This is a genomic window from Pseudomonas sp. ICMP 10191 (genome assembly GCF_001467335.1).
In the GTDB taxonomy this organism is placed as follows: domain Bacteria; phylum Pseudomonadota; class Gammaproteobacteria; order Pseudomonadales; family Pseudomonadaceae; genus Aquipseudomonas; species Aquipseudomonas cerasi.
The window spans coordinates 1-57671 of sequence record NZ_LKGW01000105.1 but is presented as its reverse complement, the minus strand read 5'-3'; the positions used below and the strand labels follow the sequence as shown (position 1 = coordinate 57671).

General features: G+C 60.0%; 50 protein-coding genes and 2 pseudogenes (1 of these 52 running past the window's edge). 19 read left to right on the top strand and 33 right to left on the bottom strand.

Features of this window, described 5'->3' with window-relative positions; translation table 11 throughout:
- The 4 genes and pseudogenes from AO388_RS11830 to AO388_RS11815 all read left to right on the top strand — a co-directional run.
- Positions 1-328, top strand: the 3' portion of a protein-coding gene (locus tag AO388_RS11830; protein ID WP_003370913.1) for a sigma-70 family RNA polymerase sigma factor. It extends 212 nt beyond the left edge of the window; 328 of the gene's 540 nt are visible here — the last part of the coding sequence; its start codon lies beyond the left edge, outside the window; its stop codon occupies positions 326-328.
- A gap of 2 nt (positions 329-330) precedes the next feature.
- A complete protein-coding gene (locus AO388_RS11825) occupies positions 331-1311 on the top strand; it encodes a FecR domain-containing protein (protein WP_003370911.1) in 981 nt (326 codons plus the stop codon).
- A gap of 63 nt (positions 1312-1374) precedes the next feature.
- Positions 1375-3844 (top strand): annotated as a pseudogene (locus AO388_RS11820) (TonB-dependent siderophore receptor).
- Positions 3845-3848: 4 nt separating this feature from the next.
- A complete protein-coding gene (locus AO388_RS11815) occupies positions 3849-4928 on the top strand; it encodes a YncE family protein (protein WP_058416500.1) in 1080 nt (359 codons plus the stop codon).
- Between the two features lie 272 nt (positions 4929-5200).
- On the opposite strand, the gene AO388_RS11810 is transcribed toward AO388_RS11815, so the two are convergent.
- Positions 5201-6220: a hypothetical protein gene (locus tag AO388_RS11810; protein ID WP_054080941.1), complete on the bottom strand. Its 1020-nt coding sequence runs from the start codon at positions 6218-6220 to the stop codon at positions 5201-5203.
- A 431-nt stretch (positions 6221-6651) separates the two neighbouring features.
- Positions 6652-8256, bottom strand: a complete 1605-nt coding sequence (locus AO388_RS11805; protein ID WP_044308042.1) for a hybrid sensor histidine kinase/response regulator — start codon at positions 8254-8256, stop codon at positions 6652-6654.
- Between the two features lie 266 nt (positions 8257-8522).
- On the opposite strand from AO388_RS11805, the pseudogene AO388_RS11800 reads away from it, so the two are divergent.
- Positions 8523-10555 (top strand): annotated as a pseudogene (locus tag AO388_RS11800) (TonB-dependent receptor family protein).
- 27 nt (positions 10556-10582) lie between these two features.
- Here the strand turns inward: AO388_RS11800 and AO388_RS11795 are convergent.
- Positions 10583-11131, bottom strand: coding sequence for a cupin domain-containing protein (locus AO388_RS11795; RefSeq protein WP_003344936.1), 549 nt, complete (start codon positions 11129-11131; stop codon positions 10583-10585).
- Positions 11132-11258: 127 nt separating this feature from the next.
- Positions 11259-12008, bottom strand: a complete 750-nt coding sequence (locus AO388_RS11790; RefSeq protein WP_058416499.1) for a gamma-glutamyl-gamma-aminobutyrate hydrolase family protein — start codon at positions 12006-12008, stop codon at positions 11259-11261.
- Between the two features lie 130 nt (positions 12009-12138).
- Here AO388_RS11790 and AO388_RS11785 point away from each other — a divergent pair, with 130 nt between their 5' ends.
- The 3 genes from AO388_RS11785 to AO388_RS11775 all read left to right on the top strand — a co-directional run bounded on the left by AO388_RS11785 (position 12139) and on the right by AO388_RS11775 (position 15260).
- Positions 12139-13026, top strand: coding sequence for a LysR family transcriptional regulator (locus AO388_RS11785; protein WP_058416498.1), 888 nt, complete (start codon positions 12139-12141; stop codon positions 13024-13026).
- Between the two features lie 145 nt (positions 13027-13171).
- On the top strand, positions 13172-14236 hold the full coding sequence (locus tag AO388_RS11780; protein WP_003370890.1) for an aromatic ring-hydroxylating oxygenase subunit alpha: 1065 nt from the start codon (positions 13172-13174) through the stop codon (positions 14234-14236).
- Between the two features lie 73 nt (positions 14237-14309).
- Positions 14310-15260 (top strand): PDR/VanB family oxidoreductase, encoded by a 951-nt coding sequence (locus tag AO388_RS11775; protein ID WP_003370888.1) that lies wholly within the window; start codon positions 14310-14312, stop codon positions 15258-15260.
- Here AO388_RS11775 and AO388_RS11770 read toward each other — a convergent pair whose 3' ends face one another.
- Both AO388_RS11770 and AO388_RS11765 read right to left on the bottom strand, forming a co-directional pair.
- Entirely contained in the window at positions 15261-15971 is a 711-nt protein-coding gene (locus AO388_RS11770; protein ID WP_046719385.1) for a GntR family transcriptional regulator, read from the bottom strand.
- A gap of 75 nt (positions 15972-16046) precedes the next feature.
- Positions 16047-18017: a putative bifunctional diguanylate cyclase/phosphodiesterase gene (locus AO388_RS11765; protein ID WP_054080943.1), complete on the bottom strand. Its 1971-nt coding sequence runs from the start codon at positions 18015-18017 to the stop codon at positions 16047-16049.
- A 251-nt stretch (positions 18018-18268) separates the two neighbouring features.
- Between AO388_RS11765 and AO388_RS11760 the strand changes: the two genes are divergently transcribed.
- Entirely contained in the window at positions 18269-19261 is a 993-nt protein-coding gene (locus tag AO388_RS11760) for a nucleoside hydrolase (protein WP_058416497.1), read from the top strand.
- A 52-nt stretch (positions 19262-19313) separates the two neighbouring features.
- Here AO388_RS11760 and AO388_RS11755 read toward each other — a convergent pair whose 3' ends face one another.
- Together AO388_RS11755 and AO388_RS11750 are read right to left on the bottom strand one after the other, a co-directional pair.
- On the bottom strand, positions 19314-19997 hold the full coding sequence (locus AO388_RS11755) for a hypothetical protein (protein WP_046719382.1): 684 nt from the start codon (positions 19995-19997) through the stop codon (positions 19314-19316).
- Between the two features lie 138 nt (positions 19998-20135).
- Positions 20136-21035, bottom strand: a complete 900-nt coding sequence (locus tag AO388_RS11750; RefSeq protein WP_054080945.1) for a LysR substrate-binding domain-containing protein — start codon at positions 21033-21035, stop codon at positions 20136-20138.
- Between the two features lie 139 nt (positions 21036-21174).
- Between AO388_RS11750 and AO388_RS11745 the strand changes: the two genes are divergently transcribed.
- Together AO388_RS11745 and AO388_RS11740 are read left to right on the top strand one after the other, a co-directional pair.
- Positions 21175-22518 (top strand): MFS transporter, encoded by a 1344-nt coding sequence (locus AO388_RS11745; protein ID WP_054080946.1) that lies wholly within the window; start codon positions 21175-21177, stop codon positions 22516-22518.
- An 18-nt stretch (positions 22519-22536) separates the two neighbouring features.
- Positions 22537-23811, top strand: coding sequence for a glucarate dehydratase family protein (locus AO388_RS11740; protein WP_046719380.1), 1275 nt, complete (start codon positions 22537-22539; stop codon positions 23809-23811).
- A 16-nt stretch (positions 23812-23827) separates the two neighbouring features.
- Here the strand turns inward: AO388_RS11740 and AO388_RS11735 are convergent, their stop codons facing one another.
- From AO388_RS11735 to nac, 13 genes are all read right to left on the bottom strand, one after another.
- Entirely contained in the window at positions 23828-25492 is a 1665-nt protein-coding gene (locus AO388_RS11735) for a PqiB family protein (RefSeq protein WP_054080947.1), read from the bottom strand.
- 168 nt (positions 25493-25660) lie between these two features.
- Entirely contained in the window at positions 25661-26494 is an 834-nt protein-coding gene (locus AO388_RS11730; protein ID WP_003435362.1) for an ABC transporter substrate-binding protein, read from the bottom strand.
- 52 nt (positions 26495-26546) lie between these two features.
- Positions 26547-27275 carry an amino acid ABC transporter ATP-binding protein gene (locus tag AO388_RS11725; RefSeq protein ID WP_003435364.1) on the bottom strand — a complete coding sequence of 243 codons (729 nt, stop codon included), beginning with the start codon at positions 27273-27275 and terminating at the stop codon, positions 26547-26549.
- A 19-nt stretch (positions 27276-27294) separates the two neighbouring features.
- Positions 27295-28035, bottom strand: a complete 741-nt coding sequence (locus tag AO388_RS11720; RefSeq protein WP_003435366.1) for an amino acid ABC transporter permease — start codon at positions 28033-28035, stop codon at positions 27295-27297.
- Positions 28036-28041: 6 nt separating this feature from the next.
- Complete coding sequence (locus AO388_RS11715; protein WP_003370856.1) at positions 28042-28743, bottom strand: amino acid ABC transporter permease; 702 nt, start codon at positions 28741-28743, stop codon at positions 28042-28044.
- A gap of 124 nt (positions 28744-28867) precedes the next feature.
- Complete coding sequence (locus AO388_RS11710; protein WP_003370854.1) at positions 28868-29620, bottom strand: SDR family oxidoreductase; 753 nt, start codon at positions 29618-29620, stop codon at positions 28868-28870.
- Between the two features lie 127 nt (positions 29621-29747).
- Positions 29748-30518: a LamB/YcsF family protein gene (locus AO388_RS11705; protein ID WP_003435368.1), complete on the bottom strand. Its 771-nt coding sequence runs from the start codon at positions 30516-30518 to the stop codon at positions 29748-29750.
- Positions 30508-30930, bottom strand: a complete 423-nt coding sequence (locus AO388_RS11700; RefSeq protein WP_054080948.1) for a biotin/lipoyl-containing protein — start codon at positions 30928-30930, stop codon at positions 30508-30510. The genes AO388_RS11705 and AO388_RS11700 overlap by 11 nt, the downstream gene beginning before the upstream one ends.
- The gene (locus AO388_RS11695; protein WP_003435372.1) at positions 30930-31901 is read right to left on the bottom strand and encodes a biotin-dependent carboxyltransferase family protein; all 972 of its coding nucleotides are present in this window, start codon (positions 31899-31901) and stop codon (positions 30930-30932) included. Before AO388_RS11695 ends, AO388_RS11700 begins: the two co-directional genes overlap by 1 nt.
- On the bottom strand, positions 31898-32569 hold the full coding sequence (gene pxpB, locus AO388_RS11690; protein ID WP_003435374.1) for a 5-oxoprolinase subunit PxpB: 672 nt from the start codon (positions 32567-32569) through the stop codon (positions 31898-31900). Before pxpB ends, AO388_RS11695 begins: the two co-directional genes overlap by 4 nt.
- Positions 32566-33918 carry an acetyl-CoA carboxylase biotin carboxylase subunit gene (gene accC / locus AO388_RS11685; RefSeq protein ID WP_003370840.1) on the bottom strand — a complete coding sequence of 451 codons (1353 nt, stop codon included), beginning with the start codon at positions 33916-33918 and terminating at the stop codon, positions 32566-32568. The genes pxpB and accC overlap by 4 nt, the downstream gene beginning before the upstream one ends.
- A gap of 55 nt (positions 33919-33973) precedes the next feature.
- Positions 33974-34420 carry an acetyl-CoA carboxylase biotin carboxyl carrier protein gene (locus AO388_RS11680; protein ID WP_058416496.1) on the bottom strand — a complete coding sequence of 149 codons (447 nt, stop codon included), beginning with the start codon at positions 34418-34420 and terminating at the stop codon, positions 33974-33976.
- A 115-nt stretch (positions 34421-34535) separates the two neighbouring features.
- Complete coding sequence (gene nac / locus AO388_RS11675; RefSeq protein WP_058416495.1) at positions 34536-35447, bottom strand: nitrogen assimilation transcriptional regulator NAC; 912 nt, start codon at positions 35445-35447, stop codon at positions 34536-34538.
- A gap of 276 nt (positions 35448-35723) precedes the next feature.
- On the opposite strand from nac, the gene AO388_RS11670 reads away from it, so the two are divergent.
- The 3 genes from AO388_RS11670 to AO388_RS11660 all read left to right on the top strand — a co-directional run bounded on the left by AO388_RS11670 (position 35724) and on the right by AO388_RS11660 (position 39922).
- Positions 35724-36932: an aspartate transaminase gene (locus tag AO388_RS11670; protein ID WP_058416494.1), complete on the top strand. Its 1209-nt coding sequence runs from the start codon at positions 35724-35726 to the stop codon at positions 36930-36932.
- Complete coding sequence (locus AO388_RS11665; RefSeq protein WP_054081101.1) at positions 36904-38526, top strand: MFS transporter; 1623 nt, start codon at positions 36904-36906, stop codon at positions 38524-38526. The genes AO388_RS11670 and AO388_RS11665 overlap by 29 nt, the downstream gene beginning before the upstream one ends.
- Positions 38527-38590: 64 nt before the next feature.
- Complete coding sequence (locus AO388_RS11660) at positions 38591-39922, top strand: OprD family porin (RefSeq protein ID WP_058416493.1); 1332 nt, start codon at positions 38591-38593, stop codon at positions 39920-39922.
- A gap of 65 nt (positions 39923-39987) precedes the next feature.
- Here AO388_RS11660 and AO388_RS11655 read toward each other — a convergent pair whose 3' ends face one another.
- A complete protein-coding gene (locus tag AO388_RS11655) occupies positions 39988-40296 on the bottom strand; it encodes a putative quinol monooxygenase (protein ID WP_003370828.1) in 309 nt (102 codons plus the stop codon).
- Positions 40297-40322: 26 nt separating this feature from the next.
- Entirely contained in the window at positions 40323-41507 is a 1185-nt protein-coding gene (locus tag AO388_RS11650; protein WP_046719367.1) for an L-dopachrome tautomerase-related protein, read from the bottom strand.
- Positions 41508-41785: 278 nt separating this feature from the next.
- Between AO388_RS11650 and AO388_RS11645 the strand changes: the two genes are divergently transcribed.
- Complete coding sequence (locus AO388_RS11645; protein WP_003370823.1) at positions 41786-42367, top strand: TetR/AcrR family transcriptional regulator; 582 nt, start codon at positions 41786-41788, stop codon at positions 42365-42367.
- A gap of 5 nt (positions 42368-42372) precedes the next feature.
- Here AO388_RS11645 and AO388_RS11640 read toward each other — a convergent pair whose 3' ends face one another.
- The 3 genes from AO388_RS11640 to AO388_RS11630 form a co-directional block, all read right to left on the bottom strand.
- A complete protein-coding gene (locus tag AO388_RS11640; protein WP_003435392.1) occupies positions 42373-43347 on the bottom strand; it encodes a biotin-dependent carboxyltransferase family protein in 975 nt (324 codons plus the stop codon).
- Entirely contained in the window at positions 43344-44216 is an 873-nt protein-coding gene (locus AO388_RS11635; protein WP_003435393.1) for a 5-oxoprolinase subunit B family protein, read from the bottom strand. Before AO388_RS11635 ends, AO388_RS11640 begins: the two co-directional genes overlap by 4 nt.
- Before the next feature lie 86 nt (positions 44217-44302).
- A complete protein-coding gene (locus AO388_RS11630) occupies positions 44303-45058 on the bottom strand; it encodes a 5-oxoprolinase subunit PxpA (protein WP_003370817.1) in 756 nt (251 codons plus the stop codon).
- 156 nt (positions 45059-45214) lie between these two features.
- Between AO388_RS11630 and AO388_RS11625 the strand changes: the two genes are divergently transcribed.
- Positions 45215-46132 carry a LysR family transcriptional regulator gene (locus AO388_RS11625; RefSeq protein WP_003346362.1) on the top strand — a complete coding sequence of 306 codons (918 nt, stop codon included), beginning with the start codon at positions 45215-45217 and terminating at the stop codon, positions 46130-46132.
- 12 nt (positions 46133-46144) lie between these two features.
- Here AO388_RS11625 and AO388_RS11620 read toward each other — a convergent pair whose 3' ends face one another.
- Positions 46145-47080: a LysR family transcriptional regulator gene (locus AO388_RS11620; protein WP_058416492.1), complete on the bottom strand. Its 936-nt coding sequence runs from the start codon at positions 47078-47080 to the stop codon at positions 46145-46147.
- A gap of 156 nt (positions 47081-47236) precedes the next feature.
- Between AO388_RS11620 and AO388_RS11615 the strand changes: the two genes are divergently transcribed.
- Positions 47237-47641 carry a RidA family protein gene (locus AO388_RS11615; RefSeq protein WP_058416491.1) on the top strand — a complete coding sequence of 135 codons (405 nt, stop codon included), beginning with the start codon at positions 47237-47239 and terminating at the stop codon, positions 47639-47641.
- Positions 47642-47660: 19 nt separating this feature from the next.
- Here the strand turns inward: AO388_RS11615 and AO388_RS11610 are convergent, their stop codons facing one another.
- The 5 genes from AO388_RS11610 to AO388_RS11590 all read right to left on the bottom strand — a co-directional run bounded on the left by AO388_RS11610 (position 47661) and on the right by AO388_RS11590 (position 53782).
- Positions 47661-48002 (bottom strand): hypothetical protein, encoded by a 342-nt coding sequence (locus AO388_RS11610; protein ID WP_058416490.1) that lies wholly within the window; start codon positions 48000-48002, stop codon positions 47661-47663.
- Positions 48003-48134: 132 nt separating this feature from the next.
- Positions 48135-49385: a thiolase family protein gene (locus AO388_RS11605; RefSeq protein WP_054080953.1), complete on the bottom strand. Its 1251-nt coding sequence runs from the start codon at positions 49383-49385 to the stop codon at positions 48135-48137.
- Positions 49382-51268 (bottom strand): feruloyl-CoA synthase, encoded by a 1887-nt coding sequence (locus AO388_RS11600; RefSeq protein WP_058416489.1) that lies wholly within the window; start codon positions 51266-51268, stop codon positions 49382-49384. Before AO388_RS11600 ends, AO388_RS11605 begins: the two co-directional genes overlap by 4 nt.
- Positions 51269-51437: 169 nt before the next feature.
- A complete protein-coding gene (locus AO388_RS11595; RefSeq protein WP_058416488.1) occupies positions 51438-52886 on the bottom strand; it encodes an aldehyde dehydrogenase in 1449 nt (482 codons plus the stop codon).
- A gap of 65 nt (positions 52887-52951) precedes the next feature.
- Positions 52952-53782, bottom strand: a complete 831-nt coding sequence (locus AO388_RS11590) for a p-hydroxycinnamoyl CoA hydratase/lyase (protein ID WP_003401024.1) — start codon at positions 53780-53782, stop codon at positions 52952-52954.
- A gap of 211 nt (positions 53783-53993) precedes the next feature.
- Between AO388_RS11590 and AO388_RS11585 the strand changes: the two genes are divergently transcribed.
- A complete protein-coding gene (locus AO388_RS11585; RefSeq protein ID WP_003370802.1) occupies positions 53994-54482 on the top strand; it encodes a MarR family winged helix-turn-helix transcriptional regulator in 489 nt (162 codons plus the stop codon).
- Positions 54483-54523: 41 nt separating this feature from the next.
- Here AO388_RS11585 and AO388_RS11580 read toward each other — a convergent pair whose 3' ends face one another.
- A complete protein-coding gene (locus AO388_RS11580; protein WP_058416487.1) occupies positions 54524-55846 on the bottom strand; it encodes an OprD family porin in 1323 nt (440 codons plus the stop codon).
- A gap of 327 nt (positions 55847-56173) precedes the next feature.
- Here AO388_RS11580 and mhpT point away from each other — a divergent pair, with 327 nt between their 5' ends.
- The gene (gene mhpT / locus AO388_RS11575; protein WP_058416486.1) at positions 56174-57394 is read left to right on the top strand and encodes a 3-(3-hydroxy-phenyl)propionate transporter MhpT; all 1221 of its coding nucleotides are present in this window, start codon (positions 56174-56176) and stop codon (positions 57392-57394) included.
- Positions 57395-57671 lie beyond the last annotated feature (277 nt).

Genomic DNA, 57671 nt, shown 5'->3' with positions numbered 1-57671 from the left:
TGCACGTGGCCTGTGCATCGATCAATGGCGCCGGGGGCAGATCGAGCAGGCATGGCTGACAGAGCTGGCAAACAGGCCCGAGAACCTACACCCCTCCCCCGAGTACGTCACCATTCTTCTCGAGACACTGCATGAAATCGACGCCATGCTGCGTGACTTGCCGCACAAGGCGCGAACCGCCTTTTTGCTGGCGCAACTGTCAGGCAACACTTACCGCGAGATTGCCGAACAGATTGGCACCAGCGAGCGCATGGTGAAAAAGTACATGGCACAGGTCATGTATCAGTGCATGGTGCGTGAACTGTCCGCACGTGCCGATGGGTGTTGACCATGAACAGTCCTCGCAGTGATCATTATGATGTTCTCCAGCAAGCTGCGGCATGGTATGCGCGTCTGGGTGCAGAGGATGCTGGCGATTCCGAGCGACGCAAGTGGCAGAATTGGCTGAGCCAGAACGAGGAACACCGCAAGGCCTGGGCACTGGTGGAGAAGATAGGTGGACGCTTCGCCCAGTTTCAGGATCCGCTAGAAAGAAATGGCGCTTACAAGGTTCTACAGTCCACCAGCTCTTCATCGATGAGCCGCCGTCAGACCCTTCTTTCAATGGGCGTTCTCGCACTGGGCGGGGCATTGGGCTGGCACCTGCTGAACAACGGTGAGAACGGCTCGCTGTTTGCTTCGATTCGGGCCGATTTATCCACCTCAACGGGCGAAACACGAGAGTTCACGCTGGCTGACGGCATCCGAATCTGGCTCAACACCGCCAGCGCATTGAACGTTACGGCCTCCCCTGATGTTCAAGCGTTGCAACTGCTGAAAGGCGAAGTGTTGATCGACGCTATCCGCTCGCGGAATAAGCGGACGCAGGTAAAGACCCTTAATGGAAAAGCGCAGGCATACGGCGCAGAATTCAGTGCACGGCTGCTGAATGATGACGCCACCTGCATCACGGTCTATTCAGGCGAGGTGTCGGTCATGGCAGCCGATCAAAGCTGCGATGTACATGCCGGGCAGCAGATAACCCTTTATGGGGATCGACTCGACGGCCCACAACCCGCTCCTGCCTCTGGCCGCGCGTGGACCTCCGGCATTCTGGTCGCTGAAGGTATGCCGCTCCTGCAGTTCGTCAATGAACTGTCCCGCTACCGGCATGGCTACCTTGCTTGTGACGAGAAGATTGCAGGGCTGCGAGTGGTCGGCACCTTTTCCATCAAAGATACAGACAGGGCACTGGCTGCCCTCGCGTCGGTACTGCCCGTGGCGATCAAGCGCACGCTGCCCTGGTGGGTCACTGTCGAGGCGCGGGCATAATTGCGCGGTCCTGATTTTTTTTGCACGCGGTGGTTCCCCTTTTGCCCTGCTCGTCCGGTGTAGATGAAAGCCAATATTTTTTCCTTTCATCAGCGTGGACGCCAGCACTATGCATTTCCATAAACGACGCCCGTTTTATCTCAGCCTGACGCCGCTGGCCATGATCATTCCATTGACGGTGGGCGGTGTAAGTGCATCGTGGGTCTCAACCGCCTCTGCCACCGATGCAAGCGCATTGACTCACCGGTTCAGCATCGAGAAAGGCCCACTCACCGGGCAACTCGTCCGTTTTGCCCAGCAGGCAGGTATCGAGTTGGCCGGAAATGCGGCGTATACCGACGGCAAGGTCGGACCGGGCCTTGACGGCAACTACTCGGTCACTGAAGGACTGACCGCATTGCTCGCAGGCAGCGGCATCTTTGCCGCGCAGCAAAGCAACGGCAGCTACACGCTGGTTGCCTCAGAGTCGATGGAGTTGCGCGCGATACAGGTTGAAGCCAACTCCGATCGCAGTACCAGCTACCAGCCAACCGGTACGAGTTCGATCCTGCACAGCGACAGGTCGACGCTGGAAGTGCCCCAGGTCGTGAACGTAGTCTCTGCACAAGTTCTGCGCGATCAGAAGCCGCGCAATCTGGACGATGCGCTGGCCAATACCAGTGGCATCACTCAGGGCAACACCCTGGCGGCGACGCAAGACACCTTGATGAAGCGTGGCTTTGGCGGCAATCGCGACGGTTCGATCATGCACAACGGAATGCCCATCGTTCAGGGACGTGGTCTGAGCGCTACTGCTGACAGCGTGGAAGTGCTCAAAGGTCCGGCATCGCTGCTTTACGGCATCATGGACCCAGGTGGCGTAGTCAACGTCGTCAGTAAACGCCCGCAGCTGGAGAGCTACAACGCAATCAGTGGTCGCGCCTCCGCCTATGCGCATGGCCGCGACGGTAGCGGTGGCAGCTTTGACAGCACCGGCGGGCTGGGCGACAGCCGTCTGGCTTATCGCATGGTGGTGGATTATGAAGACGAGGATTACTGGCGTAATTTCGGCACCCATCGCGAATCTCTGGTCGCGCCATCGCTTGCCTGGTACGGCGACAAGACACAAGTGGTGCTTTCATATGAGCACAGGGAATTTCTTTACCCTTTCGACCGCGGAACGGCACTGGACCCGCGTACCAACCACCCGCTGGATATTCCCAGAACACGGCGCCTGGACGAACCGTTCAATGAAATGGAAGGTCGCTCGGACCTCACGCAACTGAGCGTCGACCATCAGTTCAACGACAACTGGAAATCTCATTTCGGCTACAGCTGGAACCGTGAAACCTACGATGCCAACCAATTGCGGATCAATGCCATCAATGCCGCCACGGGCGCAGTGACGCGCAGTAACGATGCAACCCATGGTGCTGTGAGCGCCGACAGTTTTGCAATTGCCGACCTGGAAGGCACCTTTCAGATCGCAGGCTTCCAGAATGACTTGCAGGTTGGCGTCGATGATGAGAAACGCAAAATCTTCCGCTCGGACCTGCTGCGTCAAACAGCGCGGTCCAGCTTCAATTATCTGAACCCTGTCTATGGCCGGGAATCCCCGTCCAGCACCGTATCGGCCAGCGACAGTGACCAGACCGATAAACTGCGCGCCACCTCGTTATTTGCTCAGGACTCGTTCCACCTCAACGAACAGTGGATTCTGGTGGCCGGTGCGCGCTACCAAACCTACGATCAAATAGCCGGACGCGGTCGCCCCTTTGTGGCAAACACCAATATCAATGGGCAGAAATGGCTGCCGCGCGGTGGCGTCGTCTACAAATACAACGATGTGCTGTCGTTCTACGGCAGCTACACGCAATCACTGAAACCCAGCTCAACCATTGCGCCGTTAAGCAGTGGCGTGGTCATTGACTCTGCCGTGCTGCCTGAGCAAGCCAGGTCCTACGAACTGGGTGCCAAACTGGACATTCCGGGACGCATTACGGCTACCGCAGCGGTCTTCGATATTCGCAAGAAAAACATTCTGGTCTCCCAGTTCAACGATGCGACCAAGCTCACCGACTGGCGGACATCCGGAGAAGCCCGCTCGCGAGGCATAGAACTGGACGTGGCTGGAGAATTGACCGATCGCTGGAGCGTGATCAGCAGCTTTGCACTACTGGATGCGAAGATCACCAAGGACCCGCTCTACAAGGGCAACGAGCTGTGGAACGTCGCCCGGCGCACAGCGGCAGTGTCTGCGGTATACGACTGGGGCAGCATTATCGGCGGCGGTGACCGCTTGCGCACCGGCGCTGGCGCACATTACGTCGGAGAGCGCCCGGGAGACTCTGCCAACTCATTCGAACTGCCCGCCTACACCGTGGCGGATGCCTTCGCGTCTTACGATACAAAAGTCGATGAGCACAAGCTCAACATTCAGTTCAACGTCAAGAACCTGTTTGACCGCACGTATTACACCTCCAGCGCCAACCGTTACTTCGTGTCCGTTGGTGATGCGCGGCAGTTCATTCTTTCCACCACTCTGGAGTTTTAAGCCGATGATGTCGTTGATCAGGTGGCTCAAGGTGACGGGATTACAGATTTTTGCCAGTGTGTTCACGCTGCTGGCACCTCTTTCGGTTCAGGCGGATGACTCGCTGCTGTACACCACCCGCGCAGCAACCGTGCTGCCAGGCGCTGGCTACAGTTGGGGGTTCGCGGCATTGCAGCCGGCACAGCCTCATTTGTACATCGCACGCCGCGAGAACGGTTTATCCGTGTTCGACGTCGAACGGCAGGTTTTGATCAAGACCCTGGACAACTCGACCGGTGCCAATGCCGTTGCCTTTGCACCTGAGCACAATCACGCCTATGTCGCCAACATGGACGGTACATTAGGCATCGTCGCGCTGGACCGCATGACCGTACAAAACCGGCTCAAACTGGACTCAGGCAACCTGAACAATGTCATCTACGATCCCGGGCATCAGCGAGTGATCGTTACCAGCGGCCGTCGCGGCGACCACTCCACACTGTATTTCATCGACACACGTACCGACGCACTCGTGGGTTCCCGGCAGGTTCCGGCACAGAAACTCGACGCGCCGATCATCCTCGGCGACGGCACGCTGATAGTGCCGATGCGTGACGAGAATCAAGTGGCCGTTCTTTCAGGCCAACTGCTGGAGAAACATCAGTACTGGACGTTCGAGGGCTGCAACAAACCCAGCGCGGTCGCCGCCGATGAATCGCGACAACGTCTGTTCATTGCCTGTCGTGGCGCAAGCCCTCAGTTAATTATTGCCGACTTGATGACCGGCAAACGCCTCGCAGCATTGCCCACCACCCGCGCTGTCAACAGCATGGCGTACGACCGCCAAAACGATCGCCTGTTGATACCCAGTGGTGCAGATGCCAGTCTGACCGTGGTGGCACGTGACCCGGACGGGCAGTATCGGACCAAAGGAAGTGTCAGCACCCGTTTGTGGGCGCACAACATGACGTTTGATTCTGCACGCTCACAAGCGTACTTGCTAAGTGCCGAATTCACCCAGCCTGAGCCCACTGCCGAACAGCCAAAGCCCGACCCGATATTCCACCGGGACACCTTCACAGTAACAACCCTTAAAACCCAGTGAATATAGACTTGGCAACATCAATGGCACAGGTGCCACCGTTGAGATTGAATATATATCCCGCCGCAGGCTGTTAGAGTATTTGCTCTTTGAAAGTTGCACTGTTACGCAAGCTGTAGAGCCGCACGATGATAAGGTAAAAAATTGAGGGATGGACTTTACCAACGTGTTGTCGAAGCGGATCGGCACTGACACGATATCGAATGGCTGAAATAAAAACGGGGAGCGATCAACGCTCCCCGTCTGATACTTCAGTCCAGTCTTGTTGCGTTGGTTCAGATCGCAGCGACAACTTTGGCTGGCGGCTGAGTACGACGACCCAGTACACCGGCGCCCGCTGCTACCAGACCCGAGATCACCAAAGTGATCAACAGAATCCAGGCACCTTGCGAAACGCGCTTGGCAGTCACTTCAGCTGCTTCACGGGCTTTCTGTTCTGCCTGAGCTTTCAGTTCCTGATACTTGGCATAAGCCTGACGATAGCTGGCCTGCGCCTGATCGACGATCTGATTGGCTTCGGCATCAGTCTTGTTGCCGCGCGCCTTGATCAGATTGACCAGCGCCTGACGATCAGCCGCATCCCAAGCCTGGTCGCCTTTGGCTTTGATGCGATCCATCAGACCGCTCAATTGCTCGTCAGCTTGCTGAGGATTCTGTGCGCTCTGCTTGGCAGTATTCTGCGCATCCTGCTGAGTCGCTTGAGCTTCCTGCTTGACATTGTCCGGGTTCAGCTCGGGCTTGCCGGTCTGACGCATGGCCGTTTCGATTTCGCCCTGGATATCGTCCAGATTGAAATCAATGCCCTGAGCGCGCAATTGATCCTGAATCTTGCTGCCAACGGCCGGAGCCACCTGTGCGATACCGCTGCCCAGGGCCGACATGCCGCTACCTGCCAGATTGAGGCCACCGCGTACTACGCCGGTCACTGCACTGGAGACCAGATAAACAGTGATAAGCGATACAGTCGCCCACACCAGCAGGCCATGAAACGCGCCTTCGCGCTGCGCGAGACGTCCCGCGGCCCAGCCGCCGACGAACAGCGAGATCACCGAGCTTACAACGACCCAGATACCTGCGCCCGTACCCATACCGGACAGTGGATTGGCTTCCTGCATGGGATCGATACTGGCACTTCCGATTGCCGTACCCAGCAGGTTCAGCAACAGCGACACAACCATGGCCAGAACAACACCGGCCAGAATCGCACTCCAGGAGATTCGTTTAAGCAGCGGAGCCGCTGCATGAGTTTCGTGGTACACAGGGGCACCTGGGGCGATACGGTCGTCGCGAATCATAGTCATAGTCCTTTGAGTCATTGGCAGTGAACGCACAAATGTGTGACGTACCCATCAATGACCCAGACGACGTTCAAGAAGTTTAAAACTTTTATAGACTTTTTTTCAGGCTGTACAAAGCACAATAGAACAGTATTGTTAATGACGCACAGCAACGGAACGTAACCTTCGCCCGATGCTCCAAGCGCTTTACACACTTACCGTTTCATTAGGCTGTTTGCTCTAATTATTGAAGTTGTCTGACGTCTGCTAATAACAGACGAGAATTAACCTGTTGCCAACTTTTAACTGTCGATACTCACTGGATATACGCAACTCTGCAGGAATGCGCGCAGGTATCGTAATAAAGACAGCGCCGTGCACCGTGCGCCAAAAAGCATGAAGGCCCGACTGAGAACAGTCAGGCCTTCGCAGGTGCATTGCCAGTGCCGTCAGGCGATACCGTTAGGCCCGTCAAGAACCTGCCTGACCTTCCTGGCGAGGTCCTGCGGCATACAGGGCTTGGACACCACCTCAAACTCTGAGCCGCCAATGTCGGTTCGCTCGATCGAGCTCTCAGCGTAGCCGGTGGTCAGCAGCACCTTGACCTTGGGGTACCTGCGCCTGACTTCCCGCGCGAGCATTACCCCGTTCATGCCGCCCGGCATGATCAGGTCGGTGAACAACAGGTCATACGTGCTGCCGGCCTCGAAGCGCTTCAGTGCCTCACGGGCGTTGAGGACGATTTCCGACACATAGCCGTAATCATCCAGCACCATCTTCGCCAGTTCGGCCACGTCAGGACGGTCTTCCACGATCAGAATGCGCTCGGAGCTGCCAATGCGCCTTTCCGAAGCTTTCGGCGGATCGTTTTTACTCAGTACCGCCTCGTCTACCGGGAAATACAAGCGCAGCGTAGTACCGACACCTTCTTCGGTATAAATACGCGCCGCGCCGCCCGACTGTTTGGCAAAGCCGTAGACCATCGAAAGACCGAGCCCGGAACCCTTGCCTTCTTCCTTGGTGGTAAAAAACGGGTCCATTACCCGATCACGGATACTCGCGGGCATGCCGATGCCATTGTCCGTCACCGCAATAGAAACATAACGCCCCGGCAACAGACCGTCATAGGACATATTGGCCAGCTCATCGACGACCAGATTGCGGGTTTCGATGAATATCTTGGGGTTGGGCCTGCCAATCAGCGCGTCCCGGGCGTTGATGAAAATATTCAGCAAGGCAACTTCTGCCTGGGTCGGGTCAATGCGGCAGTTTTTCAGTGCCGGATCCAGATCGGTTTCGATCACCACTTCCGGTCCAAAAGTACGCTCGATCAACGGCTCCGTCGTGGAGACCAGGCCATTGAGATTGAGGACTCGCCCCTGCAGCTTCTGTTTGCGGGCAAACGCCAGCAATTGCTTGGTCAATGTGCTGGCGCGTTCAACAGCAGACTTGGCGTGATGAACACTGCGCTGGACACGCTGCACGTCAATGGAGGGTTTCTCTGCCGCACTGCCGATCAAGTCGATATAACCGCCCATCACTTGCAGCAGGTTATTGAAGTCGTGCGCGATGCCACCGGTAAGCTGCCCCAAGGCCTCCATCTTCTGTGCCTGACGCAATGCCTCTTCGGCATCTCGACGACGGCTGATGTCCAGCTGCGACGCAAAGAAATAGATCAGGTCACCCGCGTCGTTATAGACCGGAGAAATAAACAGGGCATTCCAGAACGTTGAACCGTCCTTACGGTAGTTGAGAATCTCAGTGGAGATATCGACGCGTTCATCGATTGCATCGCGAATGGATTTCACCACCGCCCGATCAGTGTCCGGCCCTTGAAGAAACCGGCAGTTGCTACCGATGATTTCTTCTGACGCATAACCGGTCATTTCCAGAAATGCACGGTTGGCAAAAATGATGGGGTTGTCGGGGCGATTGGGGTCCGTCACGATCATCGGCATCCGTGTCGTTTCTACCGCTGCGAAAAAGATATCCTTTCCCTGATGCTTGATATCTCCCGTCGCCGCATTGTCGACTCGGGCTTTATTTTCCGACACTCCAGAAACTCCACGACTGTTTATTGGGCTAGTGCGAATGCTCTCTCTAATGGCTAGGACTGGCGAAGCCTGAAAGGGTTCTCGCTGAGCAGACAAAAAGCAAATTATATTCAGTTAGTACATTGAACAGCCTGAAAATATCGCCCGGCATCGACTGTTCACTCACCGGTTTAGTGACGCCAGTCACACATCAGGCATCGAACACCTGTCCCTTTTCCAGAGCACGCAGGGCTGGCAGTTGACGCTGGCCGTGAACCACAAGGCGTATGCACTTGCAGTACCACCCACCGTTTCTGCTTTCCCCCTTGAACCTGACCCTGCAATTGTTCGGTTTCAGTACGGCTCTTGCTTTTACCTGTGTCGCCGAGGCTGATGTTGTCAGCCTGTCCAACATCGAAGTGGACGGCTCACGTATCGACAGCCCGGCGCAAATCCCGCGCGACGCGTTACGGGAAGTTCCGGGCGGTACCAACATTGTCGATATGAACACCGTCGAGCAAGGACGGGTCGCCAACAATGAAGACGTGTTCAAATACCAGCCCGGCATCTACGCCAAGGCCGCCAACAGTGAGGGGGCAAAAATCTCGATTCGTGGTTCGGGCCTGAACCGGGCGCCTGGCGCGCATGCCTCCGGGCTGTTCGAAATGCTCGACGGCTTGCCGCTGACCGGCCCCGGGGGTACGCCCTACGAACTCAAGGAGCCGTTATGGCTGAGCCACGTAGAAGTACGACGCGGTGCCAATGGCTTTGAACTGGGCTCGCTGGCGCTGGGTGGCGCGGTTAACTATGTCACCCACACCGGTTATGACGCGCCCAGGCTGCAGTTGCGCTACGAAGCAGGAAGCCACGGTTACTCGAAACGGCAGATCAGCTCGGGACAGGTGTTGGGCGATCTGGACTATTACGTCAGCGTGACCGACTCAAGCTACAACGGCTTCCAGGACCAGAGTGCCGGCGGTAGCCAGGGTATCGCAGCCAACGTCGGTTACCGGTTCAGCCCGAATCTGGAAACCCGCTTCTTCTTTCGTTACCGGGAAACCGACAACGACTCGCCGGGCAGACTGACCCGCGAGCAGATCCGCCATGATCCACAGGCGGCCAATGCGCTCAACCGTACGCGCGACTCAAAACGCCTGCAACCCGGCAGCACCTGGCTCGGCAACAAGACCACTGTTTATCTGGATGAAAGCTCACGCCTCGAAACGGGTCTGGTCTATCACGATTACCCCATGGACCTGCGCGAGGGCACCAATCGCCTGAAAGTCGCTTACACCGATATCAGCGGCACGCTCAATTACATACGCCAGGACACCGTGTCTGGCCATCAGAGCACGACCACGCTGGGACTGCGAACCACCAAGGGGCTGCCTGACAACGGCGCATCGGAATTCGTCCGCGTGCCAGCCGGCAACACCGCAGGCTATGTGCCAGGGACCAGAACCCGGGATTACAGCTACCTGGGCTCGGACAGCGTGCTGCACCTGAGCAATGATCTGGAGTGCGCTACGACTTCACGCCGCAATTGCAGCTTTACGGCAATCTGAGTCGCTCGGTCGAGCCGCCGCACGCCTGGTCAATGATCTGGGGTTCCAACCGTTTTTTCCCAGCAGGCAGCGGTGCGGCGACCGGCCTGCAGAGTATTGGCGTCAAACTTGAAAATCAGACCGCGACTACGCTGGAGCTCGGCGGCAAGGGTAATAGCGCAGCAGGCGACTGGACCGCAGGGTGGTATTACTCGCAGGTCAGACATGAACTGCTCAGTGTCGAAACCCAGGCAGCCAGCGCGACAGGCTCGCAAGTCATTGCCGAGTCCAACGCCAGCCCGACCATCCATACCGGTATCGAACTCAGCCTGGACAGCCCGCTGTGGCAGGGAGGCGCTGCGGGCAAGGTCGATTTACGCCAAGCCTACACGTTCAGCGACTTTCACTACCGTAACGACGACCGCTTCGGCGACAACGCGCTGCCGGGTATCCCCCGGCATTACTATCAGGCCGAGCTGCGCTACAGCCATCCTGTCGGCGTTTACGTAGCACTCAACACTGAGCACGCGTCGAGGATCGCGGTCGATTACGCCAACTCGTTTTACGCCGATCAGTACACCTTACTGGGCGCCACACTGGGCTACGCGTCACCCGGCGAAGACTGGCAGACCTGGCTGGACCTGCGCAATCTGACTAACCAGCGTTACGCCAGCACCGTGACACCCGGCTATGACGACAACGGCAAAGACATCGCACGCTCGACACCCGGCGACGGGATGGGGATTTATGCCGGTATTTCCTGGAGCCTTCGTTAGGCGCAAGGCATCGTTGGCTATCGGCACCTAGAAGTTGGCCGGGGTGTTGGCGCTGATGATCTCCGCTTCGTCCTGGCCGATGTTGCGGAAGCGATGCGGCAAGGTGGTCGGGAAGTAATAGCCGTCACCCGGACCGAGAATGTTGACCTGCCCATCGATGGTCAGCTCCACGGTGCCGCGCGTCACCAGACCGCACTCCTCACCTTCGCTGTGGACGATGGGTTCATCGCCCGAGTCGGCGCCCGGCGCGTATTGCTCACGCAGAAACCGCATCTGCCGGCTTGGCAATGTCGCGCCGACCAGCAGCAGGCGGGCACCGTTGCGCCCAAGATCGGGTTGATCGCCGGCTCGAAACACGTACTGATCCTGACCCGGAGGCTGATCGAACGTGAAGAAATCCGCCAGCGTCATGGGAATCCCTTCAAGCAGCTTTTTCAGCGAGCTGATGGAAGGACTGACACGATTTTGTTCGATGAGGGAAATCGTGGCATTGGTCACACCACTGCGTCTGGCGAGCTCACGCTGTGACAGCTTGTAGCTTTCACGCACCAGTTTGAGTCGTGCTCCCGTATCCATAGTGGCCTTATGTGAAAGATATCCGGTGAATGAGGCAGCGCCCCGGTGCAATGGATCGTCCATCACCCGAAGCCATCAAGCCGGATATTAAATCACGTTTGCCCACAACACTCAGCAGCTCATCGCTCTAGCGACTGCTGCGCGCATACCTCTGGCAGGCCTCGCGAAAGGCCTTGAACAGGCTGAGCGACACGGGGTTGTCCATGAACGCCCATTCCGGGTGCCACTGCACGCCCAGCACAAAGCCTGGCGCACCAGGCATGGACACCGCTTCGACCAGACCGTCGGGGGCCAATGCTTCCGCGCGCAGGTCCGACGCCATGCGATCGATACCCTGACTGTGCAGGCTGTTGACCTCGAACCCCGGTGCCAGGCCCAGCGAGTCGAGCAAACCGCCAGGCTGTACCTGCACGGCATGCTTTGGCGCGTACTGCACCGCCAGCACCTCGCTTTGTGGCTCGCGATGATCCAGATAGCCGGGCAGCTCCTGGACACGCTGATGCAGGCTGCCGCCCAGCGCGACATTCAGTTCTTGAAAGCCGCGGCAAATGCACAACACCGGCACCCCCTGAGCGATGGCAGCCCTGAGCAATGGCAAAGTTGTGCGATCCCGGAAGACGTCATGGGCGGTGCCCTCCACGCTCGCCGGCCCATTGTAGTGACGCGGCTCGACGTTGGACGGCGAGCCGGTAAACAACAGGCCATCCAGTGAGGCAAGCAGTTGCGGAGGCTCGGTGGGCACCTCGAGCGCAGGCAGGATTACCGGCATGCCCGCGAAGGCTGCGGCCTCGACGTACTTGTCGCCTGCGGTGTGAGAAGAGTACTTGCCCAACTGCTGACGGCAGGCGGTGACACCAATCAAGGGAGGTCGCGACATAGGTTGAATCCTGTGTGAAATCTGAGTGGTCAGCGCCGATTACCGGACGCTATCCAGCGGGAATGAAACCAGTCTAGGATAGTCATCCGCGCAACAAACATAGGCATTCAGGCAAAGGAACAATGCACCAATGCAATATGAAATCACCCACGCCGACCTTTCATTGGTGCTCGCCCTGGTTCGCGGCCGCACCCTCGCCCGTGCCGCCGACCTGTTGCAGGTTGATGTATCGACCGTGTTTCGCTCGATCCGTCGTTTGGAAGCCGCCCTTGGTGCCGCGCTGTTTGAAAAGAACCGGCGCGGGTACGTACCGACCGATACCGCTCAGGCCATGGCCGAACAGGCCGAGCGTGCCGAACAGGCGCTTGCCGCTGCGCGCATCGCTTTGCAGCAGGGCGAACAAGTCGTCAGCGGCACGGTGCGCCTGACCTGTACCGATGCGGTACTGCACAGCCTGCTGTTGCCCGCGCTGGCAGACTTCATGCCGCAGTACCCTGCCCTTACGCTGGAGCTGGCCACCTCCAACGCCTTTGCCAACCTCAGCCGTCGCGATGCCGACATCGCCCTGCGCCTGACCAATACGCCTCCCGAGCACCTGATCGGGCGCTGCCTGGGCAGTGCCGACTACTTTGTCTGCGGTCGCCCGGAATACCGCGAGGCCCTGACGCAAAACCCTGCCTCGATCCCCTGGATCAGCCCGGACGACTCGATGCCCGACCACACCTCGGTGATCTGGCGCAAACAGGCGTTTCCAGGGGTATTACCGAGCTACCGCTGCAGCAACATGTCGGCTGTCTCGCAGTTGGTCGCTGCCGGCCTGGGCGTGGCGGCGCTGACCGGTTTCACGGTCGAGGGCCTGGGTGCGGTCGAACGCCTGAGCGGCCCTCTGGAAGGATGCCGCACTGACCTGTGGCTGCTGACCCGCCCCGACTGCCGCGCCCTGCGTTCTGTGCAGACCCTGCTGGAAGCACTCGCGCCGCGCCTGCGAGCGGCGCTGCTGGTATCCAGCCCCGGCTGATCAATCTCTGTGGATCCATTAAATAATAGTTAACTAAATTAATCATTGGATTAATCTCGATCCTGTGGCATTAATAATCGCGAGGAAACAACATGATTCATTCTGTGGATCCATAAGATCAATAATCGAACCGTGGAGAACCATCATGCACCCGAAAAATGCGTGGTACGTCGCCTGTACAGCGGATGAAGTCGCTGACAAGCCTCTGGGGCGGCAGATCTGCAACGAAAAGATGGTGTTCTATCGCGACCAGGACCAGCAGGTCATTGCCGTCGAAGACTTCTGCCCGCATCGCGGCGCCCCGCTCTCGCTGGGTTATGTCGAGAACGGCCAGCTGGTGTGTGGTTATCACGGACTGGTCATGGGCGGCGACGGCAAGACTGTTTCAATGCCCGGCCAGCGTGTTCGCGGCTTCCCTTGCAACAAGACCTTCGCGGCGGTCGAGCGCTACGGCTTCATCTGGGTCTGGCCCGGTGACCGGGAAAAGGCCGACCCGGCACTCATCCACCATCTGGAATGGGCAGTCAGCGACGACTGGGCCTACGGCGGCGGGCTGTTTCATATCCAGTGCGATTACCGCCTGATGATCGACAACCTGATGGACCTCACCCACGAAACCTATGTGCATGCGTCAAGCATCGGCCAGAAGGAAATCGACGAGGCAGCGCCCGTCACAACGGTCGAAGGCGAGGAAGTGGTCACCGCCCGGCACATGGAAAACATCATGCCGCCGCCGTTCTGGCAGATGGCACTGCGTGGCAACAACCTGGCCGATGACGTGCCGGTCGATCGCTGGCAGATCTGCCGCTTCACGCCGCCCAGCCATGTGCTGATCGAAGTCGGCGTAGCCCATGCAGGCAAAGGCGGCTATCACGCGCCCAAAGAGTTCAAGGCGTCGAGCATCGTCGTCGACTTCATCACCCCCGAGACCGACACCTCCATCTGGTACTTCTGGGGCATGGCGCGCAACTTCAATCCCGCTGATGCAGAGCTGACCGCCAGCATCCGTGAAGGCCAGGGCAAGATCTTCACCGAAGACCTGGAAATGCTTGAACGCCAGCAACAGAACCTGCTCACGCACCCGCATCGCAGCCTGCTCAAGCTCAATATCGACGCCGGTGGCGTGCAGTCACGCAAGATCCTGGAGCGCCTGATCGCTGCCGAGCAGGCCGGTCGCGGCGAGCAGATTCCCGTGATGGCGACGAAATGACCGGCCATTGCCCGTCGAAACACCAAGAAAACAATCAGAAGTGACCCGTGCCGCGGTCACCCGAGGACCTGACATGATCGACGTGAAGGTGTTATCACGCAACGATGAAGCGCTGGACATCTGCAGCTTTGAACTGGTGCGGGCAGACGGAGCGCTGTTGCCGCCGTTCACCGCAGGCGCGCACATTGACGTACACCTGCCTGACGGGCTGATTCGTCAGTACTCGCTGTGCAATGCCCCGAACGAGCGTCACCGCTACCTGATTGGCGTCCTCAACGACCCGGCTTCGCGTGGTGGCTCGCGTAGCCTGCATCACCAGATTCAGACTGGCGCACAGTTGCGCATCAGTGAACCGCGCAACCTGTTCCCGCTGGCTGAAAACAGCCGACGCACCCTGCTGTTCGCCGGCGGTATTGGCATCACACCCATCCTCTGCATGGCCGAACAACTTGCGCTGGAGGCTGCCGATTTCGAGCTGCATTACTGCTTGCGTTCCGCCGAGCGCGGCGCCTTTATCGAGCGCCTGAAGCATTCGGCATTTGCCGAGCGCATCACGCTGCACTTCGATGAACAGCCGGACACTGCGCTGGAGGCTGGCAAAGTACTCGCCCGCCCACAGCCCGATACCCACCTGTACGTGTGCGGGCCGGGCGGTTTCATGCAATACATCCTCGACAGCGCGCGGGCCGCTGGCTGGTCCGAGGACACTCTGCACCGCGAGTACTTCTCCGCAGAGCCGGTCGACACCAGCAACGATGGCAGTTTTTCAATCGAGATCGCCAGTACCGGCCAGGTCATTGCCATTCCGGCCAATAAAACGGTCGCTCAGGTGCTCGAAAGCCACGGTATCGATATTCCGCTGTCGTGTGAGCAAGGTGTGTGTGGCACCTGCCTGACGCGGGTGTTGAAAGGCATTCCGGATCATCGCGATCTGTTTCTGACCGAAGACGAGCAGGCGCTCAACGATCAGTTCACGCCCTGCTGCTCACGTTCCAAGACGCCCGTGCTGGTGCTCGACATCTGATCAGTCCGGGCGCTGAATGACTTTCATGCGCTCGTTCTGCCCGGCGCCGAAGATTTCTGCATAGCGCAAGGTGGCATTGGCATGCTCGCGCATGATGGCCTCGGCGCGAGCGCCCTGCCCATTCACCAGCGCATCCACGACGGCGTGATGCTGCATGTGGGCGAAATTGAACCGCCGGTATTCGCGAATCAGGTTGTCGCGATCCACGGCCAGCGCGGTTACCGAGGCAAAAGGCAGATGGTCGTTGCGTGACAGTGCATCGGCAATGGCGCGATTGCCGCTGCCCTCGACGATCACGCGATGCAGGCGCATATTCATGTCGTGATAGACCTCAAGGTCATCTTCAGTGACATGGCCCTTTTCGAACAGCGCGTCACCCTGTACCAGACAGGCCTCCAGCTCGTCACGCGCCTCCTGGGTCAGGCCGCGCTCGGCCATCTGCCGCGCGGCAAGCCCCTCAAGGACACCGCGGACATCCACCGCGCCGGCGATTTCCATCGGGCTGATCGAGCGCACCTGAAAACCACGCCCGCCAAAGGGCACCAGCAGCCCCTCCTGCTCCAGCGTCCGGAACGCCATGCGCACCGGCATGCGCGAAACGCCGAACAGCTCGGCAGTCGGCACCTCCATCAGACGCTCGCCGGCAGCCAGCTCGCCTGATGCAATCATCTTGCGCAACGCAACAAGGACGGTCTGCCCGGGTTTGCTCATCAAAAGGCTTCCGTGGGGATCAAAAAACGCATCTTACCCCACGCACGCCTGAGAGAATCGCCCACATGCAATCGATCAGAGAGGGCACGATGCTGCGTAACCGAAGGTGCGCTCTTCATCGGGTATTTCAATCCAGGCCAGCGTTTCTGCAAAACTGATCGGCGGGCTGTAGAAGTAGCCCTGCACCATCGTACAACCCAGGGTGGTCAGTGCATTCAGCTCATCCTGTGTTTCGACGCCTTCGATCACGCAGCCCAGAGACATGTCCAGACTCAAGGCAACCAGCGATTTGACGATCTTGTAACTGGCCGGGTTGTGGTGCACGCCGGTGACAAAACTGCGGTCGATCTTCAGCTTGGTCAGCGCCAGCGCGTGCAACTGACTGAGGCTTGAGAATCCGGTGCCGAAGTCATCCAGCGAGATACCGCAACCCAGCTTGCGGAACTGGGTAATGGCCTGCTGCACCTGAGCAATATCCTGCATGACCGCCGTTTCGGTGATTTCCAGATCGAGCCGCGACGCATCGAAGCCGCTGTGTTCGATGATCTCGACAATTCTGCTGACACTTTCCCAGGTCGCACAGTCGTGCGCGGACAGATTGAACGACAGCCTGATAGGCGCGGGCCACGACAGGGCCATGCCAAGCGCCTGGGTCAACAAGGGCACGGTGAGCTTGTTGATCATGCCGATGCGCTCGGCGATCGGAATGAAATGCGCCGGCGAAACAGACCCCAGTTCCGGGCTGTTCCAGCGCGCCAGTGCCTCGAAAGCCACCGTTTCGCGCGTGCAGCTCTCAATGATCGGCTGAAACGATACGTGGAACTCGGTTTCCAGATTGGCGCGCCGCAAGGCCTGTTCGGTAACGCCGTCGGCATGCAATTGCTCACGGTGGCTGGCGGAGAACAGGCAGGTGGTTCCGGGGTTATGGTTCTTGCCTTGATACAGCGCGTAATCGGCAAACTCGAACAGCTGGGTCGCATTATCCGCCGTGGCCGGGTACGTCGCCAGGCCCAGTGTCGCGCCAATCTGGATCGGCATGTCCGACAGTTCGAAGCTTTCGTGCATGAGGTCACACAGGTGTTTGCCAAACGCCAGCAACGCGTCACTGTGCATGTCACCCTTGATCACCAGCGCGAACTCGTCACCGCCCAGTCGCGACACATGCACCTTGTCACTCGAGGCGCTGGTCAGGCGTTCAGCCACCAGCATCAGCAAACGGTCGCCGATGCGGTGACCATAGAGGTCATTGACCGGCTTGAACCCGTCCAGGTCCAATACCCCCACTGCCAGGCCGCTGCGCTGCGCCATTGCCTCGGTCATCGCGGCATCCAGAGTCTGAAAGAACTGGCGACGATTGGGCAGGCCCGTCAGGCTGTCCTGATTGGCCAGCAGCAGATTCTCGTTACTCAGTTGCTCGGTCTTTACCTGCACATTCACCAGGCTGGTGAAATCGCGGTACTGGTAATGAAGAATGATCAGCATGCCGATCGACACCAGCACGATATTCACCGCTGTGGCGATAAAGGTAACGTTGTACGTCGAGGCGAAGAAAATGACGAAGGCGGTGTTGACGACCAGGGCGGTGGTCAGCGCTGCAGGCCGCAAGTGCATCATGCAGAAGATGCAGACGATCACCGTAATACCCATGAAAAACGCGACATGCGCCTGGGAGTAGGCATCGCCGTAAGGGTAAAGCGACAGCGACCAGGCGGCAAACCCGGCCGCTATCACGCCTGCCAGGCCATGTGTACCACGCAGCGTGGCCAGAATGATCGCCGGAGCGGGTGGCGGCCGGTTTACCGTGCGCAACCATTTGCGTGCACGGACGGCACAGATAACCGTAAGCAGCGCCGGGACCAGCAGCGTCAGCCACACCGGAGCGGTTCGCCAATGGGTGAACGCCAACGCCCAGGTATTGACCAGCAGCACGAAGTACATCAACGGCAGTTGCCGGGACAACGCAACGTATTGGGCCTGCAACAACCTGGGGTTATCAGCAGGCACAGACATCAGGGCACGCAAGGCACCCGGTAGTTTTTTCAGCATCGCAAGGCTTCTCTGTTACCACAGTCAAAGCACACGTGGCTTGCTGCTCATCATGCGAACCGGACAGCTAATTGTCGGCTCACTTGTCAGGCTCTCGGCGGATGTGATTAATTCTTTACGGTAAAACCGAGCCGTGCATCGGTTTAATTGAAATAACCTGTTGGCAACCTTTTTTCCGCGTGCCTTCGCATAAGTCAGCGGCGCTTGCACACCTTCTTTTCAATCGTCCCCTACAGGCAAGGAGCATTACCGTGAACAGGAAAGTCATTATCGATACGGACATGGGCTGGGATGACGTACTGTCGATCGCCTACCTGATGAAACGACAGGACATCGACATCCTCGGCATTACAGTGACCGGATGCGGCGAAACAGACCTCGGCTGGGGCGTGATCATCGCGCAGCATTTGCTGGGCATCGGCAATCGACTCGGCAGCGTCGTGGCAAAGGGTACCGATCAGCCACTTGAGTACGACAACCGCTTTCCGCAACCCTTCAAAAACGACATGAACGACATCATGGGGCTGCTCGGGACACTGAACCCTGCCACGCTGCCGGAACTGTCGAGCCTGCCCGCCTGGGAGTTCATGTATCAGACGGTAAAAAACAGCCAGGACCCCATCACAGTGCTGTCGCTGGGGGGCTTTACCAACATCGCGAAGATGCTTTCGTTGAGCAGCCAGCCAGCCGACTTCAAAATGGTCGAGCAGATCGTCGCCATGGCCGGCGCGGTTTACGTCGACGGCAACGTCGCGGCATTGAACAACGCGCAAAAGGCATGGGATCAGGGAGAGGCCTACAGCAGCAACCACTATGCAGAATGGAATGTGTTCGTCGACCCTGTCGCCGCCAACACTGTTTTCCAGTCGAGCCTGCCGTTGACGCTGGTGCCGCTGGATGTCTGCAACCAGATCATCCTCGACGCCAGCTACTGGCAATTGATCACCGCCATCGACCCTGTCGCCACGCTGGTCAAACAAGTGCTCGAACACAAATCCGGAACACACGCCGAAGGGCTTCCCGTGCCGATCTTCGATCCGCTGGCGACCATGCTGATGGCAGGTGGTATTGCAGCGACAAAAATCGATGAGCAGTTTCTGTCGGTCAACACCGAGTTGACGCCGCAGGACAACCATTGTGGTCAGATACAGCTGCAAGGCAGCGGCTCACGAATGATTGCATCAGTGCTGGGTGTCTCGCAGGTCGCGTTCAGAAACAACTTTGCCCAGGTCATCAATAGCTGAGGCCAGTGTGAAATGCTGCGCCGCGCCTTCTCAGCCTGGCGCAGTCACTCCATCAGTTCGCCGCCACCTGAGCCCGGTCGGCCTGCATGACCAGAGCCTTGAGCGAGGCGTCGAACTGTCTCAAGGCATTCACCTGCAAATCACGCTGCTGATCGATTTGTGCAGCGATCTCCGGAGCGGCCTTGCCTTGCACCCAGACCGAGGTCATTTCCCGAACCACTTCACCTTCGGCCTTGCCGATGTATTGCAGGTTGTTGTCATAGAAGCGCGCCATGAAACGCGCTTCGACCTGACTGTTGCGCTTGCTCACCAGGCGGTTGTAAGTGTCGAGCATGACCACTACGTCCGGGCGGGCCTGCATCAGCGCATCGAGGTTGTTGTAAACGGTTACCGAGGCGAACTCTTTCTTCAATGAGCCCACCAGCCAGTCGGTCGCCAGCGCAGGGTCCGAGCTGTTGATGAATGCGTTGCGGATACGCGCATCGAGTGCGCCATTGCTGCCGCTCCTGAGTGCCACCGAATGGTAGTTGTTCAAATACTGAAGGTTGCTGAGGGTATTTTCGCTGTACAGCACGCCCACCGACTGAGTGTGTTGCAGGCTGGCAGCGCTGTCGGCGACGGGCATGAAATGGCAGGACTGTTCGGAGACCGGAGAGACGGCAGCATTGACGGGGGCAGTGAACATAATGCTGGTGCTGAACACGGCAGCAAATGTCAACAGATTGAACATTCTCATCGCGTCGTCTCCCTTTGGAGCAGGTGGCTATGGCGCCATCCTCCTCCTTTGCCGGAAAAACAGAACTTGCCTTGCTTGATGATGACTATCGACTGAATGAATGATAGTTGATACCACTACGTTACAAGGTTTTTCGCTTCAATTTTCATCCGCCCTGACGGCCGCACGAATGGCTTCGAGCAGCATCCGGCATGCCGGGTTGTCATTGTCGGTGCGCCAGACCAGGTGCAACTCGCTCTGCACGCCTTCGCCCAGGTCAATGTCACGAAACACGACGTCCTTGAACACCACATTGGTCGCACAACGCGGTACCAGTGCCAGCCCCATCCCAGCGTTGACCAGCGCCAGAATAGTCAGTGACGATCCGAGCCATTGGACATACTCCGGTGCAACTCGTGCGGAGCGAAACATACCGGTCAGCAGTTCGTTGAACGGTGGGTACGCCGAATGCGAATACATCAGGAACGGTGCGCCATCCAGATCGGCCACCGCGACCGAGTCCGCATGCGCCAATCGATGATTGCTCGGCACGGCCAGCACAAAAGGCTCGCGCACCAGGCATTCGCTCTCGTACCCCGGCTGAAACAGTGGCGCTCGCACGATACCGAGGTCAATGCGCCGCGCCCTGAGTGCTTCGTGCTGCTGATAGGTGTTCATTTCAGTCAGGGAAATCTTCACCTGCGGCTGCTTGAGGCGCGCCTCGGCGATCACCCTGGGCAGAAACTCGTACACGGCGCTGCCGACGAAACTGATGGTCACCGAGCCGATGTCACCTTCGGCAAAGCGCCGCGCGGAAATGGCCGCCTGCTGCGCGTGCTCCAGCAGGGTCTGCGCCTCGATGAAAAAAGCCCTGCCCGCCGCGGTCAGGGCCACAGTGCGGGTGCTGCGGGTGAACAGCTCGACGCCCAGATTATGCTCCAGTATCTGAATCTGCCGACTCAACGGCGGCTGCGTCATGTTCAGCCGTTCGGCGGCACGGCGAAAATTCAGCTCCGTTGCCACCGTGGTAAAGCAACGCAGTTGAGAAAGCTCGAACATTGATCCACTCCCGGTATCAATCAAGTCACTAACTGGATTGGACGGGAATAATACACGCCCTCATGATCGACTCATCCCCAAAATAACAATGAATGGGAGTCGCCTCTTGAATACCGTCCCTGGTACTACGGACGCCACGGTGCTTGCCCGTGCGGCCGCCAAGGTGAAACACCACGTGCTGCCGCTGTTCGTGGTGATGTTCATCGTCAATTACATCGACCGGGTCAACATCGGTTTTGTACGCAGCCATCTGGAAACCGATCTGGGTATCGGCGCAGCGGCTTATGGGCTGGGCGCCGGATTGTTCTTTGTCGGTTACGCACTGTTCGAAGTCCCCTCCAACATGCTCTTGCAGCGCTACGGCGCCCGCGCCTGGCTGACCCGCATCATGTTTACCTGGGGCGCGGCTGCAATGGCCATGGCATTCGTTCAAGGTGAAACCAGCTTCTACGTGCTGCGCTTCATTCTCGGCGCCGCCGAAGCCGGTTTCTTCCCCGGCATCATCTATTACTTCACCCAGTGGCTGCCTTCCAGCGACCGCGGCAAAGCCATGGCGCTGTTTCTCAGCGGCTCGGCGATAGCGTCGGTCATCTCCGGACCGGTGTCCGGCGCCCTGCTCGGCATCGAGGGCCTGAACCTGCATGGCTGGCAATGGATGTTCCTGATCGAAGGCTTCGCGTCGATCGTGCTCTGCGGTTTCGTCTGGTTCTGGCTGCAATCACATCCTCACGAAGCCCGCTGGCTCAGTGACGAAGAAAAAACCGCGCTCAGCACCGCCATCGCCGAAGAGCAACGGCTGCGCGAAGCAGCACAAACCGTCAGACCCTCGGTATTGCGCCTGCTGGCGGACCGGCAGATCCTGCTGTTCTGCTTCATCTACTTTTCCGTGGCACTGACCATCTACGGTGCCACCTTCTGGCTGCCGAGCATGATCCGCAAGATGGGCAGCTTCAGCGATTTCGAGGTCGGGCTGTTCAATTCGATCCCGTGGATCATCTCCATCGTGGCCATGTACGGCTTTGCAGCACTGGCTGCACGCTTCAAGCACCAGCAGGCCTGGGTGGCAGTCACCCTGGTCATCGCCGCCGCCGGCATGTTCATGTCCACCGTCGGCGGTCCAGTGTTCGCCTTTGTCGCCATCTGCTTCGCGGCCATCGGTTTCAAGGCCGCGTCTGCGCTGTTCTGGCCAATCCCTCAGGGCTATCTGGATGCACGCATTGCCGCTGCGGTCATTGCGCTGATCAACTCAATCGGCAACCTGGGCGGTTTCGTTGCGCCCACCACGTTCGGCTTTCTGGAACAGACCACCGGTTCGATTCAAGGCGGTCTGTATGGACTGGCAGCGACATCGCTGCTGGCTGCCGTGGTGATCTTCTTCGCCCGCACCACGCCACGAGGTGATCGCGGCCGCCCGTCAAGGGCTGAGCGGCCTGCAGCGCTCAGCCCTGCCGTTACTGGCACCCCTTCCAGCCTCAAACCCTGACCTCCGGGAGACCGCCCTTTGAAAATCATACGTGTGACCGTGACCCCTATCGCCTTTCGCGACCCGCCACTGCTCAACGCCAGTGGTATTCACGAACCCTTTGCCCTGCGCTCGATCATTGAGGTAGAAAGCGACAACGGCTACATCGGTCTCGGTGAAAGCTACGGGGATGCCCCGGCACTGGCGATTCAGCAACACGTGCAGAACCAGCTGATCGGGCTCGACCCGTTCAACCTCAATCAGCTGCGCAGCATCGTTCAGGCGACCGTGGCAGCGCATAAGCCTGCCAGCCTGGCGGGTGCCGAACTGGCGCCGGGCTCACACGCGAGCAAGGCGGTCAGCAATGCTTATTCTGCGTTCGAAGTGGCGTTTCTGGACCTGCAGGCGCGTTCCATGAACCTGCCATTGGTGGACCTGCTCGGCGGTGCCATTCGTGACCAGATACCCTTCAGCGCCTACCTGTTTTTCAAATACGCGCAGCATGCCGATGCGCCTTACGCTCCCGACAGCTGGGGTGAAGCGCTCAGCGAAGAGCAGATCGTTGCTCAGGCCCGGCGCATGATCGAAGCCTACGGTTTCAAAAGCATCAAGCTCAAGGCCGGAGCACTGCCGCCGGAACACGAGGTGTCGTGCATCAAGGCGCTGAAAAAGGCTTTCCCCGGTTATCCGCTGCGCATCGACCCTAACGGCAACTGGTCACTGGAGACTTCGATTCGCATGGCAGAGCTGCTGGGCGATGATCTGCAATATTACGAAGACCCGACGCCGGGCCTCGACGGCATGTCCGAGCTGCATAAACGCACCGGTCTGCCGCTGGCAACCAACATGGTGGTAACCGATTTCGACGAGTTCCGCCGCAGCGTGGCTCTCGACAGCGTGCAAATCGTACTCGCTGACCACCATTACTGGGGCGGCCTGCGCGACACTCAGGCACTGGCGAAGATGTGTGACACCTTTGGCCTCGGCGTGTCGATGCACTCCAACTCGCATCTGGGTATCAGCCTTATGGCCATGGCCCACGTTGCAGCGTCGGTGCCTAATCTGGACTACGCCTGCGACACGCACTACCCGTGGCAGGAGCCGGACGAGGAAGTCATCAAGGGCGGCAAACTGCCGATTGTCGACGGCTGCGTCAGCATCACCCGCGCGCCCGGCCTGGGGCTGGAACTGGACCATGACCAGCTCGGCAAGCTCAACGACCAGTATCACAGCTGTGGCATTCGGCAGCGCGATGACGTGAAGCAGATGCAAAAGTACAAGCCGGACTGGAAGGCGGTCAAACCGAGGTACTGAAGCCGTCCGGCTCGGCTTAATCGGCCTGCTGAGCAGGCGCGGTCCTCTGGTAGACACCCGGTCGATCCTGACGGGTGCGGCCGCGGATCAAGGCTTCGGGGTTGCGGCTCAGGTAATCGGTCAGGACCCTTACCGAGCGGGCCATGCGCTGAACGTCGTCGATTGTCCGATCGATCTGTTGATGCACAGGCGAGTCCTCGGCGAGTGCTGCGCCGGCAATGTCCAGTGTGCTTCGGGATTGCAGCAGAACGCCGTGCAGTTCAGGCATCACCTGCGCGTTGAAAAGCCTGAACGTCTTTTGCGCCTCGCCAAGGCTGCCATTGAAGTTGCCGGCGATCTCCTGCACCGGCACGTTGCTGAACTTGTCGATGATCTGCTGTACCTGCTCCTGCATCTTTTCAAGCTCCCCCGGCACGGTCGGGATTATCAACGGCTGCGCACTGACATCGAACGGCACCGGCGCAGCGTTGGCGATAAAACCCAAGGAAATATACAGTTGTCCGGTCAGCAGACTCTCGCTGCGAGGCTGCGCACGCAGGCCTCGTTTGACGAAGTCGGCTATCAACTGTGCCGTACGTGCATCATCGGTAACGCCTAACGTCTTCACGATTTTTTCATTGGCCATACCCAGGCGGTCGGGGTATATCTGCGCCCCTACGATGCTGGTGAACGACTTGCTGGCGGCGTCGTAGTCCAGGTCTACCGAGACGACTCGCCCCAGCGTTATGCCCATGAACTCGACCGGCGAATTGACCTCCAGCCCCCGCAGCGACTGACTGAATATCATACGGATGTAACCCGGTTCGCCGTCGGGCGGCGACAGCGCCTTCTGCTGATCGTCAAACAGCATGAAGCGTGCATGCTCCGCGGCCCGGGGCGCATTCGTACGGTAATCCGGCTCGACGAAGGCCACCCCTCCCGCCAGTATCGTCGAGACCGATTCAGTCTTTATTTTCAGACCATCGGCATCCACCGTCATGCCAATGCCGCTGGCATTCCAGAAACGCGTGTCGGTAGTCACGAAACTGTCGTTGGGCGCATTGATGAAAATTTCCGCATCCACGCCCTTGCCGTCTGCGGATAAATGGCAGGCCGCTATCTGTCCGACCTGAATGCGTCGGTAGTACACAGGAGACCCGACCTCCAGTGAGCCCATGTCTGCGGCGTGCAGGGTAAAACGCGTGCCTTTTGCGCCGTAGGTAATGGGTGGCGGAGCTTCCTGACCGACAAAGTGTTTTTTCGTATGCCCGGACGTACCGCTGTCCGCCGCGATAAATGGCCCGGAAAGCACTGTATCCAAGCCCGATACACCGGTGACGCCTATACGCGGGCGCACCACCCAGAACAGGGAGTCCTCGGCAGTGAAAGCACGGGCGCTGGCATCGAGGTCCACCGTCGCCACAACGCCTGTACGGTCCTTGTTCAAGGCCACGGCCGATACCTCGCCAATCACCACATTCCTGACCTTGACCCTCGTCTTGTGAGGTTCAAGCCCCTCGGCGCTCTGGAAGGTGACGAAGATTCTCGAGCCTTTCGACAGTGTGCTGCTGATCAGCAGCGACAGGCCTATCAAGGCAGCGAGCAGCGGAACCAGCCATACAGGGGATACGCCGAAACGTCTCTTTCGGGTGATGAAAGCAGCGACTGCCGATGGAGAAACCGAACCTGAGCGATCAGACATTTTGTCCTCTGAGACGCCCACGCGGGGTCATGCCGACGATTGATACTGTCGGTCGGACTCTGAACCTCGGCTATTAATAAACCATCAAGGAAATATCAAGATCTGATCAAGATGCGATGGCGCCGTTGCGGCATGAAGCCGACCGTTTGGTCGGCTTCATGCCCTTGCTCAAGGCAACGGGTCGAATTTCAATTCGCTGAGGCTTTGTACCTTGTCTTCGCGAACCATCTTGTATTCGGTATTCGGGCCAATCCAGTGCGCCCAGATCGCGTCGATCTCACCTGCGGCTTCCATTGCGCGCAGCGATTCGTTGACCTTCGCCAGAAAGGCCGGTTCGCCCTGGCGCATGCCGGCACCAATGGGCTCAAGCGCCATCGGTTCCTTGGCAATGACCAATTCCACGCCGCCGGCCTTGGCCTGCCCTACCAGCTTGATTGCGGTCATGGTGTTGGTCACCAGACCCACCACCTTGTTCTGTTGCAGTGCCATGTAGGCAGAGCCGGTGTCCTGGAAGGTCACTGGCGTCGCGTCAGCCAGACGGATCGACTGCTCGGAGGTAGAGCCTTTGGTCGAACTGATGCGTTTGCCCTTGAAGAACGATTTCGGTTGATCGGCATTCGCGGCACGGACTACCAGTGTTTCCTTGGCGATGTAGTAAGGGTCGCTGAACTGGATCTGGTCGGCACGGCTCTTGGTGTAAGCCAGGTTGGCGAAAATCACATCCACGCGGCCCATTTTGACTTCCGGGATACGTGCTTCGACCGACAGTGGCTTGAGTTCCAGCTCCACGCCCATGTGTTTGGCCAGGGCTTTGCAAAGATCGACGTCCATGCCCACCAGTTCGCGGGTTTGAGGGTCCGGTGCCGAGAACGGCGGAACGTCGGCATACACGCCACAGCTCAGGCTTTTCTTGCTCATCACATCGCTGAGCTGATCAGCATGGACCACCGAAACAGCCAGCGGCGACAACGCCAGTGCAGCCAGTACAGACTTGATACGCATGGTGAGACTCCTGAAAATGAATTGAGTGATTCGCTGAAATCAGTGCCTGCGCTCAATGGCTGCGCAGGTCGGCAATGAAGCGCTGGGCACGCGGATGGGTCGGTTGCTGAAAGAACACCTCAGGGCGGGATTTTTCGAGGATCTGCCCCGCATCCATGAACCAGATGGTGTCGGCCACTTCCCGGGCAAAATTCATCTCGTGGGTGACGCACATCATGGTCATGCCCTCTTTGGCCAGGCCTTTCATGACGCCGAGCACCTCGCCGACCATTTCCGGGTCAAGAGCGCTGGTGGGCTCGTCAAACAGCATGACGGGCGGCTCCATCGCCAGCGCGCGAGCAATCGCCACACGCTGCTGCTGGCCACCGGACAACTGTGCGGGGTAGGCACCGGCCTTGTGTGCCAGCCCCACCCGATCCAGCAACTCCATGGCGCGGGCGCGCGCTTCACTGCTCTTCAAGCCACGGACCTTGGTCGGGGTCAGGATGATGTTGTCGAGCACCGACAAGTGCGGAAACAGATTGAAGCTCTGGAACACGAAACCCACGCGGCTGCGCAGCCGATTGACGTTGGCGTCGGTACCGTTCACGTCACGGCCGTCAAACAGAATCTGGCCTTCTTGCACGTCCTCAAGACGATTGACGGTGCGGATCAGTGTCGACTTGCCCGAGCCTGAGGGCCCGCACAGCACGACCACTTCGCCGCGCTGCACCTCGGCGGTGATATCGGTCAGGGCCTGGTACTCGCCATACCATTTATTGATCCTGGAAAACATGATCATCGGATGCATTGGGCAACCCTCAATTATCGGTAGTCAAAGGCCGGGGAACGGGCACAGGCGATACATCGCCTTCACGTTTGCGGGCAATCCGCTGCTCCACCACGGCGGCGAGACGGGTCAGGCCGTAGCACAGCACGTAGTAAGTGATCGCCAGGATGAAGAACACCTGAAACGGCTTGGTCAGCAGTTGGTTATTGATCTGATTGGCGGCAAAGGTCACTTCCTGGACGTTGATCACGTAGCCCAGCGACGTTTCCTTGATGATCGAAATGAACTGGCTGATCAGACTCGGCAAGGCGTTGTACAGCGCCTGCGGCAGGATCACCCAGACCGTGGTGCGCAGGTAGCCCATGCCCAGTGCGCGGGAGGCTTCGTATTGACCGGTCGGCAGCGCCTGAATAGCGCCGCGGATGATTTCGCACAGGTAGGCGCTCTGATAGACCACCAGCGTGCAGAGCATGGTGGTGAAACCGGTGATGTTATGGCCGATCAGCAAGGGGACCAGAAAGTAGGTCCAGAAAATCACCATCAGCAGCGGAATGCCGCGCATCACGTAGACCCAGACCGTCGCCGGGTAGCGCAGCCAGCGCCACGGCGAAACCCGCGCCAGCGACAACAGCAGCCCCAGAGGAAAGGCCAGCAACAGGGCCAGCGCCGCCAGCATCAGCGTCGAAATCAGGCCGCCCATCGGACCGTGGGGGTATTGACCGACCAGCAGCAAGGTCCAGTTATCGCGAACAATCGTGAAGACATCGAACATCGCCGCCTACCTCGCCATGGCTTTGCTGAATTGCCGGGCCAGCACAGCACCCAGGCCCATCAGCATCAATGAAATGGCCAGGTAGACCACGGTTGCGACCAGATACGCTTCGAAGGTGCGGAAGGTGTAGTTCTCGACTTCGCGGGTGGCATAAGTCAGCTCCACCACGCCGATGGCCATGACCAGACTGGTGTTCTTGAACAGCAGGACCGTGTGATTGATCAGCGACGGCAGGCAGTTGCGAACCCCTTGCGGCAGGATCACGTAACGCATCGAGCGCACATAACCCAGGCCCAGCGCGCGCGACGCCTCGACTTGCCCGGCCGGAATCGCGCGTAACCCGCTGCGAATGTCTTCACTGAAATACGCCGCCTGGCAAAGGCCCAGGGCGATGACCGAAAACAGGTACTCGGTGCTGTAGTTGGCCAGCCAGATCTGTGTGTTTTCGGACAGCAGCGTGGGAATGCCGAAATACCAGAGCATCAGTTGCACCAGCGTCGGCACATTGCGGTGATAGGACACATAACCCGCCACCAGGCGCTCGGCGTACTTGTTGCCGGTCAGGCGAATCGACACCAGCAGCAGGGCTACCGCCATGGCCAGACACCAGGCAACGAATGCCAGTTGCAGGGTCGTTTCTATGCCCTTGACGATCAGCTCGGCGTACTCGCCCTGCAGGATCGCTGAAAGATCGAATTTACTCGTCATGGTTGTTCCCATAGACATTCAGCCAGGGCAGAAGCAAGGCGCCAGCGGGTCTGGCGCGGGTATGACATGGCGGCTGATGCCGCTCTCGTGATGGGGTACAGCCCTTGCAGACGCAGCCTCAGCCTCAGCCTTCGTAGTCCTGCGGACGCGCAGTCGACAGACCGCCGGGCACCTGCAGCGTCGGGGTGATTTCCATATGCCCGATGTTGACCGCGATGGGCGCGGCAATCACATAGGCGATCGCATCGGCAATGTCCTTGGCCACCGGCAGCTCATAGCCTTCGATGAAACGCTTGCGCACTTCCTCGGAGTCGCCATGCACGTGAGCGAAGATATCCGTCGCCACGCGCCCCGGGCAGATTTCGGTGACCCGCACGCGCTTGCCGAAGGCATCGATGCGCAACTGACGGGACAGCATGCTTACCGCAGCCTTGGTCGCGTGGTACGTCGAGTTGCCACCGAAGTTGTAGGCAGCAGCGATCGAACTGATGTTGATGATGTGCCCGCAATCACGCTCGACCATCCCCGGCAACGAGAGCCTGGCAATCTGCAATACCGCGCGCAGGTTCACATCGACCAGCAGATCGATCCCTTCAGCGTCCGCCTTGAGCAGCGAGCCGGGCCGGTCGACGCCGGCATTGTTGACCACGACATCGAAATGATGGGCCTGAAACAAGGCCGTCAGGCCAGCCAGATCAGTCACGTCGATAGCGTGCGCGATACAACCGGTGCGCTGGGCCAGTGCCGCCAGCTTGTCTGCACTGCGCGCCAGCGCATGGACCTGCAAACCTTCGGCACACAGCCGCTCGACGACGGCCTCGCCAATGCCGGAAGAAGCGCCGGTGACCAGCGCAGTTTTATAATCGGAAAAAGGCATGTCAGGGTTTCCTTGAATAAGCGTCGATCAGCCGCTTGGCTGTTAATGCTGATCGCCTTGTACTGGACTTTAACGAGCGTCACGGGCAGCGACCAAGACACAATGGTTGTGTGGCAATAAGCTGCGCTTATGACCCGAGCAGCTGTGAAACCGGGGTGATGACACCGCCCTGCTCTTCGATGCTCCGGCGAATGCTGCGCGCCAGTTCCACCGCCCCCGGCGTGTCGCCATGCAACAGAATCGACTGGGCGTTGACCGCCACACGCTTGCCGCTCAGGGTCGTTACCGAGCCGTCCTGCAACAGTTGCGCAACCCTGGCCCTGACCTGATCCGGGTCTTTGATCACCGCACCGGGCGTACCTCGCGGCACCAGCAGGCAGTTTTCGTCATAGGCGCGATCAGCCAGAAAGGTCGTTGCCACCCTCAGGTTGCACGCCTCGGCGGCCTGCTCGATGGCCGCGCTGCTGGATGAGCTGATGATCATCTGCGGGTCAAAACCTGCAACAGCCCTTACCAAAGGCCCGGCCAGTTCGGCATCCGCTGCGGCCATATTGCCCAGTGCCCCGTGAAAACTCATGTGCGTGACGCGGTAACCGGCAGCGGCTGCAAGGCCCGCCAGAGCGCCGAGTTGATACACCACAATGGCGCACAACTCCTTGAGCTCGATGTTCATTCTGCGGCGGCCGAACCCCTGCAGATCCGGAAAGCCGACATGCGCACCGAGATCAATGCCCAGCGCCTTGGCGCGGCGCACTGTGCTGTCCATGATCAGCGGATCCCCGGCATGAAAGCCGCACGCCACGTTGGCCGAGGAGATCAATGGCATCAAGACCTCGTCCTCGCCCATGGTCCAGGGCCCGAAGCCCTCACCCAGATCAGCATTCAGATCAATGCGCATGATCAAGTTCCTCCAGTTCAATCAGCGGCTGGCCATAACCGACGCGCTCGTTTTCGGCGGCCAGGAATCGCAGTACGCGCCCTGCCTGATGACTGCGCACCGGCAGATACAACAGGCCGATACGCAACAGCCCCAGCAACTGCCCCACAGCCACTGCATCGCCGGGTTTTACGTAGCTGCTGCGTTCATCGGGATGACTCGATACAAACACGCCGGGGTTGTCGGCACTCACCACATGGGCAGTCAGCGCCGACGGTTCAACGGCGACCTGAGGCGCAGAGGGCACAGCGCAGGCCTGTACAGGCTTGCCGCGGCGGATCAACAGCTCGAACCCCGGCTGCCTCAACTCCAGCACAGTAATGCCGGCGTCCCGAATACACGCTGCCAGCTGGCGAATCTCTTTGATGTTCATCAGCGATGTCCCTGCAGGCTGCGCAGCGCGAGCACGCGCCGGGCGTCTTCGATGAAAGCGTGATTGGTGTCCAGCGCGTCGACCGCTTCGTCGTAGCTGCACTGCACAAAACGGACCTTGCTGCCGATCGGCGCCTGGCCAAGACGCCACAGATCGGCCTCGATGACTGTGGCAAACTTGGGATAACCGCCACTGGGCTGGGCATCCCGCATCTGCACGATCGGCTGTCCGCCGTGGGGCACCTGAATCACGCCAGGCACGATGCCATGAGAGCGGATTTCCAGCGTCTCGCGCGCAAGCAAGGGCGTGCCCTCCATGCGGTAGCCGTAACGGTTGCTCTGCGTGGTGATTTTCCACTCATCGGCAAAAAACGTTGCTTGCGCCTCGGCACTGAAACAGTCGAATTCGGCAGCCGGCAGCACGCGGATGGCCGGCAGCCCGTCAAGCAACAACGGCAAGGCCGCCACCGACGATTGCACCCCGAAATCACTGGCACGCAGTTCGTTGACAGCGCCCGCAGGAATCACATCACCCTGCTGCAACGCACGGCCCTGCCAGCCACCAAAAGCGCCGCGCAATTGCGTGCTGCGCGAGCCCAGCACCAACGGCACGTCGACGCCGCCGGCCAGACACAGATACACGCGGCTGCCAATCGTCGGGTAATTGAGCCGCAACACCTGATTCTTGCGTGCCTGAGCGACCCAATTGCCTGGCAGCCGCTCACCATCGAGCGACGCAGCGCAGGCGGCGCCGGTGATCGCGAAGGTGCAGTCATCGACAAAGCGCACTTCGAACGGGAACAGCGGAATTTCAATCCCCGCCGCGTCTTCATCGTTGCCCAGCAACAGGTTGCCGAGCCGCAGTGACAGCGTGTCCATCGCGCCAGACGTGCCGACGCCGTAGCCGAGGCTGCCGTGCCGCCCCAGATCCTGAACGGTCGCCAGTGCCGTAGCGCTGATAACTTCGATCATCGGATGATCCTCTCGATACGCAAGCGCAGTTGATCGCCGGGTTGCAACAGCGCCGGAGGCTGCTGACCCGCATCGAAAAACACCATTTCCGTGCGTCCTATGGTGTTCCAGCCACTGGGGCCGGCCGACGCGGAAATACCCGTCTGAACGCCACCGATGGAGACCGACCCGGCCCCGATATCGAGTACCGGCACCTTGCGCCGCGGCGTTGCCAGGCGCCGATCCATGCCGCCCAGGTAGCAATAACCCGGATGGCTGCCCAGGGCGTACACCGGGTACAACGGCTCACAGTGCAGATTGGCGATGGTTTCGATATCCAGCCCGGTATGGGAGATGACATCAGCCATGTGCGGTCCGCCGTCACCGCCGTATACCACCGGCAATTCAATGATCCGGCCCTGCAACGGCAGCGGCTGGCACTGCTCCCAGGTCTCCAGCAAACGGGTTTTCAGACCGGCCAGGTCCCGCGGTGGCGCCGCAAAGGTCAGCATCAGGTTGTTCATCCCCGGCACCGCCTCGCGTACCTGCGGCCAGTCCTTGCTCAGACGGGCCAGTGCCCATATGCGTTGCTGCGGTGCCAGGTCGAGCTCGCCGGGTGCTTCGAACAGCAACGCGGTGGTTCCCAGCAAGGTGATTCTTGGCGCATTCGGCGCCTGCACGAGACTCATGGGTGGCTCCTTGTCTGCAACCAGCGCTCCAGGTGATGAATGTCCATGCCACCCTTGCAGAACACCGGGTCCTGCAGAATGTCGCGATGCAGCGCGATGTTGGTAGAGATGCCCTCGACGTGCATTTCGCTCAGTGCCAGACGCATGCGTGCCAACGCCTCATCGCGACTGGCACCATGAGTGATGACCTTGGCCACCATCGAATCGTAATAAGGCGGAACGCGGTAGCCGTGGCTGACATGCGAATCGACCCGCACGCCGAAACCACCGGGGATCTGCCAGCGGGTGACCTGGCCCGGCGTCGGCATGAAGCTGCGCGGGTCCTCGGCGTTGATCCGGCACTCCAGCGAATGGCCCGAGACCGTTACGTCGGCCTGACTGAAGCTCAGGCGCTCGCCCATCGCCATGCGGATCTGCTGCTGGACAATGTCGATGCCGGAGGTCATTTCCGTTACCGGGTGCTCGACCTGCAGGCGGGTGTTCATCTCGATGAAATAGAACTCGTCCTTTTCGAAGAGGAACTCGAACGTGCCGACGCCCTGATAGCCGATCTGGCGGCAAGCCTGTGCGCAACGCTCGCCCACCCTGGCCATCAATGCTGCGTCGATGCCGGGTGCAGGCGCCTCCTCAAGCACCTTCTGGTGGCGGCGCTGCATCGAGCAATCCCGTGAGCCGAGCCAGACAGCATTGCCATAGGCATCGCACAACACCTGAATCTCGACATGGCGCGGCTGGCCCAGAAACTTCTCGATATACAACTCGGGATTGCCGAACGCGTGTCGGGCTTCTTCGCGGGTCAGCGCAATCGCATCGAGCAGACGAGACTCTTCCTGAACCACACGCATGCCCCGCCCTCCGCCGCCGCCTGCGGCCTTGACGATGACCGGGTAACCGATGTCGCGAGCGATCTGCAGAATGCTCTGCGGGTCGGCCGGCATGCTGGTATCCGGACCGGGTACGCACGGCACGCCGGCTTCGCGCATCGCCCGCTTGGCAGCGACCTTGTCGCCCATGACCCGTATGCACGCAGCACTGGGGCCGATGAAGGTCAGGCCAGCCTGCTCGATGCGTTCGGCGAACATGGCATTTTCAGACAGAAAGCCATAACCGGGATGGATCGCCTGAGCACCGGTCAGTTGCGCGGCATAGAGCACGGCCGCCTGATTCAGATAGCTCTGCGCCGCTGCGGCGGGACCGATGCACAGCGCTTCGTCAGCCTGTTGTACATAACCGGCATCGCGATCCGCTTCGGAATACACCGCTACCGTGCGCAGGCCCAGGCCCTTGCAGGCGCGCTGGATGCGCAGGGCGATTTCGCCGCGATTGGCGATCAATACTTTATCGAACATCAAAAACCCCTGATCGGTGAACCCGCAAGACGGCCTGCAAGGCAGCTCAAGACCATCACGCAATGCTGAACAGCGCCTGACCGGCCTGAACCTCTTCGCCATTGGCAACCAGAATGGCAGTCACCACCCCTGCCGCCTCAGCCTTCACCGGATGAAACATCTTCATGGCCTCGACCACGGCCAGGGTCTGCCCCACCTCGACGGACGTACCGATCTCGACAAAAGGCGGCTGGTCGGGTGCCGGGGTCAGGTGCAACACCCCGTACAGCGAGGCGCACGCCTGTGTCTGTTGTACGGCGGTCGTCGTACTTGTCTGAGTCGGAGCAACAGTGCGCGCTGCGGGCGTCGTCTGCACTGTCGCAACAGCCGGATTGACGCGGTTGGCGACCTGAGCGGGCTCGCGCAGCAAACGCAGCTGCGCGTCGCCTTCACACAGGCTGAGTTCGCTCAGGTCCGATTCGGCCATCAGGTCGATAAGTGCTTTGATACGTTCCGGATTCATGCAAGAGCCCTTGCCTGGCAAATGAAATGTGGCTGAGGGCAATGTAACGAGGCAGGTTTTTGACCGCCAAGACGGTTTGACTGTGGGGTGATAAGCGCCCCTTATGACGTCGGGATCACTGCGCGCGGCGGTTGCCGCGCATTTCGGCGACCAGTTCCAGAAGGATCGCCTTGACCGCCTGGGCCGGCACCGACAGCGGCAAGTGCCCGGAGAGGCACAGCGCGAGAGGGGCTTCGATCTCGGGTTCGACAATGCGGCTCAGGTTGACCGCATGCGTGTCTGCCAGCACCCGCGCTGCAGATTCGGGAAGAATGGTCGAGCCGAATCGATCGGCGACTGCCGCGGCCAGCGTCGTCGAAGATTCGACTTCTGCCACCACCCGGGCACTGTGCTCGATACGCACAAATGCCTCGTCCACCAGACGACGGACAGTGTTGTAGGTGCGCGGCAACAGCAGGTCGATATCGGCCAGTTCCCTGAGCGGAATTTCCTCGCACCCCTGAAGCGCCTCTTCGGCACTCACCAGGTACAGCTGCTCGCGTATCAAGGGCACAAAACTCAAGCCATGTACCTCGCGTCCGCCATAAAGAACGGCCATGTCCATACGCCCGTTCATGATCAACTCACTGAGGGTGGTGCCAAAGTTCTCATTGAGGTACAGCAGAATGCCCGGATGACGCTCGCGTACGCGTTTGAGCAATGGCAGCGACAGGGTCGAAGCGGCAGTGCCGGGTGCCAGCCCTACCGACACCGGCCCCGATAACGCCAGACCACTGGCGTTGACGTCACTCTGTGCCTGCTCGCACTGGCGCAGGATCACCTGAGCATGCCCGTACAGCACCTTGCCCGCCTCGGTCGGGGTGACGCCGCGCTTGGTGCGGATCAACAACTGTTGCTGCAACTCGGCCTCCAGCGTCACCAACTGCTGACTCAGCGCAGGTTGTGCGATGTGCAGCACATCGGCGGCCTGAGTCAGGCTGCCGATATCGACAATTTTCACGAAATATTTCAAACGGCGAAGGTTCAAGGTGCTGCACTCCAGAGTCACGACACACGGGCTTCAGCAAGACCCAGGCCAGCTCTGGAAAAACCTGGCATAAGCAATTGCTATGTCAGCTCCCGCTGAACGGGCTCGCCAGTCGCTGATCCCCCTGCAACCATTGCACGCCCGCTTTTGGTGCGACGCCGGCTCATCTGCGGTCATAAGCGCTGCCTATCAACCCAGAACGAAATGGTCTTATGGCGCTCGCTGCTCTGGCTCGTAACGTATTCCCCGTCAAGGCCATCAACGAGGAATGCCAACGTGACCGCATCTCGCATCGCTGCCCGCGTGCTCCGCATCAAACCGTCGCCAAGCAGCGCTGCTGCCGATCGGGCCAATGAACTGCGGCGCGCAGGCAAATCGATCATCAATCTGGTGGTTGGCGAGCCGGACTTCGACACACCGGCGCACATTCGTCAGGCCGCCTGTGCCGCCATCGAGAACGGTGAAACACGCTACACGCTCAACGCTGGCACCACGGCGCTGCGCGAGGCAATCGCCGCCAAACTGCAGCGTGAAAACGGCCTTGCTTACGCGTCCGGCCAGATCGTGGTGACCAGCGGTGCCAAGGCCGCGATTTTCAATGCATTCGCGGCGACATTGAGTGTCGACGATGAAGTGCTGATCCCCGCGCCTTACTGGGTGTCTTACCCGGACATGGTCCTGGCCTGCGACGGTCGTCCAGTGACCCTGGCCTGCCCGGAGGAAAACCAGTTCAAGCTGACTGCCGCGCAGCTGCGCAACGCGATCACGCCGCGCACCCGCTGGCTGCTGCTCAATTCGCCGAGCAACCCGACCGGTGCCACCTACAGCGCATCCGAATGGCGCGCGCTGGCCGACGTACTGCTCGACTACCCGGACGTGCTGGTCATGACCGACGACATTTACGAGCACATTCGCTACGACGACGCTCCGCTCAGCCACCTGCTCACTGTCGAGCCAGCGCTGCGCGAACGCGTGCTGATCATCAACGGCGTGTCGAAAACCTACGCCATGACCGGCTGGCGCATCGGCTACGCAGCAGGCCCCGGCGATATCATCAACGCGATGGCGACCCTGCAATCACAGTCCACCAGCAACGCCTGCTCGGTGAGCCAGGCCGCTGCGGTGGCCGCCCTGACCGGCGACCAGTCTTTTGTCGGCGACAGCGTCAAGGTCTACAGACAGCGCCGCGATCGTTGCCTGGAGCTGATCAACGCGATTGACGGCCTGAGCTGCATCAAGCCCGAAGGCGCGTTCTATCTCTACGTCAATTGCGGCGCGCTGATCGGCAAAACCACACCGTCAGGCTCGGTACTGGAAGCCGATACGGACGTGGTTCTGTACCTGCTGGAAAGTCAGGGCGTTGCCGTTGTCGCAGGCACCGCCTATGGCCTGGCACCGTTTTTCCGGATGTCTACGGCGACTGCCCTGGAAACCCTTGAAGACGGCTGCGCGCGCATTGCGACTGCTGTCGCTGCGTTGCGCTGAGCACCTCGACATGACGACGCCGAGCCATCCGGCCCTGACCTTCAAACAGGCCTTGTTGGCCATGCTCGGCATATCACTGGTACTGGGCCTTTCCGCGCTGGATCAGACCGTCATCGGCAACGCACTGCCAAGCATCGTCGCCGAGCTCAACGGTTTCGAGTTGTACGCCTGGGTCGCCACCGGCTACCTGCTGGCCTCTATCGTGACCATCCCGATCTTTGGCCGACTGGGCGATTTTTACGGGCGCAAACCGTTCGTGCTGGCCGCAACAGTCATCTTCACGCTGGCCTCGCTGCTCTGCGCACTGGCAGACAGCATGTTGGTACTGGTGATCGGGCGAGCCTTGCAAGGTGTGGGCGGCGGTATGTTGATCGGTACTGCCTTTGCCTGTGTGCCCGAGCTGTTTCCCGACACCCGCCAGCGGTTGCGCTGGCAGGTGTTGCTGAGCGCCATGTTCAGCGTGGTCAATGCCATCGGCCCGGGGTTGGGCGGTTATCTGTCCGGCGAGTTTGGCTGGCGTTCGGTGTTTTGGTTGAACCTGCCCCTGGGCGTGATTGCCTTGTTTTTTGCCTGGCGCTTTTTGCCGTGGTATCGCCCGCAAGGCTATCGACCCCATTCTGACGGTGCGATCAGGCTCGACTGGCTCGGGGCTTTATTGATCGTCCTGACGCTGGGCAGCCTGCAACTGTTCGTCGAATGGCTGGGCCAGCGTTCTCTGTCCGTCAGCCTGACATGTGGCGCCGTGACCCTCGCTGCCATGCTCGGCCTGTGGTTCCACGAGCGCCGCTGTGCCTTTGCCTTGCTGCCCGCCGGGCTGTTCGCCAACCGCAGCATCCGCCTGCTGTTCATCATGTCGCTGTTGGCCGGCGCCATCATGTTCACCCTTCTGTTCTACCTGCCGCTGCTGTTGCAGGGCAGCTACGGCTACTCGCCAAAAGACGCAGGGTTACTGCTTACCCCACTGGCGCTGAGCATCACCCTGGGCGCCATCGTCAACAGTCGTATCGTCACGCGTCTGACAAACCCCAACTGGTTACCTATTGGCGGATTCATTGCCCTGTCGGTTGCCTGCATCGCCTTGGCACTGGTCGGACTGCACGCCGGCTTCACGACCTTACTGGGGCTGATTCTGCTGGCGGGGCTAGGTCTGGGGTTCATTCTGCTCAACCTGACCGTGTTCACCCAGACGCTCGCCGAGCGGCAATTTCTCGGCATTGCCACGGCGCTGACCCAGTCCTTGCGACTGGTCGGCGGTTTGCTGGGCACAGCGGCCATGGGCGTGCTGGTCAAGGTGCTGTATGTCGCCAATCTGCAAAGTGCGCTGAACGCAGCAGGTCAGGCGTCGGCCTTACCGCGCCTGGCCGACCCTCAGGTTCTGCTGCAGCACACGCCTGCCAATGTCGATGCGGCGCTGCTGATAGCGCGCACCGCCCTCGCCCAGGCGGTGGGCACGGGGCTGCTGACATGCGCCGGGCTGGGCGTGCTCGCGTTGCTGGTTCTGCACCGCCTGCCTCGCGTCACCCTTCATCAGGTATCCCATGCAGCAACGTCTGCAACGGATTCATCTGCAACACCTGTTCCTGAAAAACAATAAGAAACCTGACTGCCGCCCGACCCTGCCTCTCACAACACTTAATGACAGCATGAGGATGAACCCGATGGAGCGTATCAATCGCGCCACCCCTTTCGTTGCGGGCTTTTGTGGCCTGCTGATCGCGCAGCAGAGCTTTGGCGAAGGTTTTCTGGAAGACAGCAAGGCCAGTATTCTGGCGCGCAACTTCTTCAGTAACGCAGACAACCGCAGCGGCGCCGCCGACCCGAACTACACGCAGGAGTGGGGCCAGGGCTTCATGCTCAACTACCAGTCCGGCTACACGCCCGGCACCGTCGGCTTTGGCGTCGATGCGCTGGGCCAGTTGGGCATTCGTCTGGACTCGGGCAAAGGCCGTCACTACAACCCGCAAAGCACGGCGTTCAACGGCAACATATTTCCGACTGACAGCGACGGTCGTGCGGTCGACGAGTTCAGCAGCCTGGGCGCGACGCTCAAGGCACGCGTCTCCAGGACCGAACTGAAATACGGCACGCTGGTGCCCATGCTGCCGGTGGTGATGTCCACTGATCGCATGTTGCAACAGACTTTTCGTGGCGGGCAGATTCAGTCTGGCGACCTGAAGGACTTCACCTTCACCGCAGGCCAGCTGGAGCATGTCATGGGCCGTGGTTCGACCAATCAGATGGGCATGTCGATTCCGGGTGCAAACAACCCGCTGACCGGTGAGTTCGTCAACAAGTTCTACTATGCAGGCGTCGATTACAAACCGACAAAAGACCTGACCTTGCAGTACTACTACGGCAACCTGGAAAACTTCTACAAGCAGAACTTCCTGGGCCTGAAATACGACATGCAGCTGGGTCCGGGCATCCTGCGCACCGACCTGCGCCACTTCGACAACCGCTCGGACGGTGCAAACGGTCACGACCCGGCGTTCTACACGGTGGGTTATTACGGCAACGGCGTCACCAAGGGTGAAGTCGACAGCCGCCTGTCCAGCGCCCAGTTCACCTACCTGATCAATGGCCACACCTTTGCTGCGGGTTACCAGGCGGTGACCGGCGACAGTGATGCTGTCTGGCTGAATCAGGGTGACGGCTCGACTGCCTACTTCATGACCGAATCAATGATCGGTAAATTCCAGCGTGCCGGAGAGCGCACCTGGCAGGTTCGCTATGGCTACGACTTCGCCAGACTGGGCGTACCCGGCCTGAACTTCCTGGCCATGTATGAAAGCGGCTCGAACATCCAGACGTCCGACGGCGACAAGAAGGAATGGGAACGCAACGTCACTCTGAGTTATGTGGTGCAGTCCGGTCCGGCAAAGAACCTCAGCATCGCGCTGCGCCACGCGCAACTGCGCACCGAATTCGCCAGCCAGCGCGATTCCGATGAGCATAGGGTGATCGTCAGTTACCCGATCAATATTTTCTAAGGTGCTCAATACGGTGTGCTGACTCACCGCGAAAGGGCCCGGACTGACTGGGCCCTTTTGGACACTCAGCTCGATACCTGATCAAGAAATATCAACCGCGGCGGCTCTGCCAGCAACTCGCCGCTGACCGCCGCGAACTGCTGGTAGTGCGACGTGGCGACATGGGCGTCCAGTGCTGCCTGATCCTTGAAGCATTCACGCATGTAGAACGTGCCGCGCTCATCACGCGCCTCGAACAGCGTGTACTCGATATTGCCCGGCTCCGCCCGGGTCGGTTCCACCAGTGCCGATAATGCGTGTTTCAGGGCCGCCTCTTTGCCAGCACTGGCTTTCAGGACGGCCATCAAGGCCATTGGCTTTGCAGATGTGTTCATTATCGATGCTCCGGTATTCAATTCGATCAATGGGTCGGTGCGGGCGCAGCGTCTATTTTCAAACGCAGCAGGCTGTAGGGTTTTTCGCGCTTGTCGTGGCCGGCGTTGAAGTTGGCCTGGCGGTGCAACTGGTTGACGATGAAGTACAGATAGCCATCCGGGCCGATCGACAAGGTGTCAGGCCAGAGCATGCGCGGATCGTGTGCCACTGTTTGCCAGGTGCCGTCCGGCAGGCGCTTGCGAATCGAATTATGCTCGTAGTCGCCTGCGTATACGGCGCCTTTCGCATCAGCCTCCAGGCCATCCGAAGCGCCTTTTTCTCCGAGGTCCTGCACCGCCGCTGCCAACTGCTGCTCACTGACCTTGCTGTCGTTCAACAGATCGGTGGCCACGGCATACAGATGACGGCTGGACAACGGCGAGAAATACAGTGTCTTGCCGTCTGCCGACAACGCAATGCCATCCGACGCGACGCCGACCGGTTTGCGCGTTCCGTTCGGGCCATCGCCCAGCACGGCCACGCCCTCGACGACGGGTACGAAAGCCGGATCGACAGATGTTGACTGCGCCCCGTTCAGGCGCCGCACGGCGTGACCGCTGGCAATATCCATGACAATGATCGCACCCGGCCCGCTCAAGGATGAATCCGTTACATAGACCGTGCCCTCCGATCCCTTGCGCAAGTCAAAGCGCATGTCGTTGACATAAGTGCCGGGCAAGATGACGTTATCCGGAAACACCAGGCGCTTGACGATTCGGTTGGTGGCCAGGTCCACCGCAACCAGTTTGGCGCCGCCTGGACGCGGAGACGCAAAACCCGGTGCGGCCGTGTCCAGAAGCCAGACACGGCCCTTGCCGTCGGCGACCACACTCTGCACGCTGATCAGCCCATCACCAGGGTCTTTGGGGTTCTCCTTGTTGACCGCCAGATCGGGGTAGGCAACCACTTTGCCGTCACGAATCTCACCCACCGTAAACGGCACCTTGTCACCCCAACGAGGGAAGTTGACGAAAATTCGCCCGGTTTCAGTGACTGTCACACCGGTGGGCATCGCATCGTAAAAGGCATGCACCTGTTCGAGCTTGCCGATCGGTTTGTCGGCAGGCGCACTGGCAGGCAATGGAATGGCGGTCGCGCCGTAGGCCAGCGAAGTGGCGAGTGTGGCTGCGGAAATGATGGCAATTGCGGCGGAAATTTTCGTTCGATGCATGGTGCTCTCTCCTGAAGGGCCAGCGGCCCATCAGCATTGGGGGCTTTTTGTGCCATAAACAGGTTGGCGATTAGTCTGAGCTTTCTTGTTACAAAGAAAAACGCGGGTAACACGCTAACACTTTCAACGCGAAGGCGAAGATCCGTGTTGCTTACCAGCCATTCCCTGCAGTCAGCATCCTGACGATCAGCGGTTTTGATGACGGTCAGCATCAATGCTATAGTCACGCTCTTCCTGGCCCAGAAAGCCACAATCAGACAGGCAAAGAGGCGACCCCTATGAGAGTCACCAAGGCCCAGGCCCAGGCCAACCGGGCACATATCGTCGAGACGGCCTCCGTGCAGTTTCGCGAGCATGGCTATGACGGTGTCGGGGTCGCCGACCTGATGGCTGCGGCAGGCTTTACCCACGGCGGGTTCTATAAGCATTTCGGTTCAAAGTCCGACCTGATGGCCGAGTCGGCGGCGTGCGCCATCTCGCAGACCGTGGCGCAATCGACCGGCATCGATCCAGCGCAGTTCATCGATTATTACCTGTCCCGAGAGCACCGTGACAACCTTGGCACGGGCTGCCCCATGGCCGCGCTGAGCGGCGATGCAGCGCGCCAGTCGGACCCGGTCAAAGCAACCTTCGCCAACGGCATCGAGAGCCTGCTGGCAGCGCTTGCTCCCGACCAGGCAGCACCCGGCGGCGAAGAATGGAAACAGGCGCGGGCAAACACCATCGACCGCTTTGCCCATGCGCTGGGGGCGCTGCTGCTATCACGCAGCTGCCCGGATGACTCGCCGCTGGCGGACGAAATACTCGAGGTGTGCCGCGCGAAGATGCGGGCACACCTGGAGTCCGGGCAAACCGACTGACCGTCTCAGGAAGGAAACAGTTTGCTCAGGCACGCCAGCTTCTTCTTGTATGACTTGCGCGCCACCAGCGCTTCCTCCAGCGTTACAGCCACGAATCGGGCGGTCTGATTGGGTTGCATCTGACCGATCAGATCCAGGTCCGCGCTGATCACCGTGCCGATCATCGCGTAGCCACCGCCCGATACGGCATCACGGTGCAAGACAATCGGTTCCAGCCCGGCAGGCACCTGAATTGAACCGATCGGGTAGCAGCTGTCGACGATATTGGATGGATCGGAACCGGCGCCGAAGGGCTGCTCCCTGGGCTGGAAGGTCAGCGCCCTGCCCCCCTTGAAGCGATAACCGATGCGGTCGGCTTCCGACCCTACGCTCCAGGGCTCGGAGAAAAAACTGGTGGCGGCAAACTCGGTCAGACGCTCGTAATACAGGCCCGGCACGACCCGCAGATACACTTCCCCGCCCAGAGACTGGCGCAAGGCCATCGGCAGGCTGGCCCCGGCACGTCCCTTGCCGCTGGGCGTGCCTATCGGCAGCAGGTCATCAGCGGCCAGTCGGCGCCCCTGAAAACCGCCAAGCGCACCCAGCGTGTAAGTCGAACGGCTGCCCAGTACCAGCGGCACATCGATACCGCCCGCGACGGCCAGATAGGTACGCGCGCCGTCCTTGGGGAAGTCGAAGCGCAGCACTTGCCCGGCCTTCACCGCAAAGGCAGTGTCGTGGTGCATTTCCACGCCGTCGAGGCGCGCCGCCATGTGCGCGCCGCAGACCGCAGCCAACGTGTCGCACTGGAACTCCAGTTCCGGCCCCAGCAGTGTGCATTCAAGCCCCGCCGCGCCGGGCGGATTGCCGACCAGCTGATTGGCGGCGCTGAGGGCATACTGATCGAGTGCACCGGAGGGCGGTATGCCCAGGTGGTAATAGCCCTCGCGGCCGAGGTCCTGAACCGAGGTGGCCAGACCGGGTTTGAGCACCTTGATCATGCCAGCACCTCCTGCAACGACTTGGGATAGCCCACCGGATCGGCGAGAAAGGCATCCAGTGAAAACTCGACCGGGCGGATGCGCAGATCGAAGCGTCCGGCTTCCACCTCTGCGACAGCCTCGTCATAGGCTTGCCGGTCAAGCGGTTTGAACTGGACGATGTCGCCAGGCCGGAAAAACACCATGTGCTCTTTCAGATAGGCCAACCCCTGCTGCGGGTCATAGATCGGCGCCGGAGTGACGCCAAACATCTGATAACCGCCCGCCCCGCGTACCGAATAGATACAGCCGAAGCAGCCGCCGTGACCGAGTGTGAGCTTGGGGGTATCGGTGCGCGGACGCAGGTATTTGGGCACTTGCAGCTGGCGTTCGCGTTCCACCATCTGGAACATGAACGGCAGACCGGCGACAAAACCGACCATCGAAACGAACCACGGCGCGCCGCTGTGCGCCGCGATGAAGGCATCGACATCCGCCAGATTATTGATGCGTGCTGCGTATTCCAGGTCGGTGGAACCGGGGTCCTGATGGCGGTCACGAAAGCGCATCAGGGTTTCGTGGGTCCACGGATCGTTGTACAGCACCGGGATCTCGATGATCCGGGTCTGCAGGGTACGTTCGGCGACTGCACCGGCCTCGGCCGCCCTCACCGCCTCGAGCAAGGCATGCGGTGCGATACGGTCCGGGTCAAAACGAATCTGGAATGACGCGTTGGCCAGACACACGTCCAGCACACCATCGAGCGCCAGACGCTCGACCGCACGGGTCACCGCAAGCCCCGTGAAAAATGCTTCCAGCGACATACTGTCACTGACTTCGGCGAACAGATGTTCATCAGCGCCAAAGCTGTAGCGAATCGGATCAGCCATGTCTGTTCCTTTCTTGAAATCGTTGTAGAACGGCAGGCAAAAATCAGTAACACAGCTCGTGCGTCTACGCGCACGATGCCGTTGACTCAACGCGGTGCACGCACCTTGACGCCTGCAGCGTCCAGCGCCAGGCGTGTCGCTTCTGCAAGGTCCAGCGCGCCGGGCGTATCGCTGTGCAGACAGATCGAATCGAATTCGATGCTCAGGTCCTCACCTTCGACAGTACGCACCAGACCTTGCAGGCAAGCGCGCACCACGCGGGCTGCGACTTCGGTCGGGTCCAGGGCCCGTACGTGACGGGTGAAAACGATGGAGCCGCTGAGGTCGTAATCGCGATCGGCGTAGAACTCGCGGATCACCGGCTGGCCCAGCTCCTCGGCGATCTTGCAGATCACCGAACCGGGCATGCAGTAAAGCAGCAAATCGGGCTCCAGGCGCTGCAGGTTTTCCACCAGCAGGCGGGCTGCGGCTTCGTCCCTGGCCAAGTGCATGTACAAGGCTCCGTGGGGTTTGAAATGCTGCAAGGCCACACCCTGGACCCGCGCCAGCTCGCGCAGGGCGCCCAGTTGGTAGAGCATGTCGTCGACCAGTTCCTGGGGCGTCGAGTTGATATGCCGGCGGCCAAAGCCGACCAGATCACGGAACCCCGGGTGTGCGCCGATGGCAACGCCCAGACGTTTCGCCTGCTCGATCGTGCGGCGCATGGTGCCAGGGTCGCCCGCGTGAAAACCGGTCGCAATATTGGCCGAGCTGATAAAGGTCATCAATTCAGTATCGACGCCGTCACCAATGGTCCAAGCGCCAAAGCTTTCACCCATGTCCGAGTTGAAATCCACCTGCATGGCTGTTGCTCCTGTGGGCTGTCCGGACAAGGGGCTATCCGGCTTCATGCAAAGCACGTTAAATTCACCCGCACCCCTTGGGTAGATCTATTAACAGATACGCCATCTTCTGAAAAACAGATACCCCGCTACATCGAACGTCTGTCTGGAGTGCTTATGTCCCTGACCTTGCGCCAGGTCCGTTATTTCGTGGCAACTGCCGAGATCGGGCAAATCTCGCAGGCGGCCATTCACCTGAACATTTCCCAGTCGGCGGTCACCACGGCGATCAAGGAGCTGGAGAGCATGCTCGGCACCCTGCTGTTTCAGCGCTCGGCGCAAGGCATGAGCCTGACTGAAGCAGGCCGTCATTTTCTCAACAGGGCTTACGTCATTCTGCGCAGCGTCGATGATGCGCTGAACAGTCCGCTGCCCGATATCCGCGCCAGCGGCGTATTGCGTCTGGCCGCCAGCTACACGGTCATCGGCTACTTCCTGCCGCATCATTTGCAGCGCCTGGAGCACTGGCACCCGGACGTCGCCATCGAGGTACATGAGCAGGAAAGACAAGCCATCGAACAAGGCCTGCTACAAGGTCGCTTCGACATGGCGGTGGTGCTGACGGCCAACATCACTCACCCGGATATCATCTCGGAAACGTTGTTCAACTCCGAGCGCCGCCTGTGGCTGTCCAGCCATCACCCGCTGTGTCAACGCGCCTCTGTCAGCCTCGCCGACGTCGCGCAGGAGCCCTATATCCTGTTGACCGTCGACGAAGCCGAACAAAGCGCCATGCGCTACTGGGAACTGGCCGGGCAGCAGCCAAACGTCAGAATCCGCACCAGCTCGGTGGAAGCAGTACGCAGCATGGTCGCCAACGGCAGCGGCGTGGCGATCCTTTCCGATCTGGTGCATCGCCCCTGGTCGCTGGAAGGCAAGCGTATCGAAACGATCACCGTCACCGACACAGTAACGCCCATGAGCGTCGGCCTGGCCTGGCACCGCGAACGTGAATTGAGCCCGGCCATGCAGGCCTTCCGCAACTATTTTCATGACGCATTTCTGGCCCCGCAGCAACTGTCGGCACGGCGTTGAACCCGCGGCACGCTATTGCGCAGGCCGTGTCGGTGGCCGAGTGACGGGCGCATGCTCGGCCATCAGCTCGGTGATCCAGTCGATAAACACGCGGACCTTGATGCTGATGTGACGGTTCGGCGGGAAGGCCACGTACATCGGCATGCTGTCCAGCTGCCAGTCTTCGAACAGCGGGACAAGGGCTCCGCGCTCCCGATATGGCCTGGCCATGTAGTCCGGCAGCCAGAGAATGCCCATTCCGGCCAGCCCTGCGGCAACGTAGGCATTGCCATCATCCACCGCCAGCGTATAGCGCCCCTGCACATGGACCTTTTCCCCGGCGCGGTGCATGGCGTAGGGCAGCGCCTTGCCGGTGCGCGCCCACAGATAGCCGACGATGCGATGGGCCGAGTCTTCAAGCTCTTGCGGATGAACAGGCGTGCCCATGCGCTGCAGATAGTCCGGCGCAGCGTAAACGCCCAGTTGCAGGTCGCCCACCCGCCTCGCCATCAGCGACTGATCGGCTATTTCACCTCCCCGCACCACGCAGTCGACGTTCTCGCCGATCAGATCGACCATACGGTCGCTGACGCCCATATCGATCTGAATGTCCGGATAACGCGCATGAAACCCTGGCAAGGCGGGCAACAGCAGCATGCTGGCCAGCGGGCTGGGTACGTCCACGCGCAAACGCCCTCTGGGCAGCGATGTTGCACTGGACAGGCTGGTCTCGGCGTCATCCATATCGGCCAGCAGCCTGACCACGCGCTCGTAAAATACCGCACCGTCGGCAGTCACGTTAACCCGCCGCGTGGTGCGGTTGAGCAGCTTGACCCGCAAGCGTACCTCCAGTTGCTGCACCAGTTGCGTCACGCTGGTCTTGCTCATGTGCAGCGTGCTGGCAGCCTTGGTGAAACTGCCGGTTTCCACCACGCGAGCAAACGCTTGCATTGCGTCGAAACGGTCCATCCTCGCCCCGCCTGTCTTGTCCCATCAGCCTGTCGATTGTTTGGGTTTCCCAAACAGTGCTGAGTACGGTTGCTCGTTTATCGCGCTGACGCAAGTCCTTACTGTGGCTTCAACGCTGACTTCAGCCTTCGTACTCAAGCTCTGATGGAGATCCCCATGACCCAACGTGACGTCGTTTTCCCGGCTGGCCGCCAGGCGCTTTACGAGCGCAATCGCTATTCGCCCGCCATACGCTCCAATGGTTTTCTGCTCGTGTCCGGACAAGTCGGCAGTCGCGAAGACGGCTCACCCGAGCCTGATCTGGAAAAACAGGTGCGCCTGGCGTTCACCAACCTGAACGCCATCCTGCTGGCGGCCGGTTGCACGTTCGACAATGTGGTCGACGTGACGGTGTTCATTGTCGATCCCGAGACAAGGTTCGAGCGGATATGGAAGGTAATTCCCGAGTTTTGGGGCGAAGCGCCGCACCCGACCCTGACCGGCGTCGGCGTCACCTGGCTGTATGGCTTCGATTTTGAAATCAAGGTCATCGCCAGGCTGCCGGAAGCCGTCGAGCAATAACCGGGCAGCGTGGGTACGCTCAGCGGCGAATCGGCACCACACGGTCGCTTGCATCCGCCGCCAGGTGCTCTTCGAACTGCTGGAAGAACTGCCCGGAAACGACATGATCGAGAAACTGCGCCTGCTCTTCGGTGGCCAGACGTATCGGCGAGTAGCCGTCGGCATCGGGCACTGCGAAAAGGCGCGCCTTGCGTTCGTGGGCCACCGCGATGAACGCCCTTTTCTCTTCGTCGGACATCGACGAAAAACAATCGGAAAGATTTTCCAGCGAGCGCACCGCCAGATCCTGGTCGAGCTGCTTGTCATCCGTGAACATCAAATGCCAGACGAAATCGAAAGAAAGCTCAGCGAGGGCACGCATAGACGGGGTTCCGTGGGGTCGAGAGGTGCGAGATTCACCGTTCGCCACGATTCGGTCAAGCGCTAAAGGATGACCTGCGTGAGGCGTAGCGTTTAAAGCAGGAAAATGTCGCATTTGCGGGTATTTGCCTGGCTAGACACGGCTGGACGCACAGTGGGGATTCTCGATCAGCAGCGCCATGCCTTGCCCGCCGCCGACGCAGGCTGCCGCGATACCGTAACGCAGGCCTGCGTCGCGCAGTTGACGGGCCAGAGTCATGACCAGACGCAGCCCGGTGGCAGCCAATGGGTGACCCAGGCCCAGTGATCCACCCAGGCAGTTGAGCCGCTCGTGGTCCAGCTCCAGCGTTTGTGCCACTGCCAGAACCTGAGCGGCCTGCGCTTCATTGATTTCAAGCCGACCGATATCGCTCAGCGCCAGCCCGCTGCGCTGTAACAGCAAGCGGATCGCAGGTGCGGGGCCGATACCCATAAACTCTGGAGCGACACCCGTCACCGCGCTGGCCAGCAGATGCGCCAACACCGGTCTCGTTGACTGTGAAGCACGCCCCACCAGGGCCGCCGCCGCGCCATCGACCACCGCACAGCTATTGCCTGCGGTCTGCACACCGTTCGCGTGAATGGCGCGCAAACGCGATAGCGCTGCCAGATGGGTCGCACGCGGATGGCTGTCCTGCGTGACCACTTCAACCCCACGCGGCAACTCGATGCCACGCGGCTGATAGCCTTCCAGCGCAAAGCGCTCGCGGCTGACCGGGACAATTTCCTCGGTCCATTTGCCGGAAATCTGTGATTGCAGCGCCCGCTCATGGCTGAGCAAGGCATAACTGTCTACCGCCTCACGACTCAATCCATGACGCTTGGCGAGGTTGTCTGCGGTGGAGATCATGTCCATCGCCGGTGCCGGGTCATACAGCGCTTCCCAGAGAAAATCCTTGAACTGCACGGCGGCACCGAGCGAGAAGCCATTGCGGTGGATATAGGCCGCGATCGGGTTGCGCGACATGGACTCGGCGGCGACGCACAGCGCCATCTGCCCACCTTCGCCCACGTGCAAGGCGGCCTGGCGCAACAGTTCGAAACCGGTCGCGCAGATGCGTTGCACACCCAACGCCGGAACGCTCTGCGCGACGCCGCTGTACAGGCCGATGTGCCGGGGCAGCAGGTACGCATCGAAACTGGCCTGCGCCATCGAGCCGGCCAGTACGCTGTCGACCTGATCCGCCTGAATGACGGCCCGCGCCAGGACCTCGCGGCCGACCTTGATACCCAGATCGATGGGCGAAACAGGCGCCAGAGCACCGCCCAGATCCACCCAGGGTGTGCGCACGGCATCGACGATGGCCACGTCGCTGAATGCCGAATACTGCCCGCAGCCACTCATGCCCTGGGCTCGGCACTGAGCTTGTCGGGGTCCTGATCACGGTACAGCGCTTCGACCTTGTCTGCGCGCCACTGCAGGACGGCGCGCTGGTTGATCGACCCCTTGTCGGTGATTTCGCCGCGATCGATAGACGCGGGCTCATCAAGCAGCACGATCCACTCCAGCCGGCTGGCGTTGCCGTTCGCGCCCTGGTTCAGGCGCGCCAGCCAGCCGGCGAACCACTCACGCACCGGCGCACTGGCCAGGACCTGCGCATCGCTGGCCTGTGCATCCAGCCCGGCCAGTTGCCGGCACTCGTGCACCCTGGGAAACACCAGCGCCCCAAGGCATTCGCGGTCAGGCGCGGTGATGACCACATCCTGCACGTACGGCGAGCCTTCCAGCACCGCGCGGTTGCGCATCGGGCCGACACTGACGAACACGCCCGACGACAGCTTGAAATCCTCGGCCAGTCGCCCGTCGAACATCAGGCCCAGCTCCGGGGCCGCAGGATCGGCAAGCTTGATCGCATCGCCGGAGCAATAGAAGCCGTTCTCGTCGAACACTTCGGCCGTCTGCTGCGGCGAGCGCCAATAGCCCGGCATGATGTGCGGGCCACGAAAACGCCCTTCGAGCTTGCCATCCACCGGCACCAGGCACACTTCGCATCCCGGTGCGGGCAGGCCGATATATCCGGCCATCGACAAGGGCCCGGTGGTGAACGTGCAGGACGGCGCGGCCTCGGTCATACCCAGTCCGGCCATCATGCGAATCCGCTCGCCGCAATGCTGCTCGGCCACCCGGTCAAGACGATCCCAGATGCTTTGCGACAGGCCGGCAGCGGCGAAGAAGAACAGCTTGATGCGCGAGAAGAATCGCTCGCGCAGCTCGGCGTCCTGCTCCAGTGCGTTGACCAGCTCTTCCCAGCCCTTGGGCACAGTCAGGTAAGCGGTAGGCGAAATTTCCTTGAGGTTGCGCAGCGTCTCGGCGAAGCCTTGTGCGGTTGGCTTGCCGTTGTCCAGATAGAACGTGCCACCGTTGTACAGCACAATACCGATGTTGTGACTGCCGCCGAAGGTGTGGTTCCAGGGCAGCCAGTCGACCAGCACGGGCGGCTCTTCGCCGAACACCGGGAACGTCTGCAACAGCATCTGTTGATTGGCACACAGCATGCGCTGGGTAGTCACCACCGCCTTGGGCAGTTTGGTCGAGCCCGAAGTGAACAGAAACTTGGCGATGGTGTTGGGGCCGCTGGCCAGGAAAGCGGCCTCGGCCTCGCTGCCACCCGGCTCTTCGAGCAGGCTGGAGAAGCTCAGCTGAGGCCTGCCATTGAGCTGTCCGCGTACAGTGATGACGGGCGTGTCCGCAGGAATGATCGCATCGATGGCACGCTGAAACGGCGCGGCATCGCTGACAAATACCAATCCTGGCTGCAATACGTCGCAGACGTGGCGTAACTTGGCGAAATCCTGAGACATGACCGAATACGCCGGTGATACCGGGCAGTACGGAATGCCGGCGTACATGGCCCCCAGAGCAAGCTGCAAGTGCTCGATGTCGTTACCTGACAGCAACACCAGCGGCCGATCGGCGGAAAGGCCGTACGCCAGCAGGCTCTGTGCGATAGCGCGCACGTCAGTCAGCATCTCGGCATAACTGACCTTGCGCCAGCCGCTCCGGCTGTCGCGCGCGGCAATGAAGGTCTGTTGTGGACGCAACCGCGCCCAGTGCACCAGTCGGTCGAGCAGCCGGTCGGGTAACCGCGCCAGAGGTTCCAGGGCTCGCATGTGCAGAACGCCCTGCTCTTCCCGCACCTCGATGGGCGGGTGGCCGATGGAGACCTGACGGTAGCGCGGTGGATTATCTTCACTCTGCAACGTTGATGATCTGATATCGGAACTCACGTGCGTTCTCTCCATCAAGGTACGCAGGCACCAAACGCCATGCAGCGGTCCGGGCCGAGCGTTGCAGCACCAGGCTGCAGCCTTGTTATTGTTATGCCTGACTTACCGGCGACACAGTCTTGTACAAAAGACCGCTGCCGCCAGCCTGGAAGCGTTCGAATCGGATGGCTCAGATCGGATAGTGCCTGGGCCCGTTTTGCAGCGTCACCCAGCGCAACTGGGTAAAGTGCTCGATCGAAGCCTTGCCGCCGAAACTGCCATAGCCGCTGGACTTCACCCCACCGAAGGGCATTTGCGCCTCGTCGTGCACGGTGGGTCCGTTGATATGGCAGATCCCGGACTCCACCCGTTGCGCAAGCGCCAGCGCGCGGCTGGTGTCACGACTGAAAATCGCCGCCGAGAGACCGAAATCCGAATCGTTGGCCAGCCGCAACAGCGCCTCGTCACCGTCGCCGCGCAGCACCACGGCCACCGGGCCGAAGGACTCTTCGCGGTACAGGCGCATGGCATCTGTCACGCCGTCGAGCAGCGTCGGTTGCAGAATGCTGCCCTGCAGTTGCCCGCCCGCCACCAGCGTTGCGCCAATCGCCACAGCGTCGTCAATCAGGCCCTTGATGCGCGTCCCGGCACCCACGTCGACCAGCGACCCGAGAACTGATTCGCTGTCATCCGGATTACCGGCGCGCAACGTTTTGATCTTGGCCGTCAGCTTGGCAACGAAGGCATCGGCGACCTTATGGTCGACGATCAGCCGTTCGGTGGACATGCAGATCTGGCCCTGATTGAAGTAGGCGCCAAAGGCGGCGGCCTCTACTGCCGCGTCTAGATCCGCGTCGTCAAGCACCAGAAACGGTGCCTTGCCACCCAATTCCAGCAGTGCCGGTTTCAGATACCGCGCCGACAGCTCACCGACGATGCGGCCTACATGAGTGGAACCGGTGAAATTGACCCGCCGCACTGCCGGGTTGGCAATCAGGCGCTCGACAATCGCCGGCGCATCGGCCGGCGCGTTACTGATCACGTTCACCACGCCGTCACCCAACCCGGCATCCTGCAGCACCTGGCCGATCAGCCGATGCACGGCGGGACTGAGCTCCGAGGCCTTGAGCACCACGGTGTTGCCGCAGGCGAGTGGCATGGCGATGGCCCGTGTGGCGAGAATCACCGGCGCATTCCACGGCGCGATACCGAGGACCACACCGCAGGGCTGGCGCAGCGCCATGGCAAAATTGCCGGGAACATTGGAAGGAATGACATCGCCGGTGATCTGCGTCGTCATGGATGCCGCTTCGCGCAGCATGTTGGCGGCCAGCTGTACGTTGAAGCCGTACCAGTTGGCCATTGCTCCGGTTTCGCCGGCAGCAGCGATGAATTCGCCGCTGCGGGCCTGCAACTGCGTAGCAGCCTCGAGCAGACGCGCCCGACGCTCGCCGGGCACCATCGCCGCCCATGAGGGGAACGCAGCCTGAGCGGCTGCGACTGCCGCATCGGCATCTTCCAGAGTCGCCGCCGCTACCCGCGAAACCACCTCGCCAGTCACCGGGTTGCAGCGTTCAAATGTACGTCCGTCACGCGCGGGGCACGACTGTCCGCCGATCAGCAGGGGCACGTCCAGCATGGTGATTCCTCTTTATTGTCTTTATCAGGAACTACAGACTTGGCTCGAAACGTCTGGATATCAGACTAGCGTTTGTACGCTTCCAGACCAGGCTTGATGCTCTTGTCATCGAGGAACTGCTTCATGCCCTGCTCGCGCCCGCCTTCCTTGTCCAGTAGACGTGACTGGTCCAGCTTGGCGTACAGATAGTCTTCGTTCTGCTCCCAGGTCAGTTCGCGGCAGCGTTTGAAGCCGTGCTTGGCGGCGCGCAGTACCACCGGATTCTTTTCCAGCAGATTATTGGCCAGATCGATGGTCACCTGACGCAGTTGTGCCAGCGGTACGCTTTCATTGACGAGGCCCATTTCAGCGGCTTTCTGACCGTTGAAGGTTTTGCCGGTCATAATGTAGTACAGCGACTGGCGGTGGCCCACAGTGTCGGCCATGGCCTTGCTCACCAGGTTGCCGGGCGGAATGCCCCAGTTGATTTCCGACAGGCCGAAGGTCGCTTCATCGGCGCAGATCGCCAGATCACAGGCCACCAGCGGGCTGAAACCTCCACCGAAGCACCAGCCGTTGACCATCGCGATGGTTGGCTTGGCGTACATGCGCAACATCTTCCACTGCCACTGGGAGGCTTCGCGACGGATTTTTTCCTGCAGAATTTCCGGTCCGGCGTCCACCTCGCGGAAATACTCCTTGAGGTCCATGCCAGCGGTCCACGCCTCGCCGGCACCGGTCAGCACCAGAACGCCCGCATCGGGATCCTGCTCCAGGGTTTCCAGCACATCGATCATTTCGCGGTTCAGGGTCGGGCTCATGGCGTTGCGTTTTTCCGGCCGATTGAGGATGACCCACGCGATACCTTGCTCGATCTCGACCTTGATGGTTGACCAGCGGCCTTCATATTTGCTCATGGCGATGCTCTCTTGTTCTTGGCTTGAAGATGACTCAAAGCTAAACCGCAAATATAGTTATGTCAATTAACTGTTATTCACATTAATCAAAATCTCGGCACTCCGCCCGAACAGGCTGGTCACAGTCACGTATGCCCCATAGCTATCGTTCGCCAACCTCGGCAAACTGACCGGCTGATTGACCCATCAAACCATAAGGACCGCATTTTCAATGGCCAAGCCATCTGACATCGCCGACGTTTGCCAGGCTCCCGTACAGGCTGCCGAGGCACGTTTGCCAACGGATTCTGCGCTGGATGATCTGATCGGTTATGCCATGCGCCGCGCACAACTCAAGCTGTTCCAGAACCTGATCGGACGTCTTTCCGCACACGACCTGCGCCCGGCGCAGTTCTCGGCGCTGGCGATCATCGAGCAGAACCCGGGTCTCATGCAGGCAGACCTGGCCAAGGCGCTGGCGATCGAACCGCCGCAGGTCGTTCCATTACTGAACAAGCTCGAAGAGCGTGCGCTGGCCGTCCGGGTGCGTTGCAAGCCGGACAAACGCTCATACGGCATTTTTCTCAGCAAAAGCGGCGAAACACTGCTGCGCGAATTGAAACAGATCGCCGTGGACAGCGACCTGGAATCCACCGCCGCGCTGGATAAAAAGGAACGTCAGGACCTGCTCAGGTTGCTGAAAAAGGTGTATCAATCGTAAAAGCGCTCATCGACGGCTTCCCTGCCGTCGATGCGCGATGATTACCAGAGCGGCAAGCTGTATTGCACGATAAAGCGTGTCTGGTTCTCGTCACGAAAGGCTGCACCCGCCGGGAAGTCGTTGCGATAGATCGACTTGCGCGCCAGCAGCCCGACGTTCTTCAGCGGACCGCTTTGCACGACGTAGCCCAGTTCCATCTGAAACTCACGCTCCTTGCGATCATCGGCATTGAAAGCGGCCAGCTCGATGTTGTCGCCGCGCACGTAACGCAGACGACTGCGCAGCCCGACCAGCCCGACGGCCGTGAAGTCATAGTCGTAGATGGCTTGCCAGGTGCGCTCCTTGGCGTTGAGGAAGTCCGAGCTCATGGTCATCTCGCTCAACCCCATCAGTTCGGTGCCCGAGACATAAGGCGTTGCCGTGTCGCCACTGGAATGCATGTAGCCAAGGCTCACGCTGTGCCCTCCCCACTTGTAGCCAAGCAACGCGGAAAGGTTCTGGTTGTCTACTTCGCCGGCCTTCGCACTGCCGGTATCGCGGCTGAAAAAGCTGCGCAGATCGGTGGTCAGCACGCCGTCGCCAATCGCCAGCTTGTGCAACAGGGCCAGGGTGTTCTGGGTGTAGAGATCGTCTACCTCGGCGTGGTACGCCCGCAGGCTCAGGTCCTTGTTGACCTGATAATCGCCTCCGGCGTAAGCCATGTGCGACGAGGTTGCCGCCCCATTGAAACGGCGGTTCGGTGAAGCGAGGCTGATGGGCTGGTAGTTGCTCGAGTCACGTTTGTTGACCCGGTCGATGTAGCCCGCATTGAGGGTCAGGTCATCGATGTCCTTGGAGGTCAGCGTGGTGCCACGAAAGGTCTGCGGCAACAGTCGCGAGGGGCTGGCGAAAGCGAACGGCAGGAAAATCGACACGTCGCCGGTCTTGACCGTGGTTTCGTGAAATTTCAGCTTGCCGGTCAGGGCCAGCCGCGAATACTCGTCAGCCGCCCGGCCATCGCTGGCGGATACTGGCAACAGCTCGGTGCCGCTGCGGTCTGGCGAGGAATCCAGTTTCCCCCCGACCAGCGCTCGCGCATCGAGACCGAAACCCACCGGCCCTTGGGTAAAGCCGGACTCCGCATTCATGATGAAGCCCTGCGCCCATTCCCGAGTCGCAGTCTTGGCGCCATCATCCTTGTAATCGCGGTCCATATAATAGTTGCGCAGCGTCAGGGTGCCATGGCTGTCATCCAGAAAGCCCTGCGCCTGTGCAGGGTCGGGAATGGCACTGATACCCAGCAGGCCCAGTGCAAGGCCACAACGTTTTCCACGTAAAAAGGGAGCTGACACAGCGCTTGCTGCATCATGAGCGAGCTTTGACATGTTCGGTGTCCACTTATTGTTGTTGTTTTTGGAGTCGGTCCGGCGCTAACTGCGGGCCCGTGAGTAGAGAATTGAAAGATTCCACCGCCGCGTCAATCCAAAATGACCGATAATCGAACATTAATACTATTAACTACTTTATCAGCTTGTTGATATTCCGCTGCTAACTCAATGTTTTTGAAAGACTAAACACTTCTTTTTATCACTCTCCCAGTCAGATTCACTTTTTAGTTATTTTTGTTACCTTGATAACGACCTGTCACAACGCCTCGATTGGCGCTCGGGAACAGGCTTTTCTCCAAAACAAAAACAACAATGAGGCTTGCCATGAACAGTCCATTACGTCGATCGACGCTGACCATTGTCTTGTGTTTTATCGTTGCGCTCATCGAGGGTTTCGACCTGCAGGCTGCCGGAACGGCGGCCGCCGGGTTGCGCCAGACCTTCGCCCTTGATCCAAAAATGATGGGCTGGGTGTTCAGCGCCGGGATCATCGGGCTGCTGCCTGGGGCGTTCTTTGGCGGATGGATTGCCGATCGCATCGGCCGCAAGAAGATTCTGGTGAGCGCAGTGCTGCTGTTCGGGGTCTTTTCGCTGAGCACTGCGTATGTCGAAAGCTTTTCCGGCCTGTTGCTGGTGCGCTTCATGACGGGCCTGGGTCTGGGGGCGGCGTTGCCCAACCTGATTGCCCTGTGTGCAGAAGCTGCAAGCGAACGTCACCGCGGCCTGGCCATCAGCGTCATGTACGCAGGTGTTCCACTGGGCGGTGCCCTGGCGGCGGTCGTCGCCATGTTCACCAGCGAGCATTGGCAAACCACGTTCATCATCGGCGGTCTGGTGCCGCTGTTGGTGGCTCCGCTGATGATCCTGTTGCTGCCCGAGTCCAGCGCTTTCAAACAGCAGACCAGTGCTGACAGCGTTCGGCATTCAAGCGCCACTGCGTTGTTCGGCGAAGGCCGGGCTCGCACCACGCTGGCGTTGTGGCTCGGCTACTTCTTCACCCTGACCGTGATGTACATGCTGCTCAACTGGCTGCCTTCACTGCTGATCGGTCAGGGCTTCAGCAAACCGCAGGCGGGCATGGTGCAGATGTTGTTCAATATCGGCGGCGCACTGGGCTCGCTGTTGGGCGGGTTGTTGCTTGATCGCTGCAATGGCATCAAGGTCGTGCTGTTCGTCTATGCCGGCTTGCTAGCAGCGCTGGCAGGCGTGGGTCTGTCGGTCGGTATCGTACCGATGGCCATTGCCGGGTTTGCAGCCGGGGTGTTCGTCATCGCCGCGCAGTTGGTGCTGTATGCGCTGGCCCCGCCGTCCTACCCGACCTCGGTACGCGCCACCGGTGTAGGTGCTGCAGTAGCCATCGGCCGTCTCGGTTCGGTTGCCGGCCCGCTGGCGGCCGGACAACTGCTGGGCGCTGGCGCTGGAACCGCCGGCGTACTGCTGGCCACCTCCCCAGGCCTGGTGATTGCCGCACTGGCGGCGATTACAGTGCTATCCAGGTCTGCCGCCGTCGAGCAACGTGAGCTCAAGGCTGCAGGGTCGAGCTGATCAAGGCCCTCTTCGCGAACAAGCGAAGCGTCGCCCGGTCCACTCCCACGGCCTCCGGCCAGAATCAAAAGCGGATTTATGTATAACAATGAGCAATCCGTGTCACATCGTTCTGGGGGTTAAGTGAGATTTGTTTTAGATCTCAGGCTGCTTTTTTGATCGCGATGGCACTGTCGACGCAGAGTACGACGTTAGTGACGGCTGAGTCCTGGCGCTGAGATGGGGCCAAAGTAACCAAAGCCCCTCGCTCCTGTTTCCGGCCCGACTTCGTCGGGTT

Excerpts from the sequence above, each read along its gene's own strand:
- AO388_RS11810 (WP_054080941.1), bottom strand. The coding sequence starts at position 6,220 with ATGATTCGCGACGACCGTATCGCCCCAGGTGCCCCTGTGTACCACGAA.
- AO388_RS11795 (WP_003344936.1), bottom strand. The coding sequence starts at position 11,131 with ATGGATACGGGAGCACGACTCAAACTGGTGCGTGAAAGCTACAAGCTG.
- AO388_RS11815 (WP_058416500.1), top strand. The coding sequence starts at position 3,849 with ATGATGTCGTTGATCAGGTGGCTCAAGGTGACGGGATTACAGATTTTT.
- AO388_RS11700 (WP_054080948.1), bottom strand. The coding sequence starts at position 30,930 with ATGAACATCAAAGAGATTCGCCAGCTGGCAGCGTGTATTCGGGACGCC.
- AO388_RS11650 (WP_046719367.1), bottom strand. The coding sequence starts at position 41,507 with ATGCATCGAACGAAAATTTCCGCCGCAATTGCCATCATTTCCGCAGCC.
- AO388_RS11595 (WP_058416488.1), bottom strand. The coding sequence starts at position 52,886 with ATGCTGGACGTGCCCCTGCTGATCGGCGGACAGTCGTGCCCCGCGCGT.
- AO388_RS11625 (WP_003346362.1), top strand. The coding sequence starts at position 45,215 with ATGTCCCTGACCTTGCGCCAGGTCCGTTATTTCGTGGCAACTGCCGAG.
- AO388_RS11735 (WP_054080947.1), bottom strand. The coding sequence starts at position 25,492 with ATGTCTGATCGCTCAGGTTCGGTTTCTCCATCGGCAGTCGCTGCTTTC.
- AO388_RS11645 (WP_003370823.1), top strand. The coding sequence starts at position 41,786 with ATGAGAGTCACCAAGGCCCAGGCCCAGGCCAACCGGGCACATATCGTC.
- AO388_RS11705 (WP_003435368.1), bottom strand. The coding sequence starts at position 30,518 with ATGCGCATTGATCTGAATGCTGATCTGGGTGAGGGCTTCGGGCCCTGG.
- AO388_RS11585 (WP_003370802.1), top strand. The coding sequence starts at position 53,994 with ATGGCCAAGCCATCTGACATCGCCGACGTTTGCCAGGCTCCCGTACAG.
- AO388_RS11580 (WP_058416487.1), bottom strand. The coding sequence starts at position 55,846 with ATGTCAAAGCTCGCTCATGATGCAGCAAGCGCTGTGTCAGCTCCCTTT.
- AO388_RS11660 (WP_058416493.1), top strand. The coding sequence starts at position 38,591 with ATGGAGCGTATCAATCGCGCCACCCCTTTCGTTGCGGGCTTTTGTGGC.
- AO388_RS11720 (WP_003435366.1), bottom strand. The coding sequence starts at position 28,035 with ATGTTCGATGTCTTCACGATTGTTCGCGATAACTGGACCTTGCTGCTG.
- AO388_RS11605 (WP_054080953.1), bottom strand. The coding sequence starts at position 49,385 with ATGAGTGGCTGCGGGCAGTATTCGGCATTCAGCGACGTGGCCATCGTC.
- AO388_RS11715 (WP_003370856.1), bottom strand. The coding sequence starts at position 28,743 with ATGACGAGTAAATTCGATCTTTCAGCGATCCTGCAGGGCGAGTACGCC.
- AO388_RS11630 (WP_003370817.1), bottom strand. The coding sequence starts at position 45,058 with ATGCAGGTGGATTTCAACTCGGACATGGGTGAAAGCTTTGGCGCTTGG.
- AO388_RS11730 (WP_003435362.1), bottom strand. The coding sequence starts at position 26,494 with ATGCGTATCAAGTCTGTACTGGCTGCACTGGCGTTGTCGCCGCTGGCT.
- AO388_RS11790 (WP_058416499.1), bottom strand. The coding sequence starts at position 12,008 with ATGTCGCGACCTCCCTTGATTGGTGTCACCGCCTGCCGTCAGCAGTTG.
- AO388_RS11640 (WP_003435392.1), bottom strand. The coding sequence starts at position 43,347 with ATGATCAAGGTGCTCAAACCCGGTCTGGCCACCTCGGTTCAGGACCTC.
- AO388_RS11590 (WP_003401024.1), bottom strand. The coding sequence starts at position 53,782 with ATGAGCAAATATGAAGGCCGCTGGTCAACCATCAAGGTCGAGATCGAG.
- AO388_RS11725 (WP_003435364.1), bottom strand. The coding sequence starts at position 27,275 with ATGATCATGTTTTCCAGGATCAATAAATGGTATGGCGAGTACCAGGCC.
- AO388_RS11615 (WP_058416491.1), top strand. The coding sequence starts at position 47,237 with ATGACCCAACGTGACGTCGTTTTCCCGGCTGGCCGCCAGGCGCTTTAC.
- AO388_RS11770 (WP_046719385.1), bottom strand. The coding sequence starts at position 15,971 with ATGAGCAAACCCGGGCAGACCGTCCTTGTTGCGTTGCGCAAGATGATT.
- AO388_RS11825 (WP_003370911.1), top strand. The coding sequence starts at position 331 with ATGAACAGTCCTCGCAGTGATCATTATGATGTTCTCCAGCAAGCTGCG.
- AO388_RS11775 (WP_003370888.1), top strand. The coding sequence starts at position 14,310 with ATGATCGACGTGAAGGTGTTATCACGCAACGATGAAGCGCTGGACATC.
- AO388_RS11655 (WP_003370828.1), bottom strand. The coding sequence starts at position 40,296 with ATGAACACATCTGCAAAGCCAATGGCCTTGATGGCCGTCCTGAAAGCC.
- AO388_RS11780 (WP_003370890.1), top strand. The coding sequence starts at position 13,172 with ATGCACCCGAAAAATGCGTGGTACGTCGCCTGTACAGCGGATGAAGTC.
- mhpT (WP_058416486.1), top strand. The coding sequence starts at position 56,174 with ATGAACAGTCCATTACGTCGATCGACGCTGACCATTGTCTTGTGTTTT.
- pxpB (WP_003435374.1), bottom strand. The coding sequence starts at position 32,569 with ATGAGTCTCGTGCAGGCGCCGAATGCGCCAAGAATCACCTTGCTGGGA.
- AO388_RS11620 (WP_058416492.1), bottom strand. The coding sequence starts at position 47,080 with ATGGACCGTTTCGACGCAATGCAAGCGTTTGCTCGCGTGGTGGAAACC.
- AO388_RS11635 (WP_003435393.1), bottom strand. The coding sequence starts at position 44,216 with ATGGCTGATCCGATTCGCTACAGCTTTGGCGCTGATGAACATCTGTTC.
- AO388_RS11710 (WP_003370854.1), bottom strand. The coding sequence starts at position 29,620 with ATGCCTTTTTCCGATTATAAAACTGCGCTGGTCACCGGCGCTTCTTCC.
- AO388_RS11785 (WP_058416498.1), top strand. The coding sequence starts at position 12,139 with ATGCAATATGAAATCACCCACGCCGACCTTTCATTGGTGCTCGCCCTG.
- AO388_RS11610 (WP_058416490.1), bottom strand. The coding sequence starts at position 48,002 with ATGCGTGCCCTCGCTGAGCTTTCTTTCGATTTCGTCTGGCATTTGATG.
- AO388_RS11765 (WP_054080943.1), bottom strand. The coding sequence starts at position 18,017 with ATGCTGAAAAAACTACCGGGTGCCTTGCGTGCCCTGATGTCTGTGCCT.
- accC (WP_003370840.1), bottom strand. The coding sequence starts at position 33,918 with ATGTTCGATAAAGTATTGATCGCCAATCGCGGCGAAATCGCCCTGCGC.
- AO388_RS11755 (WP_046719382.1), bottom strand. The coding sequence starts at position 19,997 with ATGAGAATGTTCAATCTGTTGACATTTGCTGCCGTGTTCAGCACCAGC.
- AO388_RS11680 (WP_058416496.1), bottom strand. The coding sequence starts at position 34,420 with ATGAATCCGGAACGTATCAAAGCACTTATCGACCTGATGGCCGAATCG.
- AO388_RS11695 (WP_003435372.1), bottom strand. The coding sequence starts at position 31,901 with ATGATCGAAGTTATCAGCGCTACGGCACTGGCGACCGTTCAGGATCTG.
- AO388_RS11750 (WP_054080945.1), bottom strand. The coding sequence starts at position 21,035 with ATGTTCGAGCTTTCTCAACTGCGTTGCTTTACCACGGTGGCAACGGAG.